Genomic DNA, 57,671 nt, shown 5'->3' on the forward strand with positions numbered 1-57,671 from the left:
ACTGCAAACACGAACGCATCAGGAAGCCACTTTTCAGCGACTTTCGCAAAAAACATTGCCAGCATAGAAATAGGGTTATTCGATACTCTTTCCTGAGGATTCTGTAACTCAACTTTCTTCGCAGTTTCTTCCATAGGATTTCCTCCTTTATTATTTTGCAGTCCATCCTCCATCAACGTAAATCGTTTGCCCGGTCATATAATTGGATCCATCAGAAGCTAACAGCAGCAGCGGTCCTTCTAAATCTTCCAGATCTCCAACGCGTTTTAACATGGTCTGATCGACGATCCCCCGATAACGTTCTTCATCATTCAGCCATCCTTCGGTCATAGGGGTTTTGATATACCCGGGGGCCAGGCCATTGACATTGATCCCGTGTTCGGCAAGTTCGCTTGCCCACACTTTGGTCAATTGGTTGATTCCGCCTTTACTGGCTGCATAACTTGTCTGAAAGCTGCTGCCAACACCACCGAAGATGGAGGAAATATTAACGATTTTCCCGCCTGTTTGCTGTTCGATCATTTGTTTTGCTGCCGCCTGACCGGCAAGAAATACGCCTTTCAGGTTCGTATCGAGTACACGTTCCCAGTCGGACTCATCTACTTCGACTAAGGGCTTTCGAATGTTAGTACCGGCGTTATTGATTAAAATGTGCACCTCCCCAAAGTTATCAATCACTTCCTTAAGCCAGTTGTCTACGCTTTTCTTAGAGGTCACGTCTACTTGTGTCGCCAATACTTCAATGTCAGCTTCTGTCAGTGACTTTTTCGCTTTTTCTAAGTCCTCCAGGCCACGGCTCGCTATTGCTACTTTGGCACCCATTCTTCCTAGCGTTTGTGCAATGCCCAGTCCAATTCCTTTGCTGCCTCCGGTAATCATGGCTACTTTTCCATCTAATCGAAACATGTGGTAAGCTCCTCTCTATTACGTTTGTTTTTCGAGCTGTAGCAGTTTGGTTTTTAGTATTTTTCCTCCTGGGTTCCGTGGAAGAAAGTCGATGATTTCTATCTTTTTTGGTACTTTATAATCTGCTACATGTTCTTTCATATAAGTCTGGATTGCTGATGGGGAGGGATTTTTCCCTTCTTTCGGTACGATGTACGCTTTCACTTCTTCGCCAAAAATATCATCCGGCACGCCGATGATGGCTGCTTCCATAACGTCCGGGTGTCCATAAAGGATGTTTTCGACTTCTGCAGAAAATACTTTTTCACCACCGCGATTGATGATGTCTTTTTTACGATCCATGATATAAAGGAATCCATCCCCATCAATCTTAGCCATGTCGCCGGATTTCCAGTATCCCTGGTCAAAGGAACGCTGAACGGCTTCCTGGTTTTGCCAGTATTCATGAACAATCATCGGTCCCTTGATGTATAGCTCACCGATTTCCCCGGCTGGTAGTTCCTCTCCTGTTTCAGCGATCACTTTAAATTCTCCCGTCGGCACCGCTTTTCCTACCGAAGCAGTTTTATCAAGTGGATAGTCTCTTGGCATGATGGCAGCTGGAGAGGTCGTTTCTGTTGCTCCATAAGCATTATGAAGTCTGCTTTTAGGAAGCGCTTTCATTAAAGCGGTGATTGTTTCAGGTGACATGGGCGCACCACCGAAAGCCATGATTTCAATAGAACTTAAATCGAAGCTGGTAAACTCCTCATGGCTCATCATCATGATATAAATCGTTGGTACATTAAACAGGAAGGTGATTTTTTCCCTTTCAATAAGGTCAAGGTAGGGTCCTGTCTGGTATCGTCGTTTCAATAGTACATTGGTGCCTCCACTGATGATCATATAGAACATCTGGCCGACCAGCCCGGTCACATGAAATAGCGGGACAGCGATTAACGTGCGTATGGGTTCCGCAGCCTGGAATACCTGACTGTAGTTGAGTACACTATGAATCACATTAACATGGCTTCCGACCGCTCCCTTTGGTTCACCGGTAGTTCCGGAGGTGAACATGATGTATAGCGGATCTTCCTCTCTGATGTGCGGATACGCTGATATAGAGGATTCCGCTTCAAATATATGGTCAAACAGCGTGTAGGGTTTGTTCAATGGTACTTCGTTTGTCATGATCACGGAATTGGTTGGATGCGAGGCTTGCCACACTTCCACCACTTCTGCATAGTCCCCTTCCGCGCATAGCATGCTGGCGCCTGCTTTTTCGATCATATTCAGGAGTTCTTTCTTAGAGGAGCGAACGTTCAAAGGAACAACGATGACTCCCAGATAAGCACAGGCAAGGAACATCTGTATGAATTCGGGACGGTTGCCGAGTAACAGGGCAACACGGTCATTTTTCTTTATAGATCCGTATTCTGTCATCCAGGACGCAAGTTGATGGACTTGTTTTTGCAATTCTAAATAAGTAATCCTTTGATTGTTCCAAACAATGGCTTCGCGCTCGGGGTAGTTTTGTACGGTCTTCTCGAAAGCTTCCATAATGGTGGATGGTCTATCTTCGAAGACGTATACTTCCCGGCCATGAATGGTTTCTCTCTTCATGCATTCCCCTCCTTAAAGGTTTTCACTATTACTAATGCAAGTATCGTGCCAACCTTAAAAAAAGAGGAATATTCAGTATTTTTAGAAAAAAACATCATAGAATTTGATTCTTTATGCAATCTTCTGATTCTAAAACGAATCAAAAAAGAGGCCCTTAGATGGCCCCTTACTCATGAATGTATTCTTTTGAGGTGAGCTGGAACTTTTTCATCTTTTTCACTAAAGCTGATTGACTGATGCCGAGCGATGCAGCAGCTTTCCTTGTGGTTTTATGTTCTTCGATTGCATCCTGAATAAGTTCCGCTTCATATCGATTTACTAACTCTTTTAAGTTGTGTTTCTGAGGGCGAGCGTTGTGGAGCGACAAATCTGATGGCAAAATGTGTTCTTCCTCACTGAGAATGGCAGCGCGTTCCAGCACGTTTTCTAATTCGCGAATGTTTCCAGGCCAGCTATAATTTTCAAGGACTGGCAGCGTGTCTGGGTGAAGCGAAAGATTTGACTCGAGTTTTTCATTTAATTTTTCAAGAAAATAGTTAGCTAACGGAATGATGTCTGCCGTCCGCTTTCTCAGTGGGGGAATGTGGATGGGAACCACATTTAATCGATAATAAAGATCTTCTCGAAACTCCCCGTTATTAACCAGTTCTTCTAAATTGCGGTTAGTGGCTGCAATAACTCTTATGTTAAGCGGAATCTGATGAGTTCCTCCGACACGCTTGATTTCTAATTCTTGCAGGACACGGAGCAGCTTCACTTGAAATTCTTTCGGTATTTCCCCTATTTCATCTAACAGGATGGTCCCTCCATTTGCTTTTTCAAATAATCCGACTTTTCCCGTAGTGATGGCACCTGTAAATGCCCCTTTCTCATAACCGAACAATTCTGCTTCCAGTAAGGACGAAGGGATAGCAGCACAGTTAACTTTCAGGTAGGGCTGTCCCTTACGCGGACTATGTTCATATATGAAATCCGCAAAAGCTTCCTTCCCGGCGCCGGATTCACCAGTTAATAATACGAGTGAATCAACTTTTGCCACTTTCTTAGCTATTTTGAGCTGCTTCCTGAGCTCGCGGCTATGTGCAATTACTCCTCTGAAAACTGGTTTAGCAATCTCATTTTCATTTCGCTGTTCCAGCTCTCTCATTAAGCTGTCAGAAAACATGCGGGAAGAATATATTTCTGATTTTAGATAATTTAAGTCGCGTAAATCTCTGATGTTAGTAACGACATGGGTGACCTCTCCCTTGTCATCGAGTACAGGGTTGCCGGTGGCGAGCACTTCTGTCCCGTTTACCGTTTGAACAATTGTAATCGCTTTCTTTTCTTCCAATACTTTATAGGTTACCGAATCAGAAATGATTCCATCCTTTATTACATCTTTTAATTCTCTATATAATAGTTTGTCCTTGGAAACCCCAGTGATTCGAGTATAGGCCTCATTCATTGTCCAGCCAATTCCGTTGGCATCGGCAACGAAAATACCATCATAGCTTGATTGAATGATAGAGTCTAAGAGTTGCAGTTCATTAGGAGTAGGTTGTATCGCTGATTTATTAGTAGAATTACCAGATTGAAGCATAGTTCCCCTCCTGACAGACCATGAGGATTAACGAGGCGGGTGGTCTGCTAAATTTTTCATGTATTTCTATTATTAAGCAGAAAAGCCGTGAAGTCAAAATAACCTGCCGGAATCCAAATTCTGGAGGACCTGAGGAGTGGTGATGCACTTGTTCCGTATTTCCTGACACATTTTCTATTCTTTTAATTATTGGAAAATTATAAAAATATATTGTAAACTTAATTTATTATATGGTTAACAATTAAATAGCAATAATTCGAGTTAGGCAAAAGCCATAAAGGAATGGAGGAATAACTAAATGAACTTAACGGAAAAAAGTCAAAAGTATTTGTGGTTACCCTTTACCCAAATGAAAGATTACGACCAGGATCCTTTAATTATTGAAAGTGGAAAAGGGATAAAGGTGAAGGATATTCACGGCAAGGAATACTATGATGCTTTTTCTTCTGTATGGTTAAATGTCCATGGCCATAGGAAAGAAGAATTGGATCATGCCATCAAAGCACAGCTTGATAAAATAGCCCATTCTACCTTACTAGGAATGACAAATGTGCCGGCGACAGAGCTGGCAGAGAAATTAGTACATATTGCTCCAAAATCGCTGACCAGGGTGTTTTATTCTGATAGTGGAGCTGAAGCGGTGGAAATTGCGGTGAAAATGGCCTATCAGTATTGGCAAAATATTGGCCAAACAAAAAAACAAAAATTTATTTCTGTTAAAAATGGTTACCATGGAGATACCATCGGGGCGGTTAGTGTTGGTGCTATCGATATATTCCATCAGGTATATGGACCTTTAATGTTTGAAGGTTTTAAAACACCTGTCCCTAATGTATATCGTCATCCCTCCGAAGATCCGTCTGTCTGCAGGGATGAATGTATAGCGAATTTAGAAACATTACTGGAGCATTATCATGAGGAAATTGCCGGGTTAACGATAGAATCGATGGTTCAGGGTGCTGGTGGAATGGTTGTCATGCCGGAAGGGTTTCTCTCAAGAGTTAGGGAACTTTGTACCAAATATGATGTATTAATGATCATAGATGAAGTGGCTACAGGGTTTGGAAGAACGGGGAAAATGTTTGCATGTGAACATGAAGGAGTAGAGCCCGATTTGATGGCCGCTGGAAAAGGGATTACAGGAGGATACCTTCCAATCGCAATCACCTATACATCAGAAAAAATTTATGAAGCTTTCTATGACGACTATACAAAGCTTAAAACATTCTTCCATGGTCATTCCTATACAGGGAACCAGCTGGGTTGTGCTGTTGCTTTGGCCAACCTTGACTTGTTTGAACGCGATCAAATTGTAGCACAGGTAGACGAGAAATCCACACGCTTACATGAGTTGTTCGAAGAAATCAGGGCACTTCCTCATGTTGGAGATGTTCGTCAGCTGGGTTTTATGTGCGGAATCGAACTCGTTTCCGATAAAGCAACCAAAGAACCTTTCCCATTTGAAAGCAGGGTTGCCTACAAGGCTACACTGAAAATGCGGGAATTAGGACTCTTAACAAGACCTACTGGTGATGTAGTAGTCTTTATGCCGCCATTAGTAAGTTCAAAAGAAGAATTGAGAGAAATGGTTCACATTATGAAACAAGCGATTGATCTCGTGACAAAAGAGGAGGAGGAAAGGATTGCTGCTGCAAAGTGAGAATTGGGTAGAAAAAGAGATAGAATTGATTAAGGAAAGAGGCTTATATCGCAAGTTTCGTACCATAGAATCCATTCCCTCCCCTCAAGTAAAAATAGAAGGAATAGAAATGATCATGGCTTCCTCTAACAACTATCTAGGACTAAGCGGTGATCAACGGCTGATCGATGCAGCGATTAAAGCGATAAAGAGTTACGGGGTCGGAAGTACGGGCTCGAGATTAACTACCGGGAATACGGTGTGGCACGGAAGGTTAGAAGAAAGGCTTGCCCAATTTAAACAGGAAGAAGCTGCCCTAGTGTTTTCAAGCGGTTATCTTGCTAATGTAGGTGTAATATCCTCAATCGCCGGGAAGGGCGATGTCATTTTAAGTGATCAGCTTAACCACGCCAGTCTGATTGATGGCTGCAGATTAAGTAAAGCAAAGTCCGTTATCTATCGCCATGTGGATTGCAAGGATTTAGAAGAAAAGCTGAAGCATAGCCAGGCATATCAGCGTCGTTTTATTGTGACGGACAGTGTTTTTAGTATGGACGGTAACATTGCTCCTTTACAGGAAATTGTAACATTAGCTAAAAATTATCAAGCCTTTGTTATCGTAGATGATGCTCATGCTACAGGAGTCATCGGTGAAAACGGGAGAGGAGCTTCCGAACATTGTAATACGGAGATAGACATAACGATTGGAACTTTAAGTAAAGCAATCGGAACGGAAGGAGGATTTGTTACCGGTTCAAAAACAATGATCGAATTTTTGAGAAACCAGGCCCGCTCGTTTATTTTCCAAACTGCCCTGCCTCCTGGTAGTATAGCAGCTACGCTAAAAGCAATCGACATCATAGAAACGAATCGTAATCTTCAAGAACGTTTGCATAGATGGATTCATAGGCTTCGAAATCAGCTCACAGATTATGGATTTGATGTCAGAGGAGACGGGACGCCAATTGTACCGGTGGTTATCGGTGAAGCAGATAAAGCGGTGCAATTTTCTGAATTACTTGAAACGGAAGGTGTTTTTGCCCCGGCCATCCGGCCACCAACGGTTCCAGAAGGAGAAAGCAGGATACGGATGACAGTGATGGCTGCCTATGAGGAAAAGCAAATCAAGCAAATTTGTCAGGCATTTTATAAAGCTGGTAAAGAGCTGGGGGTGATTTAATGGCAAAAGGGATTTTTGTGACAGGTACCGATACAGAAATCGGAAAAACATTTGTTGCCTCTGGTATTGCAGCTGCATTAACGGAAAAAGGCGTGGATGTTGGCGTATTTAAACCAATGCTCAGCGGGATAAAAAGGGATCATCCGGAAAGTGATACGATGATTTTAAAGACGATGGCCGATGACGCTTCCCCTGTTGAAGATATTACGCCTTTTCAGTTTGATGAACCATTGGCGCCCTATTTGGCTGCAAAACGCCAGGGGATTACGGTAAAACAATCAGAAATAGTGGAGGCTTGGCATAACATTAAAAAACGCCATGACTTTTATATTGTGGAAGGTGCAGGAGGCATTTCTGTTCCCTACGGGGAGGATTATCTGGTCAGTGATATTATGAAGAAACTGGATCTTCCAGTAGTAATTGTTGCTTCTCCTCATTTGGGGACCGTAAACCATATCTATTTAACCGTTGATTATGCACGTAGATGTGGCTTACAGGTAATGGGGGTTATTTTGAACGGTCTGGACCCTGAGAGTGAAGGGATTGTCGAACAAACGAACCCGGCATTAATTGAGCAATTTTGTAAAATCCCAGTGCTTGGTGTACTGCCCAGGGTAAATTTTGAAACCAAAGATCAAATAGCTGATTTGATCCAGCAACATATCGATATAGATCGTTTTATATAAAAGGAAAAGGGATAACCAGCAACGGTTATCCCTTTTCTTATACTTGTTGGAGTTCTTCGTCAAAATCGACTTCAAATCCAAAATCTTTAAGCATTTGATGGTCCTCTGTACTATCCTGTCCTGCTGTAGTCAAATAATCCCCTACAAAAACAGAGTTGGCCGCAAATAAACCTAAAGGCTGCAAACTACGTAAGTTTACTTCCCGGCCACCGGAAATACGTATTTCTTTGGTCGGATTAATGTAACGGAATAGAGCTAACACCTTTAAGCAGTACCGAGGATTGAGTTCATGGGTTCCTTCTAATGGAGTACCGTCAATGGCATGTAAGAAGTTAACTGGAATAGAATCTGCATCCAATTCCTTTAAACTGCGAGCCATATCAATGACGTCTTCTTTTGTTTCCTTCATTCCTACAATGACACCCGAACAAGGAGATATACCTGCATCTTTGGCCATGTTGACGGTATTTACGCGATCTTCGTATGTATGGGACGTGGTGATTTTCGCATGATTTGCAGAAGAAGTATTGAGGTTATGATTGTAACGGTCTACTCCGGCTTCTTTTAGTTTGGCTGCTTGTTCTGGCTTCAAAATACCGAGACATGCACAAATTTTCAGATTATACTTTTGTTTGATTTCTTTTACTGTGTCTACGACCGTATCTACTTCCCGGTTGGAAGGCCCTCTCCCACTGGCAACAATACAATAAGTACCAGATTGAAGATGATGCGCTTGTTCTGCTCCTTTTAACAGGTTATCCCGGTCGAGAAAATTATATTTTTCTACAGGAGCAGTGGATACGGCAGATTGGGCACAATACCCACAGTTTTCCGGGCACAGCCCTGACTTTGCATTAATGATCATGTTCAATTTTACTTTTTTCCCAAAGTAATGTTTTCTGACTTGAAAGGCACCATGTAGAAGCGGTAAAAGGTCATCATCCGGGCTTGTTAATATGGCCATGGCTTCCTCATCGGTAATTTCCTTTCCATTAATGACTTCATCAGCTAGTTCCATCCATGATTGCAAAGTAATCCCTCCTTAAAAATGTTAACCGTATTATAACACTGGTTAACATTTGAGGGAAGGTATCTCATTTTTAAAATGAAGAGGAAGAGTTTTTATCATGGTTTGAGTATATCTTTTTAAATTTACCTCAGTCCGGAGCCCCCAAAATCTGGAGGACCCGGGGTGTTGTGATAAAATAGGCAAAGTACAAGAGGGGGCATATCTATGAAGATTACAGAAGATCTCGGTAATGAAATCATTCAGCGTCTGGCACCATATATTCATGTTCCGATGAATTTGATGGATCCTGAAGGCAGAATAGTAGCAAGTTCTGATCCTTCTCGAATCATGGAGATTCATCAAGGTGCCATTTACGTGATGCAACATAAACAAGACTTGATTATAGGCGATGAGAATATCGAGGATTTTCCTGGTGCGAAACAAGGGGTGAACCTCCCAATCCGTCATCGTGATGAGCTCGCTGGTGTCGTCGGCCTTACTGGGGACCCGGAATCCATCATGCAAGCTGCTGGTATGACGAAGGCCTCCGTGGAAATTGCTTTGGAACAGATTTATATTCAGCGCCAGGTGTTTTATAAGGAACGCCAGTGGGAGAATTGGCTTCAGCAGCTTTTGCATCCATCCGGTATCCACGAAGAATTTTTGACACAAGAAGCAAGATACACCCTGGCTACGGATGTAACTGGAGAGTGGCGGGTCCTTTCGGTTTATTCCGATAGACTATCTGAAAAAGGAGATCAAATAAAAGTTGTTGCTGATCAGTTGGCTTTACAGCCGCTTTTTGCGATTTTATATAGTGAAAAGGAATGTGTTGTCGCTCTGCCAGCTGAAGAACAAGCCCCTGTTGTGTTTGCGGAAAAACTGGTACAGCGGATTGGCGGCCAGACACGGGTAGGCATAGGTGAGGTAGGAAGCGGTATCAATGGCCTGCGTCAGTCCTATTTTCAAGCGAAGCAGGCACTGCGATTTTCAGACTTGTCCACTACGGTAGCTGTCAGCTCGGACTGGGAGTTAGAGAGGGTGATCGATGCTATTCCTGATGATGCTTACAATTCAATCGTTTTAGCTTATCAACAAAAATTGCAGGCGTTAGGTGCACCATATATTCGCACGCTGAAACAGTTTTTAGAAAACAATTTTAAAGTGAAAGAAACGGCTGAGTCTCTGCATATACATAGGAATACACTGAACTATAGGCTTGGGCAGATCACCGAAAAAGTAGGACTGAACCCGCAATTATTCAAAGATGCCAGCTTGTTGTACATGATACTTCAGCGAATCGACCACTGAGCTATTGTGCACTTGCACAAATTCCGCGAGTGAAAAATCTGAAAATTTTGTCGAATATACTAATTGAATCGATCCCGTTTTTTCGGTTGAATAAAGGTAATGACGCTTGGAAGGAGTAGCTTATGAAAATCGTGATTGCACCAGACTCATTCAAAGGGAGCTTGACCTCCCAGCAGGCAGCAGCAACCATGCAACGCGCGATTCAGTCAGCCAGCCCGGTCTTTAACACGGTTACAAAGCCGATGGCTGACGGAGGAGAGGGGACACTTGATGCACTAATGGCTGCCACTGACGGGGAGAAGAAGTTTCTCAATTGTACAGGTCCTTTGGGAGAAGAAAGGACTAGTTGGTATGCCACACTGAAAAATGAAACCGCTGTCATAGAAGTTGCCACCATTGCTGGTTTGACGCTGGTTCCTGAGGAAAAAAGGAACCCTGACCTCACCACGTCCTTCGGGATTGGAGAGGCTATCAAAGACGCTATCGATGAAGGATTCACGGAGATTCTGGTTGGTTTAGGCGGGAGCTCTACGAATGACGGTGGTCTTGGCATGCTTCAGGCACTGGGGTTAAAAGCTTTTGATGGAAAAGGCAGGGAACTTCCTGCCAAGGGCGCATCGATCCTCAAAGTAACTGAACTTGATTTCAGCCAGCTCGATGAACGTTTGAAAAATGTCGAGATAAAAGTAGCCTGTGATGTTGATAACCCACTGACTGGACCGCGTGGTGCGTCAGCTGTATACGGTCCACAAAAAGGTGCAACCGAGCAGCAGGTAGAACACTATGACGCCGCAATGGAGCGCTATGGCAAACTGACCGAAGCGGAAATCGGAAAAAATCATATGGAAGTAGGAGGTGCCGGAGCTGCAGGCGGTCTGGGATTCGCATTACTGACCATTGGCGCAGAGTTGGTTTCAGGCGCGAAGCTGATTGCTGAAGCAATCGGTTTGGAAGAAAGCCTCGCAGATGCTGATCTGGTTTTTACAGGGGAAGGACAGAGCGATGAACAGACATTATACGGGAAAGCACCTGGATATGTCGCCGAGCTTGCCCGAAAGCATGGCCTACCGATCGTACTTGTGTCTGGCAGTATTGGTGGAAACGTAGAAGAACTCAATCGACTTTTTGCCGGATGCTTTTCTATCATTACAGGACCGATGCGTCTTGAGGACTGCATCACCCACGCGGAACAACTTTTATATGACGCTACGACGCAAATCATTCATTTGATTGAAACGACATCTAGATTGGAAATTTAAGAGAGGAGTGATCAAGTGGAAGGTATCGGTCTTATTTTAGTTATTACTTTAGGGGTATTATTTGTAATTTTTGCTACAGCTAAATTGAAGCTTCATCCATTTCTATCATTATTGATCGCTGCATTCGGAATAGGGATTGTGGCGGGACTTCCATTAGCGGACGTAGTCGAAGCTGTCAATGGAGGATTTGGAGGACTGATGGGCGGCATCGGACTGGTCATCGTGTTCGGTACGATCATCGGAGTTATTTTAGAAAAATCAGGAGCGGCCTTGCGCATGGCGGAAGTCGTTTTGCGTATCGTTGGGGAAAAACGTCCGCAGCTTGCCATGAGTGTCATCGGAAGTATTGTCAGTATTCCGGTATTTTGTGACTCTGGTTATGTCATTTTATCGTCTCTGAAGAAAGCGCTTGCGCGTAAAGCGAAGGTCACCGTCGCTTCCATGGCAATCGCATTGTCTACCGGTTTGTTCGCAACCCATACACTGGTGCCACCGACACCCGGCCCGATTGCAGCGGCAGGTAACATCGGAGCGGAAAACTATTTGGGAACCGTCATCCTGGTCGGTTTCATCGTTGCTATTCCGGTAATTATCGCCGGTTATCTATGGGCGATAAAAGCAGGTACAAAAATACATATCGAGGGAGAAGACGATCATTCCTTCGATTACGATACGATTGTAAAAGAATTCGGCGACATGCCATCGACGTTCAAATCATTCGCACCAATTCTTGTTCCGATTCTGTTGATCGGTTTCAGTTCGGTGATTACTTTTGCCGGATGGGAAGGGACTTTCTTCGATATCTTCCTATTCCTCGGTGCACCAGTAGTTGCTTTGTTGATCGGCGTTTTATTCGCATTCGGTCTGTTGCCAAAGTATGATGAAGAAACATTGACCCAGTGGGTAGGAATCGGAATTAAAGAAGCAGCTCCGATCCTGTTGATTACAGGTGCAGGTGGAGCTTTCGGATCTGTCATTAAAGCGACACCAGTTGCCGAATTCATCAAAGGGTTCGCATCCAATGATGTATTTGCTGGTGCCATGTTCGTATTCATACCATTCCTGATTGCTGCTGCATTGAAAACAGCACAAGGTTCTTCCACTGCAGCACTGGTCATCACATCTACGTTGGTAGCGCCGTTACTGGGTCAAATGGGAATCGAAGGCGCAATGCCGCTTGCGCTGGTAGTCATGTCTGTCGGAGCGGGTGCGATGGTCGTATCCCACGTGAATGACAGCTACTTCTGGGTAGTGAAAGAGTTCAGCGGTATGTCCGTTACACAAGCCTATAAAGCACAGACAGCAGGTACGTTGATCCAGGGTATCGTAGCGATTCTGGTAACCTTCGTTCTGTGGCTGATTTTTGTTTGATAGAGTAGGAGTCCTGTATTTTCAGGGCTTCTTTTTTGTTTAAGATAGGGTTAAACACACCATAGGACCTCCAGATTTTGGAGAGCTCGGGGAGTGTTAGCAGTGGTACCCAAGTCCTCCATACAACTCTACTACCGGATCATTTCCTCATTATTTTTGATCATCTTAATAACTGTCTTTGTCGGTTCGAATTCCTCTTTTTCCTTCAGTAGATTTAAATACGCTTTGTGTGTCGCCAGCGTTCGTTCAATATTGTTGGAATGCTTAAAATGAATCATTTTCGGGCGAATCAGTTCATAAATGGTACGGCCGATTTCGATTGTAAAAGGATTCTCGGTTTCTTCCAGTACTGCATAATGGAACTCAAGGTCGATGTCGGCAAGCTCCTCAGAACTTAAAGATGGGTTCATACGGTCTACCTGGGAGTGATAGACCGCTTCAATTTTATCCAAATTCTTATGCTCTTTGGTAATGATCATGTTCATCAGTAACACTTCGAAATGCTGCCGGAATTCGATGAGTTGTTCCATGTTGTGGCTATGCATGATCAGGCTGAATACCAATGGATTCATTGTTAAATGAGATGAATGTTGGGTGATGAACATTCCTTCACCACGCTTGATTTCAATTACGCCAATCGCTTCTAATATTTTTATGGCTTCACGGACAGGTGTCCGGCTTACTCCTAATTGTTCAATCAATTCCATCTCGGTTGGCAATTTATCTCCAGGCTTCAATTCTCCGTTAACGAGATTGTCTTTTACCATCGATACGATCTCCATGGACTTCGTACGGTGAGTGTTGAGTTTATTAAAGGCGATGGGCACTATGTATCATCCTTTACAAAAGATTTTTAAAAATATAAATTTTCTTTAAATTTCGTTTACAAGTTAAGAATATTCAGATAATATGTACTATATATAATACATCATACATATGATGTACGCATCAATTTTTTCGGAAAGTGGCTGTTTAAAGTAGGGAGCGAGGGAGGCATGGGAGAAATCTTATGGTAAGAGGGGGAAGACATTGGATTTTTTAGATGAATTAATTCAAATCACTTCTAATGAACGCGTGAGCACGAATGAAACCGTCCTCGAGCAGCATTCGAAAGATGAGGCGTATCTCGAGCCGAAGAATCCGGATTACGTCGTGTTTCCAATAAATAGTGAGGAAGTGTCCGCAGTTATCAAACTTGCTAATAAACACAAAATCCCGGTTGTCCCTTTTGGGTTGGGGACAAGCCTGGAAGGTCACGTGATTCCTTACTATGGAGGTATTAGTCTCGATTTCTCTTTAATGAATAAAAGTATTGAAGTTCGCCCTGATGATTTTCTAGTCACCGTCGATCCAGGGGTCACAAGATCTCAGCTGAACAAAAAATTAAAGCAGTATGGGCTGTTTTTCTCCGTAGATCCTGGTGCTGATGCCACCCTTGGTGGGATGGCGGCAACCAATGCGAGTGGAACGACGTCTGTAAGGTACGGAGTCATGCGTGATCAAGTAAGGAATCTCGAGGTAGTTTTACCGAATGGAGAGATTATCGAGACAGGGAATTTAGCTGTGAAATCTTCGTCTGGCTATCATCTGTCGAGTTTGTTCGTAGGCTCTGAAGGAACACTTGGATGCATTACCCAATTGACGCTTGGTGTTTACGGAATTCCGGAAGTCATTGTGGCAGCACGTGTATCATTTGCTGACTTACAAGGTGCGGTCGAAGCAGTCGTTGATCTTTTGGCAGGAGGAATACAGCTTGCTCGGGTGGAGCTTGTTGATGAGCATTCGATCCGGCAGGTGAACCTCTCTAATGAAAGGGATTTTGAGGAGGCACCGACCTTATTCCTTGAGTTTCACGGAAATGATGCAGGTGTGGAGCATGACATTAGTTTCGCTAAGGAGCTTTTAGCAGAGGCAGAAGGAAGTAATATCATTTTTGAAAAGGATGTGAAGGACCGGAACGCTTTATGGGAAGCACGTCATAACTTGGCATACTCATTCGTTCATGGTCATCCGGGTAAAAAAATGATGGTTACGGACGTTTGTCTTCCTATCTCTGAATTGGCAGGCGGCATCCAAGCCGCTCGGGAGAAAATGGATGCCCTTTCACTTGATGGAGCGTTGCTCGGACATGTGGGAGATGGGAATTTCCATGCCTTATTAATGATAGACATGACGGATGAGGAAGAAAAAAGGAAAGCTGAAGCATTTAACGAGTACATTGTCCATTACGCCATTGATCGAGGCGGCACATGTACAGGAGAACATGGCGTTGGTGCAGGAAAAAAGAAATACCAGCAGAAAGAACATGGCCAATCATTTGAAGTTATGCGTCAAATCAAGCACGCCATCGATCCGAACAATATTATGAATCCCGGGAAAATTTTTTAAAGGGGATAGGAGGAAGAGAAAATGAAAAAGTTCATGTTAATGTTAGTTTCATTTTTATTATTGATGGTTGTTACAGCCTGTGGTGGTAATGGGGATGAAGAGGCTTCCGGTGAGAGTGGAGAAACCTATACCCTGCAAGCTGGACACTCACTGCCTGAAGACCACCCGTATCATCTAGGGTTTTTGGAAATGGCGAAAAATGTAGAGGAACGTACAGATGGCAGAGTGAAAATCGAAGTTTTCCCGAACAGTGAAATTGGGGCCGAACGAGAGCTGACGGAAGGGATGACGCTCGGAACTGTTGATTTAGTTGTTTCCTCAACGGCTCCGGTAACGAACTTTGTGCCTGAGCTTGCTGTACTGGATGTGCCGTTCATCTTCAATGACCGTGATTCTGCTGTGAAGGTTTTGGAAGGGGACGTAGGAAAAACGTTATTTTCTAAAATGGAAGAAGAAGGAATCATCGGTCTGTCATGGGGGGAAAACGGGTACCGTCACGTAACGAACAGCGTACGACCTATCGAGAAACCGGCTGATTTAGAAGGTTTGAAGATCCGTACGCAAGAAAATGAAATTCACTTAGCTGCTTTTGAAGCACTGGGCGCTCAGCCAACTCCAATGGCTTGGACAGAAGCACTCACCGCTTTACAGCAAGGAGTTGTTGATGCTCAAGAAAACCCGGCTATTGTTGTCGACCAATTCAAGTTATATGAGAACCAAAAATATATGACGTTGACTGGACATGTATATTCAGTTGCTGTCTATATGATGAGTAAACAAACTTACGATAAGCTGCCGGAAGACCTGCGGGAAATCGTTATGGAAGAAGGTAAGAAAGTGGGAGCGAAGGAACGCGAGATGATTGTTGAAATGGAGAAAGAATCTCTTCAAACCGTAAAGGATGAAGGGATGGAAATCATCGAAGATGTTGACACAAAACCGTTCCAGGAAGCAGTTAAACCGGTATATGAACAGATTGAACACCAGGATCTATTGAACCAAATTCTTGATGCTCAATAATAGATTCAGCCGGGAAGGGCTTCCTTTCCCGGTTTCTCTTTATCAAGAGAGGAGGGACCACTATCAAAATATTTATCCAGTACATAAATTTAGTGATGAAGCATTTTTTAAACTTGTTATTGGCAGTGCTGACGATTTCCGTGTTTATGCAGGTTATCTTCCGTTTTGTAATAAATAATCCATTAGCGTGGACCGAGGAACTTGCCCGGTATTGCTTAATATGGATCACTTTTCTAGGAGCAGCTTACGCGATGTCATTAAGGGCCCATTTAGGTGTAGAGTTTTTTGTGAATCTATTTCCTTTGATAGGGAGAAAGATATTATCCGTTGTGGCGGCATTGGTTAGTATTATATTTTTTATCATGATGATTATTTATGGCTTCGAGCTGGTTAACAGCGCAATGAGACAAACTTCTCCGGTACTGCAGCTGCCTATGGGAATTGTTTATCTTGTCATTCCGATCAGCGGAATCTTTTTGATTATGAATCTGCTTTTCACGACGATTATCGATGTGCTGCAAGGGGAGGAGGAACATCATGACGATCCTGTTATTTAGTATACTGATCGTTTTATTTTTGATCAATGTGCCGATAGCAGTCACGCTGGCAATGGCTTCCTCCATTGTTTTTCTTATAGAAGGCAACCTATCATTGATTGTTATCGTACAGCGGATGTTCAATTCTGTCGATTCTTTTCCATTGCTAGCCGTTCCTTTTTTCATTTTGGCAGGAAAACTGATGGAAAACGGTGGGATATCCAGAAGGTTGATTCACTTTGCTGATGTGGTCGTTGGACGTGTACGAGGCGGTCTTGCCATTGTATCGATTGTGGCCTGTGCTTTTTTTGCTGCGATTTCTGGGTCTGCAGCAGCAACCACTGCTGCTGTCGGGTCCTTGCTCATTCCAGCAATGGTGAAAAAAGGGTATGACAAAAATTTCTCCACTGCCCTTCAGGCAGCTGGCGGTACAGTAGGTATCATGATTCCCCCAAGTGTTCCGCTCGTACTTTACGGAGTAACAGCTGGAGTATCCATTAGTGACTTGTTCATCGCGGGAATCATTCCAGGTGTTTTAGTTGTTGGTTCACTTATACTGCTTGTGTTCTTCATTTCTTTGAAAGAAGGGTATGGTGGGGGAGAAGCTTATACATTCAAAGACTTTATAAAAGCGTTTGGTGATGCGGTATTAGCATTGATGATGCCGGTCATCATCCTCGGCGGAATTTACGGGGGGATTTTCACAGCCACTGAAGCTGCGGTTGTCGCGGTCGTTTATGGTCTGATTATCGGTGTGTTTATCTACAGGGAAATCAAGCTGCCGGACTTGAGTGAGATTTTTGCCTCTTCTGTCGTAATCTCAGCAGTCATCATGTTCATCATCGCAGGAGCATCTGCTTTTGGCTACTACTTGACTCGTGAGCGGATTCCAGCTGAGTTGACGGAAGCGATGCTTGGGGTGACAAATAATTGGATTGTCGCCTTGCTGATTATCAATCTTTTGCTCATTTTTGTAGGGGTATTTCTAGAAACGTCGGCAGCTATTATCATATTGACGCCGATTTTAGTACCGATTGCCACAGCAATGGGAATCGATTTGACTCATTTCGGAATCATTATGATCGTCAACCTCGCGATCGGTTTTATTACACCACCGGTAGGGGTCAACTTATTTGTGGCTGCTAATATTGCAGGTACAAAATTCGAAAGTCTGATTCGGGCGATCATTCCATTCATTATCATTATGGTCGTCGATGTCTTGATCGTTTCTTTCTTACCATTCTTAAGTCTATGGTTGGTCAAATAATGATGGGTTAGGAGTCTGAATATGAAAAACTATAACATAGCCGTACTACCTGGAGATGGAATAGGGCCGGATGTTGTCAAGGAAGGCCTGAAAGTGTTGCAAGCTCTGGCAGACGCTGATGCCAGTTTTCAGTTCGACAGCACCACTTTCGAATGGAACTCGGATTTTTATTTGAAGCATAAGCGGATGATGCCTGAAGAAGGGCTGGATACTTTGAAAAACTATGATGCGATTCTTTTCGGAGCGGTTGGAGATCCTCGAGTACCGGAGCATATTCCGATTTGGGAATTGATTATGCCAATCCGGAAATATTTCAAGCAATATGTCAATCTCCGTCCAATCAAGAAATTACCAGGAGTCAATAGTCCATTGAAAGTGGATGGTAATATCGATTTTTATGTATTCCGTGAAAATGCCGAAGGAGAATATTCTAATAGTGGCGGAAGGTTATACCAGCAAACCAATGAGGAACTGGCGATTCAAAACACCGTAATCACCAGACAAGGGGTGGAGCGTCTATCGCGTTACGCGTTTGATTATGCCGAGAAACACAATATTGGTGAAGTGGTGAATGCCACGAAATCAAATGCCATCATCCATTCGATGGGACTCTGGGATGAAGTTGTAAAGGAAACAGCTTCGGAGTACGAGGAAATAAAGGTCGTCGATGTCTACATTGATGCGCTCGCCGCTCATTTAGTCCAGCGCCCGGAGAGTTTTGACGTGATTGTGGCCTCCAACTTGTTTGGAGATATTTTGTCAGACCTCGGAGCGGCGCTTGTCGGCGGATTGGGGCTGTCGCCATCTGGTAACTTGAACCCTGAACGTGAATTTCCGTCCATGTTTGAGCCCGTTCATGGTTCTGCTCCTGATATAAGCGGGAAAAACATTGCCAATCCGATTGCACAAATTTGGTCAGGTGCGTTGATGCTTGAACATTTAGGAAGGGAAGACTTGGCTGGAATCGTAATGCGTTCGATTGAAGACGTCATTGAAGCAGGTAGTGTTTTGACACCGGATTTAGGCGGAACGGCACATACAGATGAAGTAGGGGACGCGATCGTTCAAGCTGTACATAAGAGGATGTAGGAGGGAAACCATGGATTTTCAAAATAAAACAGTAGTTGTAACAGGTGCGAATGGTGGAATGGGAAAAGTCATCACGGAACGTTTTCTAGCTGAAGGGGCCAAGGTGACTGCGCTTGATTTGAAGATTAATAGGCTTGAGGAATTGAGAGATAGATATAAAGAGTCCTTTATCCCTTTATCTGTGAATCTCATAGACGAATCTGAAGTCAATCAAGCAATCGCTAGCGCGACCGATTTTATGGGAGGCATATCGGTTTTGGTGAATACAGTCGGTGTTGCACAGGCAGCTGCCAATATCGAAGATGTCTCCCTTGAAGAATGGGATAAAATCATCCGTGTCAACACCACCTCTTTGTTTTTGACGAGCAAAGCGGTTGTAAAGTCTATGAAAAAACAAAGAAGTGGTGTGATTACCAATATTGCTTCGATTGCTGCAGAGCGTCCTCGCCCAGGTTTAAATGCATATGTAGCATCAAAAGGCGGTGCATTAGCTTTTACAAAAGCGCTGGCAATTGAACTGGCAGAGTACAAAATCAGAGTAAACGGTATCAACCCAGGCCCTTCCGATACAAGTATGCTTGGGAAATTCAGTCCAGCAGGCGGGAATGTCGACGAAGTGAAAGATAAGACATTCATGAGCAGTGTGCCACTTGGCGAACTCGTCACGCCTGAGGATATTGCGGAAGCAGTGATGTATTTAAGCTCGGACCGTGCAAAAATGGTGACAGGAAGCGTGCTGAATGTCGATGGTGGTCGGGGACTTTAGGGAGAAGGAGGTATGATGATGAAAAAATCGCATGCGTTATACATCGGTGGGGAATGGCGTGATAGCTTAAGTAAAGAAACCTTGGAAACGCGGAACCCAGCTAATCAAGAGCTGCTGGCTGAAGTCCCTCGTGGGAAAGCGGAGGATATGGAAGTAGCAGTCACGACAGCTCGCAAAACATTTGAATCGTTGGAGTGGCAAGAGTTCCCGGTCGAAGTTCGTGGACGGATTTTGTATGATATCGCGGCAAAATTAAGGCGGGATGCCGAGGAAATCGCTCAAATGGAAACGTTGGATACAGGCAAGCCAATCTCCCAAGGTAGAAATGACGTAGAAGCATCTGCGCGGTACTTTGAATATTATGCGGGAATGGCCGATAAAATCTTTGGCGAAACCATTCCGGTTCGTCATGATATTTTGGATTATACCGTAAGAGAGCCAGTTGGGGTTACCGCTCATATCATTCCTTGGAATTACCCGCTACAGATTACGTCGCGAAGTACAGCAGCAGCTATTGCAACAGGCAATACGGTTGTGGTAAAGCCTGCCGAAGACACACCATTAACCGCATTGAAGTTAGCTGAGTTGTTTGCTGAAACGGAGCTTCCAAAGGGAGTTTTCAATGTGGTTACCGGTTATGGATACGAAGCCGGAGCGGCATTAATCAACCACCCTGAGGTGAACCATATTACATTCACCGGCTCAGTCCAAACGGGGATGGCGGTGATGGAAGCGGCAGCTAAAAATATTGTTCCGGTTACGCTAGAGCTTGGTGGCAAGTCTCCGAATATCGTTTTTGAAGACTGTGATATGGATAATACGGCTGACTGGGTCGTTAAGTCTGTCGTTCAGAATGCGGGGCAAACGTGTTCAGCAGGATCAAGGCTGCTTGTTCAAAAGACTGTGAAAGAAGAATTTCTTCAAAAAGTCAAGGAACGGATGCTCGCTGTGACCTTAGGAAAGGGTGTCGATGACCCGGATTTAGGTCCAGTGCTGTCGGAAAAGCAATATGAGCGCATTGAAAAGTTTATGCAAACGGCACGTGAGGAAGGTGCTCAGTTTGTTTGTGGTGGAGAGCGCGTTTCGGTTGAAGGCTGCAAAGACGGGTACTATTTCGCTCCGACTATTATAGATAATGTTCGAGTGGATAGCGAAGTCGCTCAGGAAGAGATATTCGGTCCCGTTCTTAGCGTGTTCACTTTTGAGGATGAAGAAGAGGCAGTAAAGTTAGGAAACAACACGCAGTATGGGTTGGTCACAGGCGTTTGGACTGAAAATATAGGCCGGGCGCACCGGCTTGCTAAACGAATAAGAGCCGGTCAAGTGTTTATCAATAATTATGGGGCGGGCGGTGGAGTCCAAATGCCGTTCGGAGGCTATAAGAAGAGTGGCTTCGGTCGTGAAAAAGGGCTTGAAGCATTACGGAATTATACTGTATTGAAAAATGTAGCGGTAAAAATGTGAGCATAAGCACAAGTTTCATAAGTAGTTGTAATATGAGAGCCTAATGTGACCTTTTTTTAAAACTATATAGTGCAGATAAGGTAATGCCAACATAATATTTAGGGTTGATAGCATTAATAATCTATCTTGCCACCACCGGTACTGGGGAAAATGGGGATAGAGCGTGCCTTGCTACTTGCACCATATGTGTTAATGGTATACTATATGAGGCACCTTCCAGTTGGAGAAGGTGCCTTTTTAAGAGAAATGGGAGTATGGGACAAAAGCTATCCCGCAAATGTTCAACCCGGTCAGTAAGGAAGCGTTATGCGGTGTCTTTTCCCTGTATGCTTTTGGGCGGGTATCTTTTGTTATGCTGGTATCATGCATTATCATTTTCAAATGCTCTTGTTTCCATGCAGGTAACCTAACATTATTAATCTTCTTCCTCCAGCTGGGCAAGCAGCTCCTGTAACTCATCATCATATCCTTTTTCGAATAGCATTACGGCCTCTACCGGAAGCTCATCATCCTCTACATCCTCCGTGTATAATGAAATCCCCAATCTATCTGAAATTAATATATCACCGACCAAGTAAATGTAGGGGTCGTAACTTCGTAGCATTTCTTTCACTTGTTTTAATGGAGGGCCAATTAATTTTTTGTGCTTCAACATAGGGATGGCTGACGATGATACTTCGATCATTTCACAGGTATCATCTGCTTTGTAATATACATTTATCCCTAAATCATCAAAAGCATCGGTAGTATTTTCGTCGGCTTCGTCTTTCATGAATTCCGTTACTTTCAAGTTTAACGTTTCTCTTACTTCTTTCCGGCTCATCCCTAGTTTAATCGGACCCATGCTGTGATAAGGTTTGATATCGAGTTTCATTTTTACCTCTAAGGTTAGGTTCGCAGTATTATAGTTTCTCATTAACATTACTGTTATTTAATATGAAAGTCTCTAAGAAGGGGAAAATTAAGTGGTCTCAGCAAACCAGTTTCTAATTGATGCCCCCTTTTGCAGAGAACTGTTTAACACACCCCGGAGTCCTCCAAAATCTGGAGGACCCGGGGTATTAACCTAAATTAACCTAAAACGATCCTCCAGAAGAATAACAACGATACACAAATGACCCCAACCCATACCAGTGACGTAGGAAGCCCTACCCTTAAAAGATCTTTATCGGTAAAATAGCCAAAAGAATAACTGATCAGGTGAACAGGAGATTGGGTGATTAAATAGAAGCCGGGTACTCCTGTTAAAAATACAGCCATGGCAACCATCAACGGAGAGAAGCCGGAGAGGTTTTCTCCGATATTGATGGATAGCGGGATCATGATGGTCAGAAATCCAAGCACGTTAACAAAGCCAATTCGCACGATCAAGGTACACAGAATTAAGATAATCACTACTAAAATAGCTGACTGGGAAGCAGTGGTTTCGACGATGATTGTTGCGAGCCATTCGACCGTGCCGGTTTTGATAAGCATGCCAGATACCATCAGGGTACTGGCGAAAAACAGCATCATATCCCAGTTGATTGATACTCTCGCTTCTTTCCATTCCCATACGCCAATGCCGGGGAGCATGGTGAGCACGGCTCCTAACAGACCGACAAGCGGGATGGAGAACCCGTGTATGCTTTGTGTCGCCCATAATAGGAGGGTGAACCCCATTACGGCAATGACTTTCTTTTCAGCCAGATTGATTTTTCCTAACTCATTCAAGCGTTCCTCCAGTAAGCCTACCAGGTGACCCTGATCGACGTTTTCCGGCGGAAAGTAGCTCATCATAATCAGCCATAGGATAAAAATGAACAGCAGAATCGGAGGGGCGAAGTAGATGAGCCAGGTTAAATAGTTTAAGTCCGGGTAGATGCTTGCGAAAATCCCGAACGTATATATGGTGTTGCTTGCCCCTGTGGCAACGAATGCTCCGGATATGGCACTTAAGTAGCTGATCCCGATGAATAGGGATTTTCCCAGATTCGTGACATCATTGATTCCCCGCAGACTTTTCAGCAGTCTGTCCAGGACGGAGGAGGCAAGGTTCCCTTTTCCGATATTGGATGGTACCAGCACAGATAACACCAGCATCAGGAGAAAAGATATAAGGATGAGAGCTCTTCCTGAACCTTTCGAGAGTTTCAACGGTGAGGGATAAGCGGCTGGCGAGGCCTGTTTTGATAAATGCGTTAGAAATAATATAGGTAGCGAATAACAGCCAAACGACTTCCTCTCCGAGGTAGCCGAGTGTTTCTTCATAACTGAAAAAATGGAAAGAGAGCACCAGGATAAACAATAACGAGCTGAAGGCCAGGGTGAACACTCTTCCAATCCATAATATTTGTATGAAGAATAATGCAGCTATCGCTTTTACTTTGATATCCCAGTCGAATAATGGAAAAAAGAAGACGATATAAATAGCCAGCGATAGTAATAGCAGTGTTTTTCGTTTCTCCATAGCGATGTCTCCTAATGGCAAAAGAATGAGACAAGCCACCTGCATGATGTAGGTGGCTTGAACAAGTTAAGAGGTGACACTTTTGGTTACATAGTTTGCGGCAGAGGTTCCTGCTGTTTTTCCAAAAACGGCACCGGACATGAGTCCTGAACCACCGGGGTAGTTTTCGTAGAAAATACCTCCGACCATTTCACCGGCGGCGAACAAGCCATGGATCGGCTGGTCGTTTTCATTCAGCACCTCTGCATTGGTATTGACGCGGACGCCGCCGAAGGAGAAGGTGATACCGCAAGTGACAGGGAAAGCGTAAAATGGTCCCTGTTCGATGCGGGACGCCCAGTTTGTTTTCGGTGGTGTGATGCCTTTGGTTCCTTTACCGTCTTTTACGGTAGGATTATAGTACCCATCCTGGACTGCTTCGTTATATGCTTTGATCGTTTCCAGGAAAGCGGAAGTGTTTACATCCAGCTTGTCTGCCAGGTCATCCAGTGTGTCGGCTTTGTAATAGGTAGCTTCTTCGAGATTATATTCCTTTCGGAGCATCGGCCTTACCTGTTCATCATAGATCTGGTAAGCGATATGGCCAGGCTGTTTCAGGATTTCCTTTCCGTATTTGGCATACGTATAGTTTCGGAAGTCGGCGCCTTCGTCCACAAAGCGGTTTCCTTCTTTATTGAGCATGATACTAAGAGGATAGGAGTGTTTTTTGAAAATATCTCCGGGCTTGCTGAAGTCTCCGGTTTTTGGTGCGTTCGCATCAGTTCCGATCGCGTGACAGCCCGACCATTCGCCGTATTTCTGTGCGCCGACTGAAAGAGCCATGGAAAGTCCGTCGCCGGTGTTGTATTCGGTGCCGCGTACAATGGCTGCTTCCCATTCTGCTCCAATCTGTTCCGCTCGCATATTTTTGTTGGCTTCAAAACTCCCACAGGCAAGCACAACGGAATGAGTGGCAACTTCAAGTTCTTTATTGCCTTTTTTTACTATAATAGAAGAGATGCGGTTTTCTTCTGTGTTCAATGCCATGGCCTCGGATTCGTACCAGATAGCGACTCCAAGTTCTTTCGCGCGGTTGAACAAGGTGCCCATCAGCCCCATGCCGATGTTTTTCGTCTTGACGGGCAGACCTCCCCAGAAGTGGAACTTTCCGTCTTTTTCAAATGACTGGTTGCTGTAGTTCAGCTCGAATATGACGCCTTGCTCTTTCATCCAGGCAATCGTGTCATAAGAGTTATTGACGAGATGGCGGGCAAGCTCAGGTGTGCTTTTACCCCCGGTCACCCGCTGCAGGTCATTGTAGTAATCATCGGTGCTGTATTCGGGCATGACGATGTTATCTGCTTCTTCCTCGGAGAGGTCTGGCATCAGTTTTCTGATATCGTTTAAATCGTTATAGGCGAAGCGGATCGCTCCATCTGTGAAATAGGAATTACCGCCGCGTTTATGTTCAGGAGCTTTTTCCAATACGAGGACATTTGCTCCGTTTTCTTGTGCGGAAATGGCTGCACACAAGGCAGCATTTCCAGCCCCGACTACGACTAAATCATATTTTTCCATGTTACTTTCTCCTCCTTACGAAGATTTATAGACTTGATCTTCGTCTTCTGACATATTCTTTTTTCTTTTTGCTAGCTTTACAATCAACGGATAACACAAGGAAAGCACGGTGAGAATCACTAAACCGATGCTTACACCAGAGGAAAAGAAGACTCCAAGGCTTCCATTGGATGATAGGACGGCCATCCGGAAATTTTGTTCCATATCGGTTCCCACAATCAGTGCCAGTACCAGCGGTGCAATCGGGATATCCATCACTTTCATCATCAGGCCGAACAGCCCGAAGATGAGGAGCAGGAAGAAATCAATGACCGAGTAGCTCAACGTATAGGTCCCGATAAATGCCAGCAGCACGATAATTGGATAAAGCACCTTCGCTGGTGTATCAAGAATTTTGACGAGCAGTCCGACCAGCGCGATATTGATGATTACCAGTGCAAGGTTGCCGATGAACATGCTGTTGATCAGAGCCCATGCTGTTTCAGGCTGTTGTTCGAACAATAGCGGACCTGGTCTGAGACCAAGCATGATCAGGGCCCCGAGCATAACTGCTGTCGTCCCTGAACCGGGGATCCCCATGGTCAAAAGTGGGATCATCGCCCCGACAGATGCCGCATTGTTGGATGATTCCGGCGCAGCCAGTCCTTCTACCGCACCTTCACCGAACTCTTCTGTCCGTTTGGAGATTTGTTTTTCAGAAGTGTAACTGATCATGGATGCAATCGATCCGCCTGCGCCAGGAAGGACGCCGATGATAAAACCGAGTGGTCCGCTTCTCAGAATCGGCCACTTGGAACGTTTCCATTGCTCCTTGGTAAACCATACTTTTCCGACTTTTTTCTTTTCTTTCTTCTGCTTGTCGATATTCAAAAAGTTATAAAGCACTTCACCAATGGCATATACACCGATGATGACGATAAGGAAATCGATTCCCTCGCTTAGATGGGGGATGTCCATGGTAAAGCGATATACTCCTGTCTGCGTATCAATACCTACAGTACTTAAAGCAAGCCCGACCATCATGGCCAGGAAGCCTTTGACCATTTTGCCGATGGAAAGTGCTACGATGGCTGACAAGGTAAGCAGCATGAGCAGGAAGTATTCGGCAGGGCCGAACTTCAGCGCGAAGTTGGCCAATGGTTCGGCAAGGAAGATAAAACCGACGACTGCGATCAGTCCGCCGATGAAGGATGCGACAGCTGATATAGCCAGCGCTTCTCCTGCCTGTCCTTTTTTCGCCATCGGGTAGCCGTCAAATGTAGCGGCGATGGCCGAGCCATCACCTGGTGTATTCAAAAGAATCGAACTTCTCGACCCGCCATACATGGCTCCGTAATAAATGGCTGCCATCAAAATGATGGCACTGACCGGGTTCATTCCAAAAGTGACCGGAATCAGTACGGCCACGGCTGTTGCCGGTCCGAGTCCCGGCAGCATTCCTACAATTGTTCCTAAAAATCCGCCGACGATGATCCAGAGGATATTGATCGGCTGGACGGCTATGGATAATCCATCTAAAAAGCTGCTGATATCCATGGTTTCACCTCCTAAGGTAGACTGACACCGAGCAGTTGACTAAACGCATACCAGCTGATGAAAGAAAAACTGACAGTCACGATGATGTTCACCAGCCATTTCTTTGATCCATTGATGAAAAAAAGCAACGCTCCTAAAAAGATCATCGTGGAGTATAAGAAGCCGAGTGGTTCGAACAGAAAAGCGTAGACAAGCCCGGCTGCAATGGTGAACAGGATCAATTTTGGTGTTCTTCCTGACAGCATCAGTCTGATATCGTTGTTGGGTTCATTTATTTTTTTGAATTCCTGAATAAAGAAAATGACGCTGAAAATCAGCATGAGGATACTTAACCCTAATGGGAAGTAGATAGGTCCGTATGGATTTCCTAAGTTAGCTTTTGGCAGGTTTAAGGATGCAAACAGGAAGACAACACTGAAAATAATCAGTCCTATCGGCATGATCAACTTTAAGGTTTTCATTATCGAAGTCACCTCTCTTTGAAGAAAATGCCTGCTGTAAGGAAGACAGCAGGCAATATAATTACTTGACCAGACCTGATTCTTGCACAAGTCTTTGATAAAGATCGTGTTGTTCTTTCATGAATTTCTTCGTTTCTTCGCTGTTTTTATAGAAACCTTCCCAGTCATTGTTCTCCAGTACTTTTTTCCACTGTTCCGTTTCTACCATCTTGCTGAGTTTCTTATCCCAGTAGGCGATTTCTGCTTCGGTCATATCCGGTGGTCCCATGATTCCTCTCCAGTGTGGGAATACAAGGTCGATGCCTTCCTCTTTCCAGGTAGGCACGTCTTCAAGTCCTTCCACTGGTTTATCAGAAGAAACGGCCAGGATTCTCAATTTGCCTGCCAGATGCTGGTCCTTTACTTCAGAAAGGGAAGTAGTGACTGCATCAACGTGACCGCCAAGCAGTGCTGTTACGACATCACCGCCGCCCTGGTAAACAAGGAAGTTCAGCTTAGATGGGTTGATATCATATTCACTTGCTGCCTGAACGATGGACAGGTGGTCATCATTGCCTAGTCCTGGTCCGACGCCGATTTTGATTTTGCTCGGGTCTTTTTTGATCGCTTCCATGAATTCCGTTGCGCTCTTAAACTTGGAATCTGCCGGCACAGCCAGTGCCTGCCATTCAGTAGCAAGGGTTGCGATTGGGGTAAATTGTTTGTGAGTAAGTTCACTCTGGCCAAGGAGGTTGTTGGTCAGCACTAAGCTTGAGTTGACAGCCAATGTATGGGCGTCCTTTGACTTCAGGTATTTCCAGCCTACTTCACCACCGCCGCCCGGCTTGTTGACGACGTTGATGTTCTCTTTGACTAATTTTTCATCAGTTAGGACTTTTTCCAGCGAACGTGCCGTCAAGTCCCAGCCGCCGCCTGGTGAAGCAGGGGCAACAAATTCGATGTTTTTCTTCGGATATTCCTGGGTGCCGGAAGCATTGCCTGAACAGCCGGTGATGATGAAGGTAAGTAATAGCAATGATACAAATGCGAGTTTCCTCATACGTACACTCCTTTGATTTTTTTAGAAAAAAACCTTTTTGCTCAGTCGACTAAGCTTTAAGTTAACTTTATGCTAATAGTGAAAACTGTCTATGTAAACGTTTTCAAAATAATGTTTTTTAAATATTTAAAAAACATTTTGTGCATTTTGTTCACAAAATGTTTTGGTGTACATAATATCTTCTTTCCGGGCGTCCGACGATTCCGTAAACCTGTTCAGCATACGCTTCTTCTATACCGACCAGATATTCGAGATATCTTCGGGCAGTCGTGCGGGAGGCACCCATCCGTTTCCCGGCCTTTTCGGAAGTGATGCCGTCTTTGGAGTCCACTAATATCGTCTTTACTTTCTTTAAGGTATTGGCGTCGATTCCGGTCGGGAGGGGGGAGGATGACTCTTTTTGTTCGTCTTGGCTTGGACGGAACATCTGTTTCAAGATGTCTTCATTGACTTCCTCTGTATCTTCCAGCACTTGTTTCTTATCTTTATAACGGATGATCGCTTCCTGAAATGTTTCAAGCGTCACCGGTTTGATGAGGTAATCCATTACGCCATAACGGATAGCTTTCTCGAGGAAAGCTTTGTCGGTTGCAGCGGTGATCATGATGATATCTACCCCGGGGTGGTGTTCCCTGATTTTATGGAGAATTTCCGTCCCCATCTCATCGGGCATATAGACATCCAGTAACAGCAGGTCCACCTTATGTTTGTCTAATGCCTTCAGTGATTCTTCGGCATTGCCCGCCTTAGCGGCCAACTGCATACCCTCGGCTTTTTCCAGGAAACTTTCGTGAATCTGTGCTACACGGAAATCATCTTCTGCTATTAATACACGGTACATTATGATACCCCTTTCGTTTCTTTTATTTCTTTTGGCAAAATGATTGTAATGGTGGTGCCTTCCTGGGGAATGCTGCTGATTTCAATCGATCCATTTAACTGGTCGACCTCTTCCTTGACATTCGCAAGCCCATAGCCCCGGCCGGTTCCTTTCGAAGAGTATCCTTTCGTGCAAACCTTCTCGATGTCGCTTTGCCTGATACCGGTGCCATTATCCGTCACTTCAAAAATGATATCATTGCCCAAATCGGTGACGAAGAAAGAGACGGATTTTTTCTTTTGTTCCGCCACGCCTTCAAAGGCATTGTTGATGATATTTCCCAAAATAATAATCAATGGTGATAATGGGATATGAGCAGGGAGACGCTGGAGTGAGCTGCCATCTTCGATATAAAAATCGATTTTTTTCTCAGAAGCTTTAGCGAATTTTCCAAGCAGGATAGCCTGGACTTTTTCATCAAGAATCTCCTTGAAGAACCGTTCTGTCACTTGTTTCTGGGAATCAGCTTCTTCCTTGATCAGTTCGATGGCATCCTGATATTTTTCCAGCTGAATCAGCCCCATGATGACATATAATTTGCTCGTGAATTCATGTGCCTGTGCCCGGAGGTCCTCCGAGTACTGTTTCACTTCGGATAGTGCATCCACCATCTGCTTGATTTCTGTTTTATCCCGGACACTGACAACAATTCCTGTCCGGACGCCACCTTCCAGAATGGGATTGCTATTGATGATCAGTGTTTTTTCTTTATATTGTAATTCCATATTTTTAACACCTTTGTTCGATTCAATCATTTCTCTCAGTTTCGGGGACGTGATGACATCATTGATCGTCCTTGCTTCAGCAGTGTCGTTCAAATCAAGCAGCTCACGGGCAGAGGCGTTAATCATCGTAATCTTTTCGAACTGGTCAAAAGCAATCAGCCCTTCTTTTACGGAATCAAGTACTGCATTCCTTTCCCGGAACAGTGCTGCGATTTGGAAGGGCTCCAGTCCCAGTGTGTCTTTACGGATGCTTCTTGCCAGCAGGATGCTGCCAATTACCCCAAGTATAAGCACAGAGGAGGAGGCAAAAATGAAATCCTTAAGATCTGCACGAATTTCCGCATAGATATCTTTCATTTTAAACTCGACTGCCACTGCTCCTTCTACTTTCATATAGGTATCATAATCGACCCGAATCGGTACAACAGCTTTCAGTACATCTTCGCCCTGCTCCGGCTGAAGTACGAAGCTGCCTCCAAAAGTCAAGGTACTGTAATAGTCCTGCTGGTCGATTGATTCAGGCTTTTCCAATCCGGAATATCCGACCAGCTGTCCCTCCCGATCGATGATTTTTATTGCGCTTGCGTCAATCTGGTCCCGTATTCGTTCCGCAATATAGTTCACATTCTCATCTTTCACCTTTTCCTTAAAAGCATCCTGGACCACCGGCATGTAGGATAGGGTAGTAGCGGTCTGGAGTGCCAGGTCTTCGGCATTTTGGACGTCCTCACCGGACTCCATATAGGTGACCATGAAGGTTACCAGGGTCAACACGAGCAGTAATAATCCAACTACTAAACCTAGTATTTTGACCTGAAGTGAAACTTGAAGCAGCTTTTTCATAGATATCCCCCGTCGTAATTACTGTGTTGGCGCGTTTATAGCAATTTTAGCAATTTTTTTTAAATATTCAATATAAGGAGTTAAAGATACTATCTTCTTAATAAAAATCTGAAAAATTTAATTTTTCTATTTTAAAAGCGTTTTCATTATGTTATAGTTTCTTTAAACCGATTTAGTAAACCGATTTAGTAAACCGGTTTTGTAAAGGATGACTATAAATGCCAATTAAAAAAACGACAATTAGCGATGTAGCAAAACACGCACAAGTATCTAAAAGTACGGTATCTCAATATCTAAACGAACGGTTTGAGTACATGAGGGAAGAAACGCGGAAAAGAATTGAAAAGGCGATCAAAGAACTCAACTATCAACCTAACAATGTAGCCAGAAGCTTAAAGCTGAAAAGCACGGCTACCATTGGGGTGATTGTGGCGAATATTCTTCATTCCTATTCTACCCAGGTGATACGTGCCATTGAAGATACGTTAAATGAAAATGAATTTTCAACCATTATTTGCAACGCGGATGATGATCCGGAAAAAGAGAAAAAATACATTGAAACTTTATTAGCCAGACAAGTCGATGGCTTGATAGTTTTTCCTACAAGCGGAAACCAGGAGCTCTATAAAAGATTAATAGACTCCAATTTTCCTATTGTTTTCGTCGACCGCTATGTAAGCGATTTAAATGCCGATGCGGTCATGCTGGATAATGAAAAAGCCATTCATCTCGCGGTGGAACATCTATTAACCAATGGTTATGAAGATATAGCGGTACTAACGACCTCACTGGAAAATGCGGTTGTACCACGGTTAGAGCGTATTCAAGGTTATCGGAGTGCGATGGACAGGTTTAAGCTCCCTATACGTGAGGATTACATCAAATCCATGGACCTTTCGGTTATGAAAGACGGAATTGCTGAACTTTTTCAGTTAGAAAAGCCGCCACAGGCAATTGTGTCAGGGAACGACTTAACCTTAATGGAATTCTTAAAATATGCGGCTGAACATAATGTGAAAATCGGTACGGACGTCGGATTAGTCACAATTGATGAAGTACCTTACGCAAGTGTTCATAACCCGCCCCTCACAACGATTGCGCAGCCAACCTTTGAAATGGGGGAAAAGGCGGTAGAGTTGCTGCTTCATAAGTTCGATTCCATTAAGAAGAATGATCCTAAGATATATCGCTTTGACCCTTCTATAATCGCTAGAAAATCATCAGAGAAAGCAGGTGCTCAACTATGAACGATATTATAACGATCGGGGATGCCATGATTACATTTGACCCCAGTTCTACCGGTCCCCTCCGGTTTTCCGATTCTTTTAATAGGAAGGTAGGGGGAGCAGAATTCAATGTTGCGATTGGATGTTCTCGCCTGGGCCTTAAGGCAGGGTGGATTGGCCGTTTAGGTAAGGATGAATTTGGACGACATATTTACAACTTTGCCAGAGGAGAAGGCATTGATGTATCCGAGGTCAAGCTGGAAGAAGGATACCCAACATCCTTGAACTTTAAAGAAATTCAGGCAGACGGATCTGGAAAAACCTTTTATTATCGGCATAAATCACCGACGGAGACATTACTTCCAGAGTCTTTGAATGAAGAATCCTTTCAACATGCGAAATTGCTTCATATTACGGGCGTTTTCCCGGCGATTAGTAAGCAGAATATTCAAGTGATTGATCAGGCTGTTACGTTAGCCCATAAACATGGCGTGAAAATTTCCATGGATCCGAATATTCGTTTGAAACTTTGGAGTAAAGAAAAGGCACGTGAGACGCTGTTGAAATGGATGCCTTACGTCGATTACTTACTGACTGGACTGGACGAGGCTGAATTGCTCTTCGGTACAAGTGATGTACCGGAACTCATTGAAAGAGCGAAGCACTATAATATCACTCACTTGTTCGTCAAGCTTGGAGAGGGTGGCTCATTAGTCTGGAACGGCAATGAAATCACCGAAGCCCCAGCGGTCAAAGTAGACAAAGTAGCTGATACAGTCGGTGCAGGAGACGGATTTGATGCTGGCGTCATTTGTGGGTTATTAAACGACTGGGAACCAAAACGAATCCTGCAATTTGCCAATACCATAGGAGCTATGGTCGTGGGTGTATATGGGGATAATGAAGGACTCCCGTATTTTGAAGACGTCCTGGAAAGGCTCGGGGAAAAAGATACTGTTGTAAGGTAGGTGACAAAAATGCTTCAAGTTGCCCTGGATCGTTTGACTAAGGACGAGTGTATCTCTATTACGGAGCAGACTTATGAATGTATCGATTATATCGAGATTGGAACTGGAGTTATCAAAGAGTATGGAATGGATATTATTCGTGATTTTCGTAAACGGTTTCCGGATAAGCGAATTGTCGCAGATATGAAAACCTGTGATGCAGGAAAACATGAAACCCGTCTGGCGCTGGAAGCTGGAGCCGATATTACAACGGTTATGGGTTTTGCCCATGATCAAACCATTCTTGATTCCATCCAAGTAGCAAATGAAGTACATAAGAAGGTTTTAGTCGATTTATTGCAAGTTCCAACAGAGCGATTTGCCAGATTGAAAGAATTAGGTGTGGAACTTGTATCTGCTCATATCGGTAAAGACACACAAGACCATACAGCGGGGGATTCCTTAAAACGATATGATGGCTTATCGGAAGATTTTATGGTTTTTGTCGCAGGAGGTATATCACCAGAATCTGTTCAACGTTATGAAAAGCTTAATCCTGTTGTCTTTATTGTAGGCGGTTACATCACTGGCGCAAGTGACCCGGGTGAAGCCAGCTGTGTCATTAAGGGGGTGATTCCAAAGAAATGAGGAGCGTTCATTTGCGAATTTTAGAGGAGCTAAAGCAAGTAGCTGAACAAGTAGAAAATGAACAAGTTAATTTATTTATAGAAGCCCTGAAGCAGGCCGAATGTATTTTCGTTTGTGGTGAAGGACGTTCAGGCTTGATGGGGAAAGCTTTTGCCATGAGGCTTATGCATGCAGGTTATCCGGTCTATGTGACAGGAGAGACGATTACGCCGAGTATTCAGGAGGATGATCTGCTAGTTGCCATCAGTGGGTCGGGAAACACTCCATCCGTTGCCCTCGTAGCCGAGCAAGCAGCCAAATCAAAAGCTAACGTTCATTTAGTCACAACAAATAGAGAATCCAAGATTCAAAAAATAGCTGACCATCAAGTGATTATACCAGCAGCTACGAAACATCGTAGAAAAGGGGAACCAGCGACTATTCAGCCGATGGGCAATCAATTTGATCAATCTGTTCATCTATTGCTTGATGCTGTGGTAATTTCCATGACTGGCGATGATAAGGATATTCATGACTTGATGAAGAGGAATCATGCCAATCTGCAATAAGAGGGTGAGTATATGTCAGATGTGATAGTAAAAAAAGATGAGTTGAAATCTTTGGTCATCAACAAATTAACGGAAGCGAAGGTAAATGAAGACCACGCTGAGGTTGTGGCTGATGTCCTTGTTCACGCAGATCTTCGCGGGGTAAGTTCACACGGGGTATTACGTACAGAACACTATGTAAAAAGGCTGGGAGAAGGGGGCATGAACCCAAACCCTGTCTTCCATACAGAGCAAAAGGGTTCTTCGGCTATCCTGTTTGATGGCGATAACGGGATGGGTCATGTGATTACCAAGGAAGCGATGGACCATGCGATTCAGTTAGCTAAAGATAATGGCATTGGAATCGTAGGTGTAGTAAATAGCAGTCATTGTGGTGCCTTGTCCTATTTTGCCCAACAAGCAGCAGGGCAGGATACCATCAGTATGATTATGACTCATACCGATCGTGCAGTCGTACCTTTTGGAGGAGCTGACTCTTATTTCGGAACAAATCCAATTGCATACGGATTTCCAGCAAATAAACATCGCCCAGTTATTCTGGATATGGCAACCAGTAATGTTGCTTTAGGGAAGGTGTTGCATGCGAGAGAAACCGGGAAGGATATTCCAAATAACTGGGGTGTAGATGAAAATGGCGCACCAGTTACCGATCCCAATCTGGTTAAACATTTACTGCCAATCAGTGGACCTAAAGGTTATGGACTGGCACTTGTTGTCGATGTTTTAACAGGCGTACTAACTGGGTTTTCCTTTGGACCCGGCATCTCTACTATGTATGGGGACTATAAAAATTATCGCCGACTAAGTCACACTATTATAACGATCAATCCAGGGTTGTTCATTGATAAAAACGAATTCATGCAAAACATGGACAACATGATTGATGAATTACATGAAGTCAAACCAGCAGAAGGATTTGATTCTGTGCTGGTGCCTGGTGAGCCGGAACAGCTGAAGGAAGAGGTAAGACAAAAGGAAGGAATTCCGGTTCCGGAGAGTATTTATAATTATTTAACCTCGTAAGTTCAGGGGGAAACCTTTACTTAATAGTAATCAATTAAAAAATGGGAGGGTACTTTTCATGAAGAAATTTTTAAGCTTTATGTTAGTAGCTACACTTATGTTGGTGTTAGCTGCATGTGGTGGAGATGGAGAAGAAGCATCAGGCTCTGGAGATGGAGAAGGTTCAGGCGAGACGATCACTTGGAAAATGGGGCACTTATCTAACGAAAATCACCAATGGCATAAAACAGCTGAGAAGTTTGCTGAGTTAGTTAATGAGAAAACAAATGGACAGTTAGAAATCGAGATTTATCCTAACGAGCAATTAGGTTCTGAAACTGAGGTCTTAAATGGAATTGAAGCTGGGACAGTAGATATGACGATTTCAGGTGAAACGATGCAGAACTGGGCTCCGGAAGCTGCTTTAATGGCTGTACCTTACGCATTTAACGGTCAAGAGCATCTACAAACTGTAGTAGAGGGCGAAATTGGTGAAGAAATCGAAACATCTGTTAAAGAGAATGTTGGTGTAACACCACTTTATTATCATATTCGTGCACCAAGAAACTTAACTTCCAATAAACCTATTAAATCACCAGAAGATTTAGAAGGATTTAAGATGCGTGTACCGAACGTACCTCTATTCATGGATACTTGGGAAGCTGCAGGAGCCAGACCACAAGTTATGGACTTTAGTGAAGTATTTACCGGGTTGCAACAAGGGGTTATTGATGGACAGGAAAACCCTGTTGATTTGATCCAAAGCGCAAGCTTCTATGAAGTACAAGATTATGTAAACGTTACCGAACACGTCTATTCCTGGATTTATGTTGTCGTAGGAAGCGAGCAGTTCAATTCCCTTAACGAAGATATGCAAAAGGCTGTCAAAGAAGCTGCAGCAGAGGCTCAGAAATATGGATTGGAACTGTATGAAACAGAGACTGAAGAAATTAAGCAGGACCTGAAAGATAAAGGAATGGAATTTGTTGAAGTAGATCAGAAAGCTTTCGCAGAAGCTATGAAACCAGCTGTTGAAAAAAGCCTGACGGAAGAACAACTGAAACTATATCAAAAAATTGTAGAAGCAGGAAAATAACAATTTACAAGATAACATACCACCATTTAAAAAGGGTGGTATGTTATCCATTATAAAGGGTGAGCAACATGCAGGCAGTCAACATTCTTAGTCGTATATTGAAGTTTCTAACCATCATTTGTTTTACCGCCCTTGTTTTCGTTGTAATCATCCAAATTACAGGGCGTTATTCTCCATTTACCTTTGTTTGGACCGAGGAGCTTTCACGTTTCTTATTTATCTTTTCCATAGCTTTTGCCGCACCGTTAGCGATGGAGCAGCGTGAATATGTTCGTGTAGATTTATTTATATCTATCCTTCCGAATAAAGTGAAGAAATATGTCGAGGCATTGATTTACCTTATCTTAGGTTTGTTTTCTGCTTACCTGGTATCCTATGCCTACGAATTTTCATTGTTAGGTAAAAATCAATCGTCTGCTACACTTGCGATTGAAATGTTCTACATTAACTTAAGCATGGTTATTTTATTTGTGTTTTTAGCACTATACAGCTTTGTCAACATTTATGTCGTACTTAAAGCTGATCATCATGAAGAGGAAGAAGGTGTTCGACTATGATGGCTGCCATATTATTTGTAACTTTTATCGTTCTAATATTTCTAAGCGTACCCATTGCCTTCAGCTTAGGCCTTTCTTCCTTAGTCTATATTTTAATTGCTGATATTCCTTTAAATATAATCCCTCAGAAAATGTTTGGGGGCATTAACTCCTTTACTTTGCTTTGTATCCCAGGTTTCATTCTGGCAGGGAACCTGATGAATGCTGGTGGTATTACAGAACGGATCATCGATTTTGCCAACAAGCTGGTTGGACATATCCGAGGTGGCTTAGGTCTCTCCAATGTTGGTGCATCCATGGGGTTTGCAGGCATCACTGGGACAGCGCTAGCGGATACTGCAAGCATTGGATCAGTAATGATTCCTGCAATGAAAAAAGAAGGGTATGATGCTCCTTTTTCAGTAGCTGTTACTTCATCCTCTTCTACTATTGGTCCTATTATCCCTCCTTCGCTTCCGATGATTATCTTAGGAACGCTTGCAACGGTATCCATCGGTGATTTATTTATTGCGGGTACAATCCCTGGAATATTGCTTGGACTGAGCTTAATGGCTGTTACTTATATCATTTCAAAAAAGAAGAAATATCCTAAAGGGGAACGTCAAAAGTTCTCCGTCATTACCAAGTCATTCTTTGGAGCTTTTTGGGCTCTGATGATGACGGTTATTATTTTGTTTGGAATTCTAAGTGGTTACTTTACACCAACGGAAGCATCCATTGTAGCTGTAGTGTATGCCTTACTAGTCGGTATCTTCATATATCGTGACCTAAAACTGCACATGCTCCCTAAGATTTTATTGGATTCCATGGTCAGTACAGCTGGGATTCTTGTGTTGGTTGGAATGGCCAATTTATTTGGCTGGATTCTGGTTAGTGAACAAATCCCACAATTAGTAGCAGATACCATTCTGGCTATCTCTGAAAACCCTATTATCGTTATTCTTCTACTTAATTTGTTGTTGTTATTTGTGGGAACATTCATGGAAACTATTGCGGCACTAGTGATTTTGTTTCCAGTATTGCTGCCGGTTGCAATCCAAATTGGTATGGATCCGATTCAGTTTGGGGTTTTGATGGTACTAAACTTGATGATTGGTTTATCAACTCCTCCTGTAGGCGTATGTTTATTCGTAGCGTCTAGTATTGGAAAAGTATCCTTAGGTCAGGCATCTAAGGCATTGTTACCATTCTTAGGCGTAAGTTTACTCGTTTTACTAGCAGTTAGTTTCATTCCAAGTTTAACCCTTTATTTACCAAGCTTATTTGATTGATAAAAAGGAGGACTGGCCATGAAAGCCATTCAAGTAAAACAACCTGGAACTTTAAAGGTTGTTGATATGGAAGAGCCCAAGCTTGAGCAATCCAATCAAGTGAAAGTACGGATGAGAGCTATGGGGATATGTGGATCTGACATGCACATTCTTCATGGGGAAAATCCTTTTGCCAGCTACCCGCGTGTGATTGGTCATGAAATTGCCGGGGAGGTTGTGGAAACAGGAGATGCTGTTGCCAGCCTGTCCGTAGGGGACAAAGTTGTTGTCGAACCAATGACATCCTGTGGGGAATGCTACGCCTGCCGACAAGGTCGTCCAAACGTTTGTGAAAACGTACAGGTTTACGGCGTTCACCGGGAAGGCGGTGGCCGTGAAGTGATGGTTATGCCAGAAAACCTCGTCCATAAGTTAAATAATCAGTTGGACTGGTCTGAAATTGCCTTGATTGAACCCTTTACGATTGGGGCACAGTCCATCTATCGCGGACAAGTACAAGAAGGAGATTATGTCTTCATCATCGGTGCTGGACCGATCGGTTTATGTTGTTTGAAAATGGCAATGCAAGCCGGTGCTAAGGTCGCGATTTCAGATTTCAATGATCAACGCCTTGATTTTGCCAAAAAGTGGGGAGCGGATTATGTTATCAATCCGCAAAACGCTAAAGTAGAAGAAGAGGTGTTTAACTGGACTGGTGGAATGGGTGCTAATGTTGTCATCGATGCCGTCGGTTTACCGCAGACAGTGGAACAAGCGATAGAAGTGACTTCCGTTGCGGCTCGAGTGGTTTTACTTGGATTTGATACGAAAGTGTCTGAAATTGCGCAAGTGAATATTACGAAGAAAGAGTTAACTATCTGCGGTTCACGTTTACAAACTCATCGCTTCCCGAAAGTTGTTGAATTGTTTAACACGATGGGGTTTAATGTGAAAGATTTAGTTAGTCACCAATTTGAATTGCATGAAGCAGAAAAAGCATTTGAATTAATGGACAATGCTTCACCAGAAGTTCGTAAGGTCATTATTAAACTATAAAGCTATTTCATTGGAAGAGGTAGGCAAGGAGGCATAGTCTATGAAGATGACGATGCGCTGGTTCGGCGAAGAAAATGATCGAATCCCATTGGAACACATTAAGCAAATCCCAGGAGTAGAAGGTGTTGTCTGGTCCTTACATGATATTCCGGCCGGTGATGAATGGCCGATGGAGCGGATTTCTGAAGTGAAGGAACAGGCGGACCGCCACGGCTTGAATATTGACGTTGTCGAAAGTGTCAATGTCCATGAAGATATCAAGCTTGGTCTTCCGACACGGGATCAATATATTGAAAACTACATCAAAACGATAGAAAAACTGGCCAAGGTCGGTGTAAAGGTCATTTGCTATAATTTCATGCCGGTATTTGACTGGACGCGTACCGATTTATTTAAGGAAATGGAAGACGGCTCAACCGCTTTATTTTTTGAAAATGAAAAGTTGAAAAATATTGACCCTATGGAATTGGTGAATACCATTTCCGAAAATTCAGCGTATACGATGCCTGGCTGGGAGCCGGAAAGACTAGCTCATCTGGCTGATTTATTTGAAAAATATAAGAACGTGACGGAAGAGGATTTATGGGACAACCTCCAATATTTCTTAGAAAAGGTGATTCCGGTCGCGAGGGAAAATGGTATTAAAATGGGTATACACCCGGATGACCCGCCATTTTCTGTATTTGGGCTCCCACGTATTATTACGAACAAACAAAATCTTGAGAGATTTTTAAAGCTGGTGGATGATCCGTGTAACGGGCTTACCCTCTGCAGTGGTTCGTTAGGAGCCAATCCGGAGAATGATGTAGCCGATATGGTCCGGACGTTTGCTGACCGGATCCATTTTGCTCATATTCGTAACGTCAAGACGTATGGGAATGGTGACTTTATTGAAACTTCCCATCGTACTCAGGACGGTTCAGTCGATATCTATGAAATCGTTAAAGCTTATCATGAAGTAGGATTCACAGGTTATGCACGTCCTGATCATGGACGTCATATTTGGGGAGAAGAATGCCGGCCTGGTTACGGGCTTTATGACCGTGGGTTAGGTGTCATGTATTTATGGGGCGTTTGGGATTCCCTTCAACGACTGGGAAAAGAGGTGAACTAACATGCTGACGCTGAACGAAAATGTAAAAGGAAAAGTGGCTGTCATTACAGGAGGCAGCGGTGTACTTTGTGGAGCCATGGCTCGGGAGCTTGGCCGTCAGGGTGCAAAGGTTGCCATTTTAAACCGTAATGCTGAAGCAGGAAAACAAGTAGAACAGGATATTACGGACGCTGGAGGACAAGCCTTGGCAGTTTCCTGTGATGTTCTTGATGTGGAAAGTGTTCGTGAAGCGGAAAAAATCATTACGGAAAAATTAGGCGTTTGCGAGATATTGATCAATGGGGCTGGCGGAAATCACCCCGATGGAACGACCACAAACGAAACACTGAAACCGGAAGATTTAGAGAACAAGGATATTTCAACGTTCTTTGACATGACAACAGAAGGCTTTCAATTTGTGTTTAATTTAAATTTAGTCGGAACATTTATTCCTACTCAAGTCTTTTCGAAAAAAATGATGAATCGTAAGGGAGCAACAATCATTAATATGTCATCGATGAGTGCACCGTCTCCGATGACCAAAGTACCAGCCTATAGTGCAGCAAAAGCAGGAATTGAAAATTTCACTCAATGGCTGGCTGTCCATTTGGCTGACGTCGGAATCCGTGTTAATGCCATTGCGCCAGGCTTTTTCTTGACCGATCAAAACCGTAAACTATTGCTGAAGGAAGATGGTTCTTTAACCGAACGTTCCAATAAAATCATCAGCCATACGCCACAACAACGATTTGGTAAGCCTGAAGATTTACTTGGAACTTTGCTTTGGCTCGTAGATGATGAAATGTCAGGGTTTGTGACAGGTATTACCGTACCTGTTGATGGTGGATTCATGGCTTATTCCGGGGTGTAATAAGCTCGGAGTAGAAAGGAGTTTATGATGAGTAATGAAGCTATATTAGAGCGACTAGTATCATCGGGAATTGTGGCGGTGGTGCGGAAAGTAGATCCAAATAAAGTGCATCACGTCGTCCAGGCATTTGTGGATGGTGGGGTATCGAGCATTGAAATCACTATGGAATCTGAAGGGGCCGTTCAAGTTATTCGTGAACTCAAAGAACGCCATGGGGATAATGTGTTAGTTGGGGCCGGCACTCTATTAAATAAGGACCAGGCAAAAGAAGCAATCGACGCCGGTTCTGACTTTGTATTCGCCCCAACCTTAGATAAGGAAACGATTGAATATACAACAAGCCAGGGAGTTATTATGATTCCAGGTGTATTTACACCAACCGAAATCTATCAGGCTTATCAATGGGGAGCGAATATGGTGAAAATATTCCCGGCTACCGTAGTTGGTCCTCAATTTTTCAAAGATGTCAACGGTCCACTCGGCCATATTCCAAAAATGCCGACCGGGGGAATCAATCTCGAGAACCTGGGTGACTTTTTAAGAGCTGGTGCCGTTGCAGCTGGTGTCGGTGGCTCCCTGGTTAATAAAGCGATGATTGATCAAGAGGATTGGCAAGGGTTGAAAGAATTGGCGAAGAAATATGTAGATAAAGTTGCTGAGGTACGCGCAGAAAATTAATAGGTTAGTAGAGGGTCTTCTGATAAGGAGGCTCTTTTTCACGGAGAATTATTACCGTGCCTGTCCCCGTATGTTAGAGAATTACCCCCAAGATCATCCATATTTTGGAGAACCTGGGGTGGCTTGCATTACGCAAACAACAATTTCATTCTTTTCTTAGCTTCTCTCCCCCAATTCTTCACAGCGTCAATAGTAGTGTGCTCTTTCCTAGCGATATCGGCATAAGAAAGATCCTCTAAAATGAAATATTTCACCCATTTCCATTGTTTTTCTGTCAGTTCTTTTTCTAGACGATTCCAAAGATAGAAATCTTCCGGCTGGTCATACGTGCTGTTGTCTTCCAGGTTAGCGTGCTGATCAACATAGTTCTTCTCGTTCTCTGCTGCTTTGGAATGTTTACGGATCAAATCGATGAAGCGGTGGTGAATTTTATAGTTTGCCAGCTGTCGGAATGTTCCTCGCTCTGGGTCGAAGGTCTGGTAGGCTTCCCAGAGAGCGATGCAGCCTTCCTGGTAGAATTCCTGTTCCGGGTCATTGATATGTAATTTGTGGATATGATAGTGGATCATGTTGTCGTATTGCTCTAATACTTCCTCGAATGATTGGTCTAATGGCTTTGACATTGTATTCTCTTTTCGAGAACCGGTTCTGCAGGTATTAGATATCTACTATTAGTATCAGAAGTTGCGTGTCGTTTGGTGTTGTTAAAAGCAAAAAAATTTGTTTACATCATGGGAGTCTGACCCACAGGAGTGTGTGTTTTGATTCTGGGATTGTTTTACCTATAGTGGATTATCTATTGGAAACGAGTGGGCCTGGTTCAGGCACCCTGATGATTGGAGAGGCGCCTGGTGTCTGAACCTGGCAGTCTTATCGTGGAAGGGAGCTTTTTACTGGTAAAGATACTTGAGATGCAAAGCTCTATGTAAGGTGGGTCTGACCCCAGGGGGGAGAACTCTGACTATAACGTTAACCTATGAGAATTGACAGTTGACAATCTTCGGTAAAATACGGTAATCTTCACTCATACATAACTAATGAACAAGTGGGTGAAGTTTATGAAATTAAGAACGATGGTTTATGCAGCTTTATTTGCTGCTATTATTGGAGCGCTCGGCTTAATGCCGCCGATTGTCACGCCCTTTACGCCAGTGCCGATCACGGCTCAGACATTAGGGGTGATGCTCGCTGGCTCTATTTTAGGAGCGAAACGTGGCGGGTTGAGTCTATTACTCTTTGTTTTGCTCGTTACATTTGGTGTACCGCTTCTTTCCGGAGGCAGAGGCGGGCTTGGTGTGCTATTCGGTCCGTCCGGCGGTTATATCATGGCTTGGCCGTTGGCCGCTTTTATCACCGGATTTCTAGTCGAACGTTTCTGGAAAAAACTCAATCTCGGGCTTTATATTGTCTTTAACGTAATTGGCGGGATTCTGTTTGTGTATGCCTGTGGGGTAACCTATTTATCTTTCATTACAGAAACTCCATGGACAAAAGCGATGTGGGCAGCACTTGTGTTCATCCCTGGCGACCTGGTGAAAGTCATAGTGGCTTCCTTGCTGGCTCGACAAATTAATCGCGTCTATCCGATAATTGAAAAAGGGAATCGACGTTCGAGTAAGATTACGAACGTTGCCTGAATAAAAGGTTTGCCTTAACCCTGGCAAACCTTTTTTCTACAAAAAGAAGAGGTGAAACGTGTGGCTTGTATCGGGGAACAACTAAAACAAATGGCGGAATACGCTCCCGACCGGATTGCCATAGAAACGAACGATGGCAAAATTTCGTATCGGGATTTATATCAATCTATCCGGTCTCTCCAGCGCAACCTTGCTTATAAACTTCCTAATAAAAAAGGGAAAAGGATCGGGTTCCTGCTCCCTAACAGTCCAAGGTGGCTTGAACTGTTCATAGCCATCAGCTCAAGTGGTGGGATTGCGATACCGTTTGATCCGAAATGGAGCATGTCCCAGCTACAGGATGTAATTAATGATGCCGAGCCGGATCTTATTATTTATGATTCTACTTTTAGTGGTCTATTTGAAAACATGAAGGCTATCTCTATTACTGATCTTGGTGCGTCTGCTCCTTCTGAAAGGAAAGAGGAGCATGCTGCCGACCAGGACCCTTTTTATATTGGCTATACATCTGGAACTACCGGTCGGCCGAAAGGTTTTATTCGTAGCCATGCTTCCTGGGCTGATTGTTTTTCTGTGGGGCAGGAAGTTTTCTCACTGGATGTAGCGGATCGAATCCTTTGCCCGGGACCGCTCGTCCATTCCCATTTTTTATATGCTGCCGTGCAAAGTTTGCATATAGGTGCCACCTTATATTTAACGGAAACGTTTGAGGAAAAAGAGGTCTGGGGGCTGCTCCAGAAGAGTGACATTACCGTTCTGTACATCGTGCCCACGATGTTTGAAGCATTGAATCGTGTGAGAAAGGGCGAAGCTGCACCGAAGTTACAGGCATTGATATCCTCAGGAGCGAAGTGGGAAAAACAATCGAAACAGCAAGCCGTGCAAGTGTTTCCGAATGCGACTGTTTATGAGTTCTACGGCGCATCGGAACTGAGCTTTGTCAGTTACCGCAATGTGGAAGAAAAACTCCCTGAAGGAGCGATTGGGACGCCATTTCCCGGAGTTGAAATTGCTATTTTTTCAAATGAAGGAAAACGGGTTAAACAGGGAGAAGTCGGCAACCTGTATGTGAAAAGCCCATGGACCTTCGACGGCTACTTGAACCTGCCTGAGGAAACAGAAAAGGTGTTTGATGGTGATTGGGCAACGGTGGGAGACCTTGCTTTTGAAAATGAAGAAGGACATGTCATTTTAGTAGGGCGGAAACAAAACATGATCATCAGCGGCGGGCTCAATATTTACCCAGAGGAAGTCGAACAAGTGATTCGCAAACATCCGGCGATAGAGGAAGTTGTGGTAAAAGGAATAGCGGATGACTATTGGGGAGAGAAGGCAGTGGCCTTTGTGACTGCTGTGCAGAAAGAACCGCTCGTAATCGAGGAGATAAAAGGGCATCTTGCTGACTTTTTGCCGAAGTATAAATGTCCAAAAGAATGGTTCGAGCTCGAGGCTTTTCCTTATACGAGCAGCGGCAAAATAGCGAGAAAAGAACTTCAAATTCCCGTAAGGAGTGAGTAGATGCAAGAAGCTGTCATTGTCAAAGCAAAACGGACACCGGTCGGGAAAGTGGGAGGCGTGTTGTCCCATATCCCTCCTGAAGAGCTGATGCGTCCTCTGTTTGAAAACCTGATAACAGACATCGATCCAGAGGAAATTGATGACGTTATCCTAGGAAATGTGGTTGGTCCAGGTGGTAATATCGCGCGTTTGTCCCTTCTGACAGCAGAGCTGCCGATGACGATTCCTGGAGTAACCGTAGATCGGCAATGCGGATCAGGGCTCGAAGCAATCAATATGGCTGCCCGGCTAGTTCAGGCGGGAGCTGGCGATATCTATATTGCTGGCGGGGTCGAGAGTACCAGTCTCGCTCCCTGGAAAATCAAAAAGCCGGCGAGCCTCCATGACCCCCGTGGCCCTGAACTTTATACGAGAGCAAGATTTTCCCCCGATGCTATCGGTGATCCTGAAATGGGGGAAGCGGCTGAAAATGTGGCCGAACACTACGATATCTCAAGGGAAGAACAGGATACGTTTGCCTTACATAGCCACCAAAAAGCAGTGAATGCGCAACTTAGCGGAAATTTTGAAGCGGAAATCGTTCCGGTGGATGGCGTAAAGGTTGATGAATGCCCGCGAGCCGATACATCGCTGGAGAAATTGCATCGCCTGAAATCGGTGTTCAAACCAGGAGGAACGGTGACCGCAGGGAATGCCTGCCCGATGAATGACGGGGCTTCTGCTGTCATGATCATGTCTTTGAAAAAGTGCAAAGAATTGGGGCTGAAGCCTTTAGCCCGCTTTGTGGACAGTACCTCTGCTGGTGTAAACCCTAATCTTCTTGGCATCGGTCCAATACCTGCCGTAGAAAAGTTATGGAAACGCCAGAACTTAAGCCAGAAAGATATTGATCTCGTCGAATTCAACGAGGCCTTCGCTTCCCAAGTGATCGCTTCGTTGAAAGCATTGGAGATTTCTTATGATAAGGTCAACCGTTCCGGTGGTGCCCTGGCATTAGGCCATCCGTATGGAGCCTCCGGGGCAATTCTGGTTACCCGCCTGATTCATGAAATGGCCAAAGGGGGTGCAAGACGCGGAATCGCAACGCTTGGTATTGGCGGGGGAATGGGTCTTGCCACTTTATTAGAATCCATGAAATAAATGCTGAAGGGGGGGCTATTAATATGGGAGATTTAACGAACGAAATTATCATTGTCACAGGTTCTACGCGCGGCATTGGCAGAAGTACTGCTTATATGCTTACTGAAAAAGGCGCAGCCGTTGTTGTAAACGGGCGGAATGAAGAGAAGGTCGAACAACTTGTCCAGGACATTCGCAGTAATGGCGGGCGTGCTGCTGGAGTTGCCAAGTCCGTAACAGAAGAAGATGCAGGGGAGCAATTGGTCCAGGAGGCGACATCTGCTTTTGGCGGACTGACAGGAATCATCAATAATGCTGGAATCACGAAGGATCGTATTTCGTACCGGATGGACATTGAAGACTTCACGAAGGTCATGGATCCTCATGTAAAAAGCACCTTCATTTGCAGCACCGAAGCGACCCGGTATTTCAAATCTGCCGGAACTCCAGGTTTTATTCTGAACATGACTTCACTGGCAGGACTGATTGGAAATCCCGGCCAGATTAACTACAGTGCAGCCAAAGCGGCCATTATCGGGATGACGATGACCATGGCAAAAGAATTGAAACGGAATAATATCCAGGTCAATGCACTGTCACCAGCCGCCTTGACTGATATGACAAGACCTCTCGTAGAAAAAGCACAAGAGAGCGCTGCAAGTAATAATGAACAAGCCTGCCTACTGGGATATTGGCACTCCGGAACAAGTAGCTGCATTTATTTGTGATTTTATCGAAAACCGCAATCTATCACAGACAGGAGAGATCTATTCCATCAATAAAGAAGAAAAAGGGCGCTTGCTGCCCCCTTCTTATGAATTGTTATAACTATATGGGCTTAAATGTGCGACTTTTTATCAAAAAGACCGAGCACTTTTATGCATTATTAACAACCAGTGCCTGCCCCGAAATTTAGAATAGGGAAGCAGGCACTGGTTTCTTTTTATTTACGTTTCTTGCGTATCCAAATAACTGATACTAGAAGAGATATTCCAGCGATTATCAAGGTGATTTTGAAATATGGCGGCAAATAGGTGAATTCCACTGTTTCATCGCCCGGCTGGATAGCGGTTCCGAGCATAGCGTAATTGACCTGTTCCACTTCTCTTTTCTCTCCGTCAACTTTGACCTGCCAGCCTTTTTCATAGGGCACCGGGATAGACAGGTAGCCTTCTGTAGTTGTGTGCAGATCATCCATACTTATCCGGTTGCCATCAAGCGTTACATCCGGCTGCTGATTAGTTCGCTCTCTTTTTGATGCTTGTTCCAAGCCCTGATAATCCGCTGTGTAGATTTCCAGGTCCTTCAGTGTATAATCGCCTTCTCGCATGCGGATCGAGATTTTTTCCTCTTTTGGCACACGGATGGTGATATCATTGACATTGGTTTTATAGAAGGATTCCCGGGACTTCCGGGTGGTCCAGAAGTCGTTGACCCTCAAGGCAAATAATGGAGCCTCCTCTACATTGTTAAATAGATAAAAGGAAACATAGACATCCTCTGCATCGGACTCCAGGACTGATTGGGGAAGCGAGATATCCAGTCCGCCTTCTTTTTTATTAATTACAAGTCTTCCATCGGAGTAACTGCCTCCAACGCTTTTTATTGTCGCTTTATCCATCAGGTTTTCATTCTCAGGAATTTGTTCTGCTGTTGTTGTCGCATTTTTGACGACCAGCCCATTGAGCATCGCCTGCTCGCGGGAGATAGGGTGACTGTCTTCGAGTGCATCCTCGCTATAGATCTGGTCAGATATCCTCACGAACGGTAAAGGGTTGCTATTTTCATAGACGATATAGTTTTCACTTTCTTTATAGGCTTCGAACCCATATGGGATGTTCGCTTCTTCCCCTTTTTTATACATCACATACTTACCCTGCCACAGACTGTGCAAATTGGCACGGTCACCGAACCCCGAGTAGCGGCTCGCGCTTTCCCGTTTCATATCAATTTCGAGATCATGATAATAGTAATTGAGCACGTGCCCATTGAGGATGCTGGAATAAGCGCTTGTCCCAGGGAACCCCTGGATGAGCGGTGTATTATATCTGCCATCTGCTTTCCACGTTAACCGGGACAGGGGAGAGGGATCCGCACGCAGGACTTCATCGATCAATTCCTGCTGTTCGTCTGCCAGATAGTTTTCGCTAAGCATATAATCCTTTGCAGTGTCCTTCAATCCGCCATGTACATATAATTTGTCATATTGATATTGATTGGTAATCACAAGCTGGGACAGTACGATCACCGCGAGTAAGCCGTACCCAGCCATTTTTCCATTTTTGATGTTCAGAAAAACGAGCAAAAGAGTCAATCCGGCAGCAGCAGGTACGAACGCCGTCCACAGGGAGGCGATTTCCAGGCTAGAATCAATCAGATGGAAAACGACATAGAAAGCGGCCATGCCGATTCCCGCCAACGTTATCTGTCGCTGCGTCACTTTTTTCAATGCTGGCAATCCAGCTGCAACCGCTCCCCCAATCGTAAAGGATGCCAGGTATTCATACCGATTCTGAGGAGCCGACAATCCATTAAAAAAGCTCGCCGCCCATGGGATAAAATGAAGCACGATGAGCAGTAGGCTCAATGCTGTGAATAGCTTGAACTGCGGTTGTTTGTAGAGCGGCAGGAGGCCGAGCAGTAGAACAAACACAGCTGGAATAACCAGGTAAGGGCTGTCATACAGAATATTGCTTGTGCTTGAGACAAGGGCAATTTCCTGATCAAAGGGCGGGCGAATGTTTTGCAGAAAGCCCCAAACAGCCGGAACGAGTCCGACCGAACCGATGCCGAGCCCAAGCAGCAAGGACCCGATATAATATTTCAGCTGTTTCCGTTTTGGCGTTTCTTTTGATACAAGGGGGAAAATCCACCTGGCCAGAATATATATGCCGGTGAAAATACCGTTTATGTAGGCGAAATAGAAATTATCGAAAAAGGAAATGGCTGTCGCGGCAATCAGCCAGCCCGGCTTTTGCTCGCGGATGATTTTTTCCACCCCAAGAATCAAAAGCGGCAGCCATAGGAACGCATCGCCAAAGAATTCCCAATACGTGACATGGCGGAAATACATTGTGGATGTACCATATAGGACAGCACCGATGAAAGAAGGCAGTATCCTGCCATTAAGATAGCGGAAGACATATGTACTGACCATAAGAATGAGCGTCATTCTCGCTATGCTGAAGAAGACGGTCGCCTGTGCCCAGAATAGCACGTCCGGCTCTCCAATAATCGATAAGGACTCCAGGAGGAATACTGCTGCAACCGTAAAAAAGAAAAAAATATTAATGCCGTAATAATAGGCAAGCTGGCTATATGTACCGGCCCCGAGACCGAATTCATACACGTAAAAGAAGTTCCCGCTCGTGAACTGGTCGTAGAGCATCTCACGGAACGGGACCATCTGGGACAGTCCATCATCCGGTCCTGCCATATAAACTCCCTGTGTCCACTGATATAGGAAAAAGGCATGCGCCAGGATGGCAGTGGCGAGGCTTACACCGATTAGCAGAAGCGTTTGTTTTTTTGTCATGATTGTTCCCCCCTTACCTCTTCAAAATTTTACTGGTGACGATAAATGTAATTGGTACGGTGAAAAAGACCGCAGCAAGGGGGGCGATGTTTCCGTTTAAATGCAACAGGTCGACAAACACATAAATCAACAAGGAAGACACCGACATATTGACAGCCTGGGTAAACGGGAACATCAGGAATTTGGACAGCGTGGGCTTGACCTTATACGTGAAATAGACGTTCAGGAAAAAGGAAATGACCATGCTGATCAAAAAGGCAAGAATGTGGGATGGCAGATAATGCCATCCCAACAAGTTATAAAATAACACATAGAATAGATAGTAATTCGCCGTGTTCAGCCCGCCAACGATGACGAACCGGGTAAATTCATTGTTCCATTTTTTCAGGAGTGCTTGTTTTGGCAGTTGACTCGCTTTGTTCACGGTTATCCCTCTTCGCGTTGCTTTCTTTTACTAAATAATGTGGCCGTTTTTTCGTTTCCATATAAATTCTTCCCACATATTCGCCAATTACACCGAGGCTGACTAACTGCACCCCGCCGAGAAACAGGATCGAGGAAATGGTGGTGAAATAGCCCGGCACATCGATTCCTCGCGCCAGAATCATCCCGAACATGATCCCGATATAAAGCAGGCTCAAGGCCATTACAATCAAACCGGTATACATAACCAGGCGGAGCGGCCGCTGGTTAAAAGATAAAATGCCTTCGATTCCATACTCCAGCAGCTGTTTCATCGACCACTGGGAATCGCCGTTTTGTCGTTCTACGTTGTCATAATGAATTGTCTTTTGATCGAAACCGATCCAGGAAAACAACCCTTTGGAAAAGCGGTTCCCTTCGCTAAGACTTAGTATAGCATCGACAGCCTGTCTGCCCAGCAGCCGGAAGTCTCCTTCCCCGTCACACAGTTTTACCTCAATCAGACTGTTGACCGCTTTATAATAAAGCGAGGAGAGAAAAGAACGATGTTTGGATTCTCCGTTCCGGTTCCGCTTAGCGATTATCTGCTGGTAGCCCTCCTGATATCCTTCCAATAATTCAGGAATCAGGGCAGGAGGATGCTGAAGATCGGCATCCATAATGATAACCGCATCCCCGCCGGCATGCTGAAGTCCGGCAAGCAGGGCGGCTTCCTTACCGAAATTACGACTGAACGCGACATACTTCACTTCCGGAAAAGTGGCTGCCAGGGCACGGATTGTCATTAGTGTATCATCCATGCTACCGTCATCGACAAAGACAACCTCCCAGTCACAGGACAGACCGGCAAATTCCTTTTGAAGGGCCTCATGCACCAATTCGATATTTTCCCCTTCATTATAAGCGGGTATGATTACCGATACCATTATTTTATTCATCATGTACCTCCGTAGGTTTACTCTGTTTACATCGTACCCTTGCTTGATAAGGTTGAAACTTTTGAAGAAGTTCTTCTTTTGAAAATAACGAAATTTAATCCGCCTTCACTGAGTGAAATGCGCTCTCACCGAGCCACAATGCGCTTTCGCTATAGGTAATGCGCCCTCACGGAGTAACAATGCGTCTTCAAGCGAGGTAATGCGCTCTTGCCGAGTAACAATGCGCTTTCAATCGAAATAATGCGCTCTCACAGGAACAAATGCGCTTTCAATATAGGCAATGGTTCACCTGATCCATTATAAAAGGCAATTTCAGTTTGCCGTTTGTTAGCAAATCATGTAAAATAAAAACATAAAATGCAAGCGCTTGCACATTAATATAAAATACCTGTTAAGAACCTCTTTTTATTTACCTTTTTATGCAATCGTTTGCTCAACTAGTTGCAAACGTCTATTTCTACGAAAAGAAGGGAGGGCTGAAAGCTTCATCCGATTCTATTAATCTATTTTGGGAGGAAACTATTTAATGAGAAGAAATACGAGGCGTAATTTCTCCATTTTTATGATTTTGATCATGCTGTTGAGCTTATGGTCACCGGTTGTGCCGGTTAGACAAGCTCATGCAGAAGGTACTTCTGATACAAACGCCACAGAGGAAACTGCACAAAGAACGGTCCAATTCCATTACATTCGGGAAGATGAGAATTTTGGCGAATGGAATATTTGGACCTGGAATACTGGCGTACAGGACGGCCAGATTAATTTTGATTCCTATGAAGGCAATGTGGCGACAGCGAATATCGCCGTTGCTCCTGAAACAAAAGAGTTCGGCTTTGTCCTGCGCAGTACCGAAGACTGGAATACGGCGGAAAAAGAGTTTGGGGACCGTTTTATCCAGGTCAGTCAGAACGACACCCTCACCAAGGCATACATAACCAGCGGTGTCGAGGAAATCAGGATTGTTCCGGATGGCTCGGCTCCTGTGATTGATAATGGAAACGCGACATTCTTTTACCGTGATAAAGACCTTTTCGCTGCCGATGCGATGGATACGATCGATAAAGTTGAGTTGAAATTCAACGGTAAAACGAAGGAAATGACGTATGAGCCCGAGAATGAGCGGTTTGTCTATGCATACAAAGACATTCCGAATGGCGAACATGCATATACGTACCTGGTAACCAAGGATGGAGAAACCAGTGAGGTGACCGATCCATACAACATAGTGAATGGCGTTTCGACGATCAGTTTTGAAAAAGCTGACCTTAGCGTTTCTGGAACAGTGGAACCAGCTGCAATTGACTATAATGAAAACGCTGTCTTAAACGTTGATGTCCAAGGTCTCATGGACGACCTTGAGGTGACTGAAATGTATGCGGATATTTCTGCCTTAGGCGGATCAGAAAAGCTGGCGATTGATCCATCACTACAGGAAGTTTCGATAGCTGTCGATGATGATGTGACTGCTGGAACGAAAACAATCCCACTTACTGTAGTAGACTCTCTTGGAAATCATCATGAAGGCACAGCAGAAGTAGAAGTGAAAACGAGACAGTCCGTAGGAGAAGCTGATTTTGACTGGGACGAGTCGATCATTTATTTTATGCTGACCGACCGCTTCTTTGATGGCGATGAATCGAACAATGATCCGTACAACCTCGGTTATGACCCGGCTAAACGCGGCACCTATCAAGGGGGAGATTTTGAAGGGATTACCGAGAAGCTTGATTATCTTGATAACCTTGGTGTAAACACAATCTGGATCAGCCCGATCGTTGAAAACATCAAGTATGATGTCCGCTTCAATGAAGAAGGCGACCAGCCTTACTATGGGTATCATGGATACTGGGCGAATAACTTTGGTGTATTGAATCCTCACTTCGGCACGATGGAGGAGTTCCATAACCTGATTGATGAAGCCCACGCCCGTGATATGAAAATCATGGTGGATGTGGTCTTGAATCATACCGGCTATGGATTGAAAGAAGTCGATGGCAATCTTCCAGAAGCAGAACAGCCGGAAGGTTATCCGACTGATGCTGACCGCGAAAGGTTCAGCAACCTTGTCCGTCAGGGAACAGATGTCGGCACTGATGAGGTGGTCGGTGAATTGGCTGGATTACCTGACTTCAAGACCGAAGATCCTGCCGTCCGCCAGCAGATCATCGACTGGCAGACAAACTGGATTGAGGCAGCGACGACTGATAAAGGAAACACGATTGACTACTTCCGTGTCGATACTGTGAAGCATGTCGAGGATACGACCTGGATGGCGTTCAAGAGCGCGATTACGGAAAAAATGCCGGAACACAAGATGATCGGGGAAGCGTGGGGAGCGAATGCCGATAACGACTACGGTTACCTGGAAACCGGAATGATGGACTCGCTCCTTGATTTCGGGTTCAAAGGCATTGCTCATGATTTCGTCAATGGCAGCTTGAAAACAGCCGATGATCAACTGGCTGCCCGTAACGATAAAATGGATAACACCGCTACACTGGGTCAGTTTTTAGGCAGCCATGATGAAGATGGCTTCCTGCACTCTCTTGGCGGAGATGAAGGCAAGCTGAAAGTAGCGGCTTCGCTCCAGGCGACTGCAAAAGGACAACCTGTCATCTATTACGGGGAGGAACTCGGGCAATCAGGAGCGAATAACTACCCGGAATACGATAACCGCTATGATTTTGCCTGGAATGAAGTAGAGAATAATGATATTCTCGAACACTATTCTAAAATTTTGAACTTCCGAGGCGAGCAGTCCGAAGTTTTTGCAAAAGGGGATCGTACCTTTATCGGCGGGTCTGACAACGATCAGTTTTTACTATTTGAACGTGCGTATCAAGGTGACTCTGTCTATGTTGGACTTAATGTTGCGGAAGAAGCCAAGGAAGTGACGCTTGAAGTAGATAATGGTACTACTGTAAGTGACCATTATTCCGGGGAAGTTTATGAAGCTTCAGAAGCTGGACAAGTTACCGTTACGATTCCTGGAAAAGCTGATGGCGGGACGGCTTTATTGACCGTTGATAGTGGAGCAATAATAGGTATGGGTGAAGGAAACAATGACGGCGGTGACGGTACAGAAGTCGAACCTGTCCCTGAAGATCACATCCGCATCCATTACAAGCGTGACGATGGCAACTATGAAAACTATGGCTTATGGCTGTGGAATGATGTGGCCGAACCATCCGCAAACTGGCCGACAGGAGCGACCATGTTTGAAGGAACAGACAGCTATGGCGCGTATGTCGACGTGAAGCTTGCTGAAGGTGCGAAAAATATCGGCTTCCTGGTCATGGATGTGACCAAAGGCGATGCTGGTAAAGACGGGGGAGACAAAGGTTTTACGATCACTTCACCGGAAATCAACGAGATTTATATCAAACAGGGGTCGGATAAGGTTTATACCTACGAGCCTGTAGATTTACCTGAAAATACCGTCCGTATCCATTATGACCGTGACAACGATGATTATGAAAACTTCGGTCTCTGGAACTGGGGCGATGTAGCCAATCCTTCTGAAAACTGGCCGACGGGTGCCGCGTCTTTTGAAGGCACAGACCGGTACGGAGCATATGTTGATATCGAGCTGACAGAGAATGCGAAGGAAATCGGTATGATCACACTTGATACTACGAATGGCAATAAAGATGGCGGCGACAAAACTTTCAATCTATTAGACCGATACAATCAGCTGTGGCTCAGACAAGGAGACGACAATGTCTATGTTTCCCCATACTGGGAACTGGCGTCCGGCATCACATCAGCTGAGGTGATTGCTGAGGACTCCATCCAATTGAGCTTCACCATGACCGATGGTCTGACTGTTGATGATTTGATGGCTAAGCTGAATATCAAAGATGCGGATGGTAACGAGGTAGCGATAGACAGTGTGGAAATCACCGCTGACAAGACAGTGGAAGTAAAAGCTTCCTTCGATTTGGAAAAACTTCCGCTGACAGTGGAATACGGAGAAAGAACCGTTTCTGCAGATACGAGCTGGAGAATGATTGATGAACTGTATGCCTATGAAGGTGACGACCTTGGAGCCACGTACCAGGATAACGATGCTACATTGAAATTATGGGCACCAAAAGCAAGCAAAGTCGTGGCGAACTTTTTTGATAAAGATGATGCTGCAACCGAAATCGGAAGTGTCGAGCTGACGAAAGGTGAGCAGGGTGTATGGGCTAAAGAGGTTGCGGCAAGTGAACTGGGAGTAACGGATCTCGAAGGCTATTACTACCAGTACGAAGTGACCAATGACGGTGTCACGAAAAAAGTTTTGGATCCATATGCCAAATCAATGGCCGCATTTACAGTCGATACGACAGGCGAACCTGGTCCGGATGGCGATGATGTTGGTAAAGCGGCAATCGTCGATTTGAGCGATACAGATCCGGAAGGCTTTGGCCATGCGGATATCGATGGTTATGAGAAGCGTGAGGATGCAGTGATTTACGAAACCCATATCCGCGACTTTACATCCGATCCATCCATCGCAGATGACCTGGATTCCAGATGGGGATCTTATACCGCGTTTATTGACAAGCTTGATTACATTCAATCGCTGGGAGTAACACATGTGCAGCTGCTTCCTGTGATGGCATGGTACTACGGCGATGAAACGAACATGGGCGAACGGGAACTGGAATATTCAGCAGCTGGCAATTCGTATAACTGGGGTTATGACCCTCACAGTTACTTCTCACCAGATGGCGCATATTCCGAAAATCCGAAAGATCCAGAACTGCGCGTGAAAGAATTGAAGCAATTGATCGATGCGATTCATGACGCTGGCATGGGTGTTGTGTTTGATGTCGTCTATACCCATATGGCCAAGACAAGCACTTTGAATGACATCGTTCCAGACTACTATGCATTCCAGGACGACCAGGGGAACTTCCTTGGCGGCTTCGGCAACAACCTGGCGACCAACCATTATATGGCGGAAAAGCTGATGGTCGATTCGGTGGAATACTGGTTCGATGAGTATAAAATTGACGGGATGCGTTTTGATATGATGGGGGATGCCACCTATCCGGCTGTCCAAAATGCTTATAATGCAGCAGAAGAGATCAACCCTTATGCGCTGTTTATTGGGGAAGGGTGGAGAACGTTTGCCGGCCATCTCGCAGATCCGTCTTTGGAAGGCATGGGTGCCGACCAGGATTGGATGGATAAAACTGACGATGTCGGCGTCTTTTCCGACGAAATTCGAAACGAATTGAAATCCGGTTTCGGTTCCGAAGGGGAGCCTCGCTTCCTGACTGGAGGGGCTCGTGACCTTGATGTAATTTTTAACAACATCAAAGGACAGCCTTCCAATACGGCGGAAGACGATCCAGGCGATATGGTCCAGTATATTGCGGCACACGATAACCTGCCGCTATATGATGTCATCGCCCAGTCGATTAAAAAGGATCCGGCTATTCCGGAGAATGATTTAGAGATTCATAAACGGATTCGTCTAGGGAATTCGATGATTTTGACATCCCAGGGAACAGCCTTCATCCATTCAGGCCAGGAATACGGACGTACCAAGCAATGGCTCGGTGAAGGCGTACCGGAACAGAAGTATCATGAATTGACTGATGACAGTGGCGATCCATTCGGCTACTTCATCCACGATTCCTATGATTCCTCTGATGCCATCAACATGTTTGACTGGGAAAAAGCGACCAACGAAGAAAAGTATGAAGTGAATACTACGACAAGAGAATTTACAGAAGGCATGATTGAACTGCGTAAATCTACCAACGCATTTAGATTGGGAGAACAATCGCTGGTCAATGAGAATGTTTCTATGCTGGAATTCCCAGAGTTGCAAGACAATGACTTATTTATTGGGTATGAAGCTGTGTCTACTGACGAGACGGGCAACTATTACGTATTCGTCAATGCCGATGATAAAGCACGCAGCCTGACGTTAGGCGACTACAACTTCCGAGGCGGCGATGTACTGGTTGACAATGACGAAGCTGGTGCTGATTCAGTGGACGTACGATCCGGTTTTAAAATGACCGAAGATACACTTACGATTGATCCACTGACAACAGTCGTTATCAAGATGGAAAACCGTAAAGCGGATGAACCGTCAACACCAGAAGAACTGGTCCAATTCGATACCGAAGATTTCTTAGCTGGTGAAGTTTCCGCTGAACAAGCTGCTGGAACATTGATGGAGCTAGCTGCAGCAGGCGAACTGACTCCGGCAGAAATCAAGGAGATTGTGTTGGGTGTTGCATTGAATGAAGACATAGAAGAAAAACAAACTGGTAAAGCACGTGCTATCGAAACAGCCGGTGAGCAGATCGAGCGTAGTTTGGAGAAAATGCTGACAGATGCAGGTAAGAAAAATGCAGAAAAAGTATCCTCCAAGCAGCTTACAGAAGCATTAAATAAGATAAAAGAGCTTATTTAAAGCAAAAAAATGAGGGACATGGTGCATGCACCATGTCCTTTATCAATATTCCTATCAGAAAGCGCATTAGCTACTGGGGAAAGCGCATATCTATCAGTTAAAGCGCATTTCAGACAGTTAGAAGCACATATATCCAGATGAAAGCGCAAATATCAATATGAAGGCGCATTTCTAGCGTTAAAAGCGCATATCTCACGGATAAGAGCGCATAGATGGTCCCCAGGAGAACGTGGGGTAAAACCGAGAACACCCTGAAGCCCTCCCAAATTTAGTGGGATCCAGGGTGTTCTCGGTTTTGTTTTGGATACTCTTTGTAAGTTTACTAACTATCCTCATGTTATAACTTGGTTGTTGGAGCTGAGATTAAAGCAAGTTACCTAGAACTTTAGTACTTGAGGAGGAAAAACAAACGTTTTAGCAATGGTACCCAGCGAAGCTTCTTATTTCAGAACGAATATTGTAAATTTTACGAAAAATATTGACAAAATATACAGAACATTTTAACATAAAGAACATGTTGTACGTATTTTAGTTATAATG

General features: G+C 44.4%; 49 protein-coding genes (1 of these 49 only partly in view). 30 read left to right on the plus strand and 19 right to left on the minus strand.

All coding sequences use genetic code 11. The features are described 5' to 3' along the window. The 4 genes from BLV00_RS11220 to BLV00_RS11235 form a co-directional block, all read right to left on the minus strand. A protein-coding gene (locus tag BLV00_RS11220; RefSeq protein ID WP_093045080.1) for a short-chain fatty acid transporter crosses the window boundary here: on the minus strand, window positions 1-134 show its beginning. It extends 1,255 nt beyond the left edge of the window; the window shows 134 of its 1,389 coding nt (coding positions 1-134); it begins with the start codon at window positions 132-134; its stop codon lies off the left edge, out of view. Window positions 135-150: 16 nt separating this feature from the next. After that, window positions 151-906 (minus strand): SDR family NAD(P)-dependent oxidoreductase, encoded by a 756-nt coding sequence (locus tag BLV00_RS11225; RefSeq protein ID WP_093045081.1) that lies wholly within the window; start codon window positions 904-906, stop codon window positions 151-153. A gap of 18 nt (window positions 907-924) precedes the next feature. Further along, window positions 925-2,508: a class I adenylate-forming enzyme family protein gene (locus tag BLV00_RS11230; RefSeq protein WP_093045082.1), complete on the minus strand. Its 1,584-nt coding sequence runs from the start codon at window positions 2,506-2,508 to the stop codon at window positions 925-927. Between the two features lie 166 nt (window positions 2,509-2,674). After that, window positions 2,675-4,090: a sigma-54 interaction domain-containing protein gene (locus tag BLV00_RS11235; protein WP_093045083.1), complete on the minus strand. Its 1,416-nt coding sequence runs from the start codon at window positions 4,088-4,090 to the stop codon at window positions 2,675-2,677. 298 nt (window positions 4,091-4,388) lie between these two features. Between BLV00_RS11235 and bioA the strand changes: the two genes are divergently transcribed. The 3 genes from bioA to bioD are packed head-to-tail and all read left to right on the plus strand — an operon-like array spanning window position 4,389 to window position 7,595. Next, window positions 4,389-5,750, plus strand: a complete 1,362-nt coding sequence (bioA, locus tag BLV00_RS11240) for an adenosylmethionine--8-amino-7-oxononanoate transaminase (protein WP_093045084.1) — start codon at window positions 4,389-4,391, stop codon at window positions 5,748-5,750. After that, the gene (gene bioF / locus BLV00_RS11245) at window positions 5,740-6,909 is read left to right on the plus strand and encodes an 8-amino-7-oxononanoate synthase (RefSeq protein WP_093045147.1); all 1,170 of its coding nucleotides are present in this window, start codon (window positions 5,740-5,742) and stop codon (window positions 6,907-6,909) included. Before bioA ends, bioF begins: the two co-directional genes overlap by 11 nt. Continuing rightward, window positions 6,909-7,595 (plus strand): dethiobiotin synthase, encoded by a 687-nt coding sequence (gene bioD, locus BLV00_RS11250; RefSeq protein ID WP_093045085.1) that lies wholly within the window; start codon window positions 6,909-6,911, stop codon window positions 7,593-7,595. Before bioF ends, bioD begins: the two co-directional genes overlap by 1 nt. Window positions 7,596-7,632: 37 nt before the next feature. On the opposite strand, the gene bioB is transcribed toward bioD, so the two are convergent. Beyond that, window positions 7,633-8,625, minus strand: coding sequence for a biotin synthase BioB (bioB, locus tag BLV00_RS11255; RefSeq protein ID WP_093045086.1), 993 nt, complete (start codon window positions 8,623-8,625; stop codon window positions 7,633-7,635). A 204-nt stretch (window positions 8,626-8,829) separates the two neighbouring features. Between bioB and BLV00_RS11260 the strand changes: the two genes are divergently transcribed. The 3 genes from BLV00_RS11260 to BLV00_RS11270 all read left to right on the plus strand — a co-directional run bounded on the left by BLV00_RS11260 (window position 8,830) and on the right by BLV00_RS11270 (window position 12,545). Further along, entirely contained in the window at window positions 8,830-9,915 is a 1,086-nt protein-coding gene (locus tag BLV00_RS11260) for a CdaR family transcriptional regulator (protein ID WP_093045087.1), read from the plus strand. Between the two features lie 122 nt (window positions 9,916-10,037). Continuing rightward, on the plus strand, window positions 10,038-11,174 hold the full coding sequence (locus tag BLV00_RS11265) for a glycerate kinase (RefSeq protein WP_093045088.1): 1,137 nt from the start codon (window positions 10,038-10,040) through the stop codon (window positions 11,172-11,174). 15 nt (window positions 11,175-11,189) lie between these two features. Next, on the plus strand, window positions 11,190-12,545 hold the full coding sequence (locus BLV00_RS11270; protein ID WP_093045089.1) for a GntP family permease: 1,356 nt from the start codon (window positions 11,190-11,192) through the stop codon (window positions 12,543-12,545). Window positions 12,546-12,676: 131 nt separating this feature from the next. Here BLV00_RS11270 and BLV00_RS11275 read toward each other — a convergent pair whose 3' ends face one another. Then, on the minus strand, window positions 12,677-13,372 hold the full coding sequence (locus tag BLV00_RS11275) for a FadR/GntR family transcriptional regulator (RefSeq protein ID WP_245728946.1): 696 nt from the start codon (window positions 13,370-13,372) through the stop codon (window positions 12,677-12,679). A 202-nt stretch (window positions 13,373-13,574) separates the two neighbouring features. Here BLV00_RS11275 and BLV00_RS11280 point away from each other — a divergent pair, with 202 nt between their 5' ends. From BLV00_RS11280 to BLV00_RS11310, 7 genes are all read left to right on the plus strand, one after another. Beyond that, the gene (locus BLV00_RS11280; protein WP_093045090.1) at window positions 13,575-14,933 is read left to right on the plus strand and encodes an FAD-binding oxidoreductase; all 1,359 of its coding nucleotides are present in this window, start codon (window positions 13,575-13,577) and stop codon (window positions 14,931-14,933) included. A 21-nt stretch (window positions 14,934-14,954) separates the two neighbouring features. Next, entirely contained in the window at window positions 14,955-15,953 is a 999-nt protein-coding gene (locus tag BLV00_RS11285; RefSeq protein ID WP_093045091.1) for a TRAP transporter substrate-binding protein, read from the plus strand. 95 nt (window positions 15,954-16,048) lie between these two features. Beyond that, window positions 16,049-16,510 carry a TRAP transporter small permease gene (locus tag BLV00_RS11290; protein WP_245728947.1) on the plus strand — a complete coding sequence of 154 codons (462 nt, stop codon included), beginning with the start codon at window positions 16,049-16,051 and terminating at the stop codon, window positions 16,508-16,510. Then, window positions 16,491-17,756: a TRAP transporter large permease gene (locus BLV00_RS11295; protein ID WP_093045093.1), complete on the plus strand. Its 1,266-nt coding sequence runs from the start codon at window positions 16,491-16,493 to the stop codon at window positions 17,754-17,756. The genes BLV00_RS11290 and BLV00_RS11295 overlap by 20 nt, the downstream gene beginning before the upstream one ends. A gap of 21 nt (window positions 17,757-17,777) precedes the next feature. Beyond that, complete coding sequence (locus BLV00_RS11300; RefSeq protein WP_093045094.1) at window positions 17,778-18,845, plus strand: tartrate dehydrogenase; 1,068 nt, start codon at window positions 17,778-17,780, stop codon at window positions 18,843-18,845. 10 nt (window positions 18,846-18,855) lie between these two features. Further along, entirely contained in the window at window positions 18,856-19,611 is a 756-nt protein-coding gene (locus BLV00_RS11305) for an SDR family NAD(P)-dependent oxidoreductase (protein ID WP_093045095.1), read from the plus strand. A gap of 15 nt (window positions 19,612-19,626) precedes the next feature. After that, the gene (locus tag BLV00_RS11310) at window positions 19,627-21,075 is read left to right on the plus strand and encodes an aldehyde dehydrogenase family protein (RefSeq protein WP_425441676.1); all 1,449 of its coding nucleotides are present in this window, start codon (window positions 19,627-19,629) and stop codon (window positions 21,073-21,075) included. A gap of 415 nt (window positions 21,076-21,490) precedes the next feature. Here BLV00_RS11310 and BLV00_RS11315 read toward each other — a convergent pair whose 3' ends face one another. The 9 genes from BLV00_RS11315 to BLV00_RS11350 all read right to left on the minus strand — a co-directional run bounded on the left by BLV00_RS11315 (window position 21,491) and on the right by BLV00_RS11350 (window position 30,565). Continuing rightward, window positions 21,491-21,949 carry a hypothetical protein gene (locus tag BLV00_RS11315; protein WP_093045097.1) on the minus strand — a complete coding sequence of 153 codons (459 nt, stop codon included), beginning with the start codon at window positions 21,947-21,949 and terminating at the stop codon, window positions 21,491-21,493. 197 nt (window positions 21,950-22,146) lie between these two features. Next, entirely contained in the window at window positions 22,147-23,157 is a 1,011-nt protein-coding gene (locus BLV00_RS11320; RefSeq protein ID WP_245728948.1) for an SLC13 family permease, read from the minus strand. After that, window positions 23,057-23,524, minus strand: coding sequence for an anion permease (locus tag BLV00_RS22355; RefSeq protein ID WP_245728949.1), 468 nt, complete (start codon window positions 23,522-23,524; stop codon window positions 23,057-23,059). Before BLV00_RS22355 ends, BLV00_RS11320 begins: the two co-directional genes overlap by 101 nt. Window positions 23,525-23,590: 66 nt before the next feature. Next, the gene (gene tcuA / locus BLV00_RS11325; protein ID WP_093045098.1) at window positions 23,591-25,081 is read right to left on the minus strand and encodes an FAD-dependent tricarballylate dehydrogenase TcuA; all 1,491 of its coding nucleotides are present in this window, start codon (window positions 25,079-25,081) and stop codon (window positions 23,591-23,593) included. Window positions 25,082-25,096: 15 nt separating this feature from the next. Then, a complete protein-coding gene (locus tag BLV00_RS11330; RefSeq protein ID WP_176791469.1) occupies window positions 25,097-26,617 on the minus strand; it encodes a tripartite tricarboxylate transporter permease in 1,521 nt (506 codons plus the stop codon). An 11-nt stretch (window positions 26,618-26,628) separates the two neighbouring features. Beyond that, window positions 26,629-27,078 (minus strand): tripartite tricarboxylate transporter TctB family protein, encoded by a 450-nt coding sequence (locus tag BLV00_RS11335; protein WP_093045099.1) that lies wholly within the window; start codon window positions 27,076-27,078, stop codon window positions 26,629-26,631. Window positions 27,079-27,139: 61 nt separating this feature from the next. After that, window positions 27,140-28,117, minus strand: a complete 978-nt coding sequence (locus BLV00_RS11340; RefSeq protein ID WP_093045100.1) for a tripartite tricarboxylate transporter substrate binding protein — start codon at window positions 28,115-28,117, stop codon at window positions 27,140-27,142. Between the two features lie 151 nt (window positions 28,118-28,268). Next, window positions 28,269-28,958: a response regulator gene (locus BLV00_RS11345; RefSeq protein WP_093045101.1), complete on the minus strand. Its 690-nt coding sequence runs from the start codon at window positions 28,956-28,958 to the stop codon at window positions 28,269-28,271. Continuing rightward, on the minus strand, window positions 28,958-30,565 hold the full coding sequence (locus BLV00_RS11350) for an ATP-binding protein (RefSeq protein ID WP_093045102.1): 1,608 nt from the start codon (window positions 30,563-30,565) through the stop codon (window positions 28,958-28,960). The genes BLV00_RS11345 and BLV00_RS11350 overlap by 1 nt, the downstream gene beginning before the upstream one ends. Before the next feature lie 224 nt (window positions 30,566-30,789). On the opposite strand from BLV00_RS11350, the gene BLV00_RS11355 reads away from it, so the two are divergent. The 12 genes from BLV00_RS11355 to BLV00_RS11410 all read left to right on the plus strand — a co-directional run bounded on the left by BLV00_RS11355 (window position 30,790) and on the right by BLV00_RS11410 (window position 41,537). After that, on the plus strand, window positions 30,790-31,812 hold the full coding sequence (locus BLV00_RS11355; RefSeq protein WP_093045150.1) for a LacI family DNA-binding transcriptional regulator: 1,023 nt from the start codon (window positions 30,790-30,792) through the stop codon (window positions 31,810-31,812). Then, window positions 31,809-32,759 (plus strand): sugar kinase, encoded by a 951-nt coding sequence (locus BLV00_RS11360; protein ID WP_093045103.1) that lies wholly within the window; start codon window positions 31,809-31,811, stop codon window positions 32,757-32,759. The genes BLV00_RS11355 and BLV00_RS11360 overlap by 4 nt, the downstream gene beginning before the upstream one ends. A gap of 9 nt (window positions 32,760-32,768) precedes the next feature. Next, window positions 32,769-33,386 carry a 3-hexulose-6-phosphate synthase gene (gene hxlA, locus BLV00_RS11365; RefSeq protein WP_093045104.1) on the plus strand — a complete coding sequence of 206 codons (618 nt, stop codon included), beginning with the start codon at window positions 32,769-32,771 and terminating at the stop codon, window positions 33,384-33,386. 11 nt (window positions 33,387-33,397) lie between these two features. Beyond that, the gene (gene hxlB, locus BLV00_RS11370) at window positions 33,398-33,934 is read left to right on the plus strand and encodes a 6-phospho-3-hexuloisomerase (protein ID WP_245728950.1); all 537 of its coding nucleotides are present in this window, start codon (window positions 33,398-33,400) and stop codon (window positions 33,932-33,934) included. Window positions 33,935-33,946: 12 nt separating this feature from the next. Beyond that, window positions 33,947-34,957: an ureidoglycolate dehydrogenase gene (gene allD / locus BLV00_RS11375; protein WP_093045106.1), complete on the plus strand. Its 1,011-nt coding sequence runs from the start codon at window positions 33,947-33,949 to the stop codon at window positions 34,955-34,957. 58 nt (window positions 34,958-35,015) lie between these two features. Next, complete coding sequence (locus BLV00_RS11380) at window positions 35,016-36,032, plus strand: TRAP transporter substrate-binding protein (protein WP_093045107.1); 1,017 nt, start codon at window positions 35,016-35,018, stop codon at window positions 36,030-36,032. A gap of 68 nt (window positions 36,033-36,100) precedes the next feature. Beyond that, window positions 36,101-36,589: a TRAP transporter small permease gene (locus BLV00_RS11385; protein WP_093045108.1), complete on the plus strand. Its 489-nt coding sequence runs from the start codon at window positions 36,101-36,103 to the stop codon at window positions 36,587-36,589. Then, window positions 36,586-37,860 (plus strand): TRAP transporter large permease, encoded by a 1,275-nt coding sequence (locus BLV00_RS11390; RefSeq protein ID WP_093045109.1) that lies wholly within the window; start codon window positions 36,586-36,588, stop codon window positions 37,858-37,860. Before BLV00_RS11385 ends, BLV00_RS11390 begins: the two co-directional genes overlap by 4 nt. An 18-nt stretch (window positions 37,861-37,878) precedes the next feature. Beyond that, entirely contained in the window at window positions 37,879-38,895 is a 1,017-nt protein-coding gene (locus BLV00_RS11395; protein WP_093045110.1) for a zinc-binding alcohol dehydrogenase family protein, read from the plus strand. A 40-nt stretch (window positions 38,896-38,935) separates the two neighbouring features. Continuing rightward, entirely contained in the window at window positions 38,936-40,009 is a 1,074-nt protein-coding gene (gene uxuA, locus BLV00_RS11400) for a mannonate dehydratase (protein WP_093045111.1), read from the plus strand. A gap of 1 nt (window position 40,010) precedes the next feature. Beyond that, a complete protein-coding gene (locus BLV00_RS11405) occupies window positions 40,011-40,859 on the plus strand; it encodes an SDR family oxidoreductase (protein ID WP_093045112.1) in 849 nt (282 codons plus the stop codon). Between the two features lie 27 nt (window positions 40,860-40,886). Then, entirely contained in the window at window positions 40,887-41,537 is a 651-nt protein-coding gene (locus BLV00_RS11410) for a bifunctional 4-hydroxy-2-oxoglutarate aldolase/2-dehydro-3-deoxy-phosphogluconate aldolase (protein ID WP_093045113.1), read from the plus strand. 128 nt (window positions 41,538-41,665) lie between these two features. Here the strand turns inward: BLV00_RS11410 and BLV00_RS11415 are convergent, their stop codons facing one another. Beyond that, entirely contained in the window at window positions 41,666-42,160 is a 495-nt protein-coding gene (locus tag BLV00_RS11415; RefSeq protein ID WP_093045114.1) for a sigma-70 family RNA polymerase sigma factor, read from the minus strand. A gap of 435 nt (window positions 42,161-42,595) precedes the next feature. On the opposite strand from BLV00_RS11415, the gene BLV00_RS11420 reads away from it, so the two are divergent. The 4 genes from BLV00_RS11420 to BLV00_RS11435 are packed head-to-tail and all read left to right on the plus strand — an operon-like array spanning window position 42,596 to window position 46,539. Continuing rightward, the gene (locus BLV00_RS11420) at window positions 42,596-43,174 is read left to right on the plus strand and encodes a biotin transporter BioY (RefSeq protein WP_093045115.1); all 579 of its coding nucleotides are present in this window, start codon (window positions 42,596-42,598) and stop codon (window positions 43,172-43,174) included. A 60-nt stretch (window positions 43,175-43,234) separates the two neighbouring features. After that, entirely contained in the window at window positions 43,235-44,692 is a 1,458-nt protein-coding gene (locus BLV00_RS11425; RefSeq protein WP_093045116.1) for an AMP-binding protein, read from the plus strand. Next, entirely contained in the window at window positions 44,693-45,832 is a 1,140-nt protein-coding gene (locus BLV00_RS11430; RefSeq protein ID WP_093045117.1) for a thiolase family protein, read from the plus strand. Between the two features lie 23 nt (window positions 45,833-45,855). After that, the gene (locus tag BLV00_RS11435; RefSeq protein ID WP_093045118.1) at window positions 45,856-46,539 is read left to right on the plus strand and encodes an SDR family NAD(P)-dependent oxidoreductase; all 684 of its coding nucleotides are present in this window, start codon (window positions 45,856-45,858) and stop codon (window positions 46,537-46,539) included. A gap of 215 nt (window positions 46,540-46,754) precedes the next feature. Here the strand turns inward: BLV00_RS11435 and BLV00_RS11440 are convergent, their stop codons facing one another. From BLV00_RS11440 to BLV00_RS11450, 3 genes are read right to left on the minus strand one after another with little or no spacing between them, the layout of a single operon-like run. Further along, window positions 46,755-49,346, minus strand: coding sequence for a YfhO family protein (locus BLV00_RS11440; protein WP_093045119.1), 2,592 nt, complete (start codon window positions 49,344-49,346; stop codon window positions 46,755-46,757). 13 nt (window positions 49,347-49,359) lie between these two features. Continuing rightward, window positions 49,360-49,734 carry a GtrA family protein gene (locus BLV00_RS11445; RefSeq protein ID WP_093045151.1) on the minus strand — a complete coding sequence of 125 codons (375 nt, stop codon included), beginning with the start codon at window positions 49,732-49,734 and terminating at the stop codon, window positions 49,360-49,362. After that, on the minus strand, window positions 49,715-50,707 hold the full coding sequence (locus BLV00_RS11450; RefSeq protein WP_093045120.1) for a glycosyltransferase family 2 protein: 993 nt from the start codon (window positions 50,705-50,707) through the stop codon (window positions 49,715-49,717). Before BLV00_RS11450 ends, BLV00_RS11445 begins: the two co-directional genes overlap by 20 nt. Before the next feature lie 526 nt (window positions 50,708-51,233). On the opposite strand from BLV00_RS11450, the gene BLV00_RS11455 reads away from it, so the two are divergent. Then, window positions 51,234-57,131, plus strand: a complete 5,898-nt coding sequence (locus BLV00_RS11455) for a pullulanase (protein WP_093045121.1) — start codon at window positions 51,234-51,236, stop codon at window positions 57,129-57,131. Window positions 57,132-57,671 lie beyond the last annotated feature (540 nt).

This window comes from Thalassobacillus cyri (assembly GCF_900107755.1).
In the GTDB taxonomy this organism is placed as follows: Bacteria; Bacillota; Bacilli; order Bacillales; family Halobacillaceae; genus Thalassobacillus; species Thalassobacillus cyri.

Coding starts and splice junctions, on each gene's coding strand:
- BLV00_RS11310 (WP_425441676.1), top strand. CDS start 19,627: ATGATGAAAAAATCGCATGCGTTATACATCGGTGGGGAATGGCGTGAT.
- BLV00_RS11440 (WP_093045119.1), bottom strand. CDS start 49,346: ATGACAAAAAAACAAACGCTTCTGCTAATCGGTGTAAGCCTCGCCACT.
- BLV00_RS11385 (WP_093045108.1), top strand. CDS start 36,101: ATGCAGGCAGTCAACATTCTTAGTCGTATATTGAAGTTTCTAACCATC.
- BLV00_RS11350 (WP_093045102.1), bottom strand. CDS start 30,565: ATGAAAAAGCTGCTTCAAGTTTCACTTCAGGTCAAAATACTAGGTTTA.
- BLV00_RS11285 (WP_093045091.1), top strand. CDS start 14,955: ATGAAAAAGTTCATGTTAATGTTAGTTTCATTTTTATTATTGATGGTT.
- BLV00_RS11260 (WP_093045087.1), top strand. CDS start 8,830: ATGAAGATTACAGAAGATCTCGGTAATGAAATCATTCAGCGTCTGGCA.
- BLV00_RS11295 (WP_093045093.1), top strand. CDS start 16,491: ATGACGATCCTGTTATTTAGTATACTGATCGTTTTATTTTTGATCAAT.
- allD (WP_093045106.1), top strand. CDS start 33,947: ATGTCAGATGTGATAGTAAAAAAAGATGAGTTGAAATCTTTGGTCATC.
- tcuA (WP_093045098.1), bottom strand. CDS start 25,081: ATGGAAAAATATGATTTAGTCGTAGTCGGGGCTGGAAATGCTGCCTTG.
- BLV00_RS11390 (WP_093045109.1), top strand. CDS start 36,586: ATGATGGCTGCCATATTATTTGTAACTTTTATCGTTCTAATATTTCTA.
- BLV00_RS11335 (WP_093045099.1), bottom strand. CDS start 27,078: ATGAAAACCTTAAAGTTGATCATGCCGATAGGACTGATTATTTTCAGT.
- BLV00_RS11450 (WP_093045120.1), bottom strand. CDS start 50,707: ATGAATAAAATAATGGTATCGGTAATCATACCCGCTTATAATGAAGGG.
- BLV00_RS11380 (WP_093045107.1), top strand. CDS start 35,016: ATGAAGAAATTTTTAAGCTTTATGTTAGTAGCTACACTTATGTTGGTG.
- BLV00_RS11360 (WP_093045103.1), top strand. CDS start 31,809: ATGAACGATATTATAACGATCGGGGATGCCATGATTACATTTGACCCC.
- BLV00_RS11290 (WP_245728947.1), top strand. CDS start 16,049: ATGAAGCATTTTTTAAACTTGTTATTGGCAGTGCTGACGATTTCCGTG.
- BLV00_RS11410 (WP_093045113.1), top strand. CDS start 40,887: ATGAGTAATGAAGCTATATTAGAGCGACTAGTATCATCGGGAATTGTG.
- BLV00_RS11430 (WP_093045117.1), top strand. CDS start 44,693: ATGCAAGAAGCTGTCATTGTCAAAGCAAAACGGACACCGGTCGGGAAA.
- BLV00_RS11315 (WP_093045097.1), bottom strand. CDS start 21,949: ATGAAACTCGATATCAAACCTTATCACAGCATGGGTCCGATTAAACTA.
- bioA (WP_093045084.1), top strand. CDS start 4,389: ATGAACTTAACGGAAAAAAGTCAAAAGTATTTGTGGTTACCCTTTACC.
- uxuA (WP_093045111.1), top strand. CDS start 38,936: ATGAAGATGACGATGCGCTGGTTCGGCGAAGAAAATGATCGAATCCCA.
- BLV00_RS11235 (WP_093045083.1), bottom strand. CDS start 4,090: ATGCTTCAATCTGGTAATTCTACTAATAAATCAGCGATACAACCTACT.
- BLV00_RS11330 (WP_176791469.1), bottom strand. CDS start 26,617: ATGGATATCAGCAGCTTTTTAGATGGATTATCCATAGCCGTCCAGCCG.
- BLV00_RS11225 (WP_093045081.1), bottom strand. CDS start 906: ATGTTTCGATTAGATGGAAAAGTAGCCATGATTACCGGAGGCAGCAAA.
- BLV00_RS11230 (WP_093045082.1), bottom strand. CDS start 2,508: ATGAAGAGAGAAACCATTCATGGCCGGGAAGTATACGTCTTCGAAGAT.
- BLV00_RS11345 (WP_093045101.1), bottom strand. CDS start 28,958: ATGTACCGTGTATTAATAGCAGAAGATGATTTCCGTGTAGCACAGATT.
- BLV00_RS11300 (WP_093045094.1), top strand. CDS start 17,778: ATGAAAAACTATAACATAGCCGTACTACCTGGAGATGGAATAGGGCCG.
- BLV00_RS11420 (WP_093045115.1), top strand. CDS start 42,596: ATGAAATTAAGAACGATGGTTTATGCAGCTTTATTTGCTGCTATTATT.
- BLV00_RS11305 (WP_093045095.1), top strand. CDS start 18,856: ATGGATTTTCAAAATAAAACAGTAGTTGTAACAGGTGCGAATGGTGGA.
- BLV00_RS11265 (WP_093045088.1), top strand. CDS start 10,038: ATGAAAATCGTGATTGCACCAGACTCATTCAAAGGGAGCTTGACCTCC.
- BLV00_RS11455 (WP_093045121.1), top strand. CDS start 51,234: ATGAGAAGAAATACGAGGCGTAATTTCTCCATTTTTATGATTTTGATC.
- BLV00_RS11415 (WP_093045114.1), bottom strand. CDS start 42,160: ATGTCAAAGCCATTAGACCAATCATTCGAGGAAGTATTAGAGCAATAC.
- BLV00_RS11340 (WP_093045100.1), bottom strand. CDS start 28,117: ATGAGGAAACTCGCATTTGTATCATTGCTATTACTTACCTTCATCATC.
- BLV00_RS11395 (WP_093045110.1), top strand. CDS start 37,879: ATGAAAGCCATTCAAGTAAAACAACCTGGAACTTTAAAGGTTGTTGAT.
- BLV00_RS11405 (WP_093045112.1), top strand. CDS start 40,011: ATGCTGACGCTGAACGAAAATGTAAAAGGAAAAGTGGCTGTCATTACA.
- bioD (WP_093045085.1), top strand. CDS start 6,909: ATGGCAAAAGGGATTTTTGTGACAGGTACCGATACAGAAATCGGAAAA.
- BLV00_RS22355 (WP_245728949.1), bottom strand. CDS start 23,524: ATGGAGAAACGAAAAACACTGCTATTACTATCGCTGGCTATTTATATC.
- BLV00_RS11435 (WP_093045118.1), top strand. CDS start 45,856: ATGGGAGATTTAACGAACGAAATTATCATTGTCACAGGTTCTACGCGC.
- BLV00_RS11320 (WP_245728948.1), bottom strand. CDS start 23,157: ATGCTGGTGTTATCTGTGCTGGTACCATCCAATATCGGAAAAGGGAAC.
- hxlA (WP_093045104.1), top strand. CDS start 32,769: ATGCTTCAAGTTGCCCTGGATCGTTTGACTAAGGACGAGTGTATCTCT.